This window comes from Phaeobacter sp. JH20_29 (genome assembly GCF_048056175.1).
GTDB lineage: Bacteria > Pseudomonadota > Alphaproteobacteria > Rhodobacterales > Rhodobacteraceae > Phaeobacter > Phaeobacter bryozoorum.
This window is the reverse complement of record NZ_JAYMWO010000022.1, coordinates 55,032-110,980: the sequence shown is the minus strand read 5'-3', so window position 1 is coordinate 110,980 and position 55,949 is coordinate 55,032. Positions and strand designations below refer to the sequence as shown.

Here is a 55,949-nt window from a genome sequence, read left to right as displayed (position 1 = left end):
CTCTGTCTGGAGGTGGCCGGAGCGCTGCGCGACGATCTGATCCTGCTGGCGATGTCTGCCACATTGGATGCCGCACCCGTCGCGGAACTGATGGCGGCGCCGCTGATCACCTCCGAGGGGCGCAGCTATCCGGTTGAGACCCGCTGGCTGGACACCCCCCTGCCCGCCGACAGCCGCAGCGGAGGCGGTCCGAGGCGGCTGGATGCGCTGGTGGATCTGGTGCTGCGCGCCGAGGCGGAGACACGCCCGCCCGGATCCGGCGGCAAAGGCGGGTCCGAGGCCAAGGGTGGCGGCATTCTGGTGTTCCTCCCCGGCGAGGGCGAGATCCGCAAGGCCGCTGCCGCGCTGGCGAACCGGCTGCCGGGAGATTGCGTGGTGCGTCCGCTATATGGCGCGCTCCCCTTTGCCGAGCAGCGCGCGGCGATCCAGCCGGATCCTGTGGCGCGCAAAATCGTGCTCGCGACCTCGATCGCGGAAACCTCGCTCACCATTCAGGACATTCGCGTGGTGGTGGACATGGGGCTGGCGCGGCGCAGCCGGTTCGACCCCGGTTCCGGCATGTCGCGACTGGTGACCGAACGGGTGACCCGTGCCGAGGCTACCCAGCGGCAGGGCCGTGCGGGCCGTGTTGCAGCTGGTGTTGGGTATCGGTTGTGGACCAAGGGCGAGGATGGCGCGCTGGCCGCGTTTCCGCCGCCGGAGATTCAGGCCGCCGACCTTACCGCGCTGGCGTTGGAACTGGCGCTCTGGGGGGCGGATCCGGGCGATCTCCCGTTTCTGACGCCACCGCCAGATGGCGCCCTGCAGGAGGCGCGCGCCTTGTTGCGGATGCTCGGGGCGCTGGACGACGAGGGGCGGATCACCCCCCATGGCAAGGCGCTGGCCCGGCTGCCGCTGCACCCGCGCCTGGGGCATATGCTGGCGCGCTTTGGCGCTGATGCGGCACCGCTGGCGGCGCTGCTGGCGGAACGCGACCCGTTGCGCGGCGCGCCGGTGGATCTGGCGCTGCGGCTGGAGGCCCTGAGGGATGCCAAGGGGTTTCAGCGTCGCCGGAACTATCAGCTGAACCTCCCGACGCTGGAACGCGTAAAGGGCGAGACCAAGCGGCTGGCCCGGCAGGCGCGCAGTGGGGCATCCTCTGCGTCGGCAAGCGCTGCGGTGATGGCCGCCACCGCCTACCCCGACCGGATCGGCCAGCGCCGCAAGGGCGATGCGCCGCGCTACGTGCTGTCCGGTGGCAAGGGCGCGGTGTTGCCGCCCGAGGACAGTCTGGCGGCGACGCCGTTTCTGGTGGGCCTCGACAGCGATGGCAACCCGCGTGAGGCGCGGCTGCGGCTGGCCGCACCGATCACCCTGTCGGAGCTGCGCGCCGAATTTGCCGATCAGATCAAACCGCAGCTGACCTGCGCCTGGTCCAAACGCGACCGCCGGGTGGTGGCGCGTCGTCAGCAGTGTCTGGGCGCCATCGTGCTGGAGGATCACATCTGGAAGGATGTTCCGGCGGAGGCTGTGGCGACGGCGATGCTGGACGGCGTGCGCGAACTGGGCCTGCGGCTCAGCGGTGCGACGGCGCGGTTCGTGGCGCGGGTGCGATTGTTGCAGGCCGATGGCGAGGATCTGCCGGATTTCAGCGAAGAGGCTTTGCTGGCGACGCTGGAGGATTGGCTGCTGCCGATGCTGGACGGGGTGCGCAGCGCCGAGGACTGGAAACGCTTTGACCTGCTGCCTGCGCTGCGCGCGGCGCTCAGCTGGGAGCAGACGCAGAGGCTGGACCAGCTGGCGCCGCCGCATTTCACCACGCCGCTGGGGCGTCGGGTGCCGATTGATTATGCCGAGGAGATCCCGGAAATCTCCGTGCGCCTGCAAGAGATGTTCGGGGTCACCCACCACCCTACCGTGGGTGGCGTGGCGCTGAAGGTCTCGCTGCTGTCACCGGCGCAGCGGCCGATCCAGATCACCCGCGATCTGCCCGGTTTCTGGTCCGGCTCTTATGCCGATGTGCGCAAGGATATGCGCGCCCAATACCCCAAACACCCCTGGCCCGAGGACCCCACGCAGGCGGACCCGACCCTGCGCGCGAAACCCCGGAAATAGCCAAAACTGATGCCGGAACGCGTGATTTCCCCGCGAATTCACGGAATTTTGCGCCTCTTTGGCGCAAAAACCCGCCGTTTTGCAATCTCGGCCTCTTGAATTCCGGCCCCACCATGCCAAGATTGTTCCAAAGCAAAAATGTGCCGGGCATCCAAGCGCCGGCAGCAGAAAGCTGAGCAGCAATGAAGCATATGATGTCCAGTGCCTGGGAGGAGTACCTCCGGCCAATGTTTTTCCGCCCCAAACGGCTGCAAGTCGCCGCCATGTGCTATCGCGATGGTGCCGAGGGCCGAGAAGTGCTGATGATCACCAGCCGGGGCACCGGTCGCTGGATCGTCCCCAAAGGCTGGCCGATCAAGGGCAAGAACGGCCCGCAATCCGCGCTGCAGGAGGCCTGGGAAGAGGCCGGTGTGCGTGAGGCCCGGATCGAGGGTGAGCCGGTCGGCACCTACGAATATGTGAAATTGCAGGACAATGGCACGAAGGAAACCGTGCACACGCTGGTCTATACGGCAGAGGTCATTGAGCTGGCCAAGGATTACCCCGAACAATCCGAGCGGACCCGCAAATGGATGTCGCCGGCCGCCGCTGCGGATCTGGTGGCCGAGCCTGAATTGAGCGAATTACTGCGTCAATTGTAACAGTTCCGTGATGGAAATATGACAAACCCCTTGCATGACTGCAGAGGGGACGCTAGGCGCGTGCGCAACTTTTGAATCGGGATCGATACAATGAGCGACGCACCGCAGCGACCGCAGTGGAAGACACTGGACCGGGATCTTAACCGGATTTCTCAACTTGAACTGGCGACATCCTATGTGTCGCGCCCGCTGGTGGCCCCCGGCATCGCGCTGGTCTTTATCGCGCTGGCCGGCGTTGGCGCGGCGGTGTTCCTCGGCTCCACGCCCTCCAGCTTTGTGGTGATCGCGGCGGCGGCCTTCGGGGCCTATATGGCGCTGAACATCGGCGCCAATGATGTGGCCAACAACATGGGCCCGGCGGTGGGCGCCAACGCGCTGACCATGGGCGGCGCCATCGTGATTGCCGCCCTCGCCGAAAGCGCCGGTGCGCTGTTGGCAGGCGGCGATGTGGTCTCCACCATCTCCAAGGGCATCATTGATCCGGCAAGTGTTGCCAGCGCCGATGTGTTCATCTGGGCCATGATGGCGGCGCTGATTTCCTCGGCGCTCTGGGTGAACCTTGCGACATGGATTGGCGCGCCTGTCTCGACCACACATTCGGTTGTGGGCGGCGTCATGGGCGCTGGTATCGCAGCAGCCGGGTTCGGCGCCGTGAACTGGCCCACGATGAGCAAAATCGCTGCCAGCTGGGTGATCTCACCGGTGCTGGGCGGGCTGATTGCGGCCGGGTTCCTCGCCTTTATCAAGGCCAAGATCATCTATCAGGACGACAAGATCGCCGCTGCACGGCGCTGGGTTCCGGTACTGGTGGGCATCATGGCGGGGGCCTTTGCCTCTTATCTGGCGCTGAAGGGGCTGAAGAAGATCATCAAGATCGACCTGGAGATTGCGCTGCTGATCGGGGCCGCTGTCGGCGCGATGAGCTATGTGATCACCGCACCGCTGATCAAGCGCCAGTCGGAGGGGATGGAGAACCGCAACAAATCGCTGAAGGTGCTGTTTTCGATCCCGCTGGTGATCTCGGCTGCACTTCTGTCGTTTGCTCATGGTGCCAATGATGTGGCCAATGCGGTGGGGCCGCTGGCGGCGATCGTGCACACAACGGAATTTGGCGATATCGCCTCCAAAGTGGCGATTCCGACCTGGGTCATGGTGATCGGGGCCTTTGGCATCTCCTTTGGCCTGTTCCTCTTTGGTCCCAAGCTGATCCGCATGGTCGGCAGCCAGATCACCAAGCTCAATCCGATGCGCGCCTATTGCGTATCGCTGTCGGCCGCGATCACCGTGATCGTGGCCAGCTGGCTGGGCCTGCCGGTCTCCTCCACCCACATTGCGGTGGGGGCTGTGTTTGGCGTCGGTTTCTTCCGCGAATGGCATATGGAGCGCCGCCTGCGCAACAGCTCCGCCACCCAACCCGAAACCAAGCGGATTGCACCGGAAGAGCGCCGTCGCCGCAAACTGGTGCGCCGCAGCCATTTCATGACCATTGCTGCCGCATGGGTGATCACCGTGCCCGCCGCGGCACTGCTGTCGGGCTGCGTGTTCCTGGCGCTGACCGCGATCACCATGTGATTCCGGCCCTGGGCTAAAGTCCCGGCCCGAAGCCCCGGCCCGAAGCCTCGGCCTGAAATGGAAAAACCGCCGCATCCTGGCCGGATGCGGCGGTTTTTTGTTGGCCTATTCGCGGGCTGAGGCGAGTGGTTCAGGCCCCGAGGCAATAGCGCATGATCGCCTTTTGTGCGTGCAGGCGGTTTTCAGCCTCGTCAAAGATCACCGATTGCGGGCCATCCATCACGGCGGAGGTGACTTCCTCTTCGCGGTGGGCTGGCAGGCAGTGCATGAACAGCGCATCGGGTTTGGCATGGGCCATCAGCGCATCGTTCACCTGATAGCTGCGCAGCATATTGTGGCGGCGCTCCTTGGACGACTGGCTGTCGTGCATCGAGACCCAGGTGTCGGCCACCACCAGATCGGCGCCCTCGACCGCTTTCTGGGCGTCGCGCTCGATGATGACCTGCGAGCCTGCGTTGCGGGCGAGGCCGATGAACTCAGGCTCCGGGTCGAGCTGGGCCGGACCGGTGAAAGTGAAATCAAAGCCGAATTGTGCGGCCGCATGCAGGAAGGAGGCGCAGACATTGTTGCCGTCGCCGCACCAGACGACTTTCTTGCCCTTGATGGGGCCGCGATGCTCCTCATAGGTCAGCACATCGGCCATGATCTGGCAGGGGTGGGTGCGGTCGGTCAGCCCGTTGATCACCGGCACCGAGGCATATTCGGCCATTTCGGTCAGCACGGTTTCATCAAAGGTGCGGATCATGATCATATCGACATAGCGGCTGAGCACGCGGGCGGTGTCGGCGATGGTTTCGCCGTGGCCGAGCTGCATGTCGCTGCCCGACAGCACCATGGTCTGCCCGCCCATCTGCCGCACGCCCACATCAAAGGAGACGCGGGTCCGGGTCGAGGGTTTTTCGAAGATCAGCGCAACCATCCGGTCCTTCAGCGGCAGTTCATCGTCAAGGGCGGCCTTCGGGCGGCCCTGGCGGGCATCCTTGGTGATCCGGGCCTGGTCGATGATCCCGCGCAGATCGGCGGCATCGGTTTTGTGAATGTCGAGAAAGTGGTTCATGTCGGATATCGCTTTCGGTTGTCTTTGGAGGCGGCGGCACCGCATCCCTGGGCCGGTCAAGGCGGGGGCCAGCCCCCGCACCCCCGGAGTATTTCGGGAAAGATGACGGCTAGGCCTCGGCGCTGGCGGTCAGCGCGGTGGCGGCCTGATCGAGACGGGCGAAGGCCTCTCCAATGTCCTCATCGGTGAGGGTCAGCGGCGGCAGCAGGCGGATCACATTGTCGGCGGCCGGAACCGTGACCACCTCGGCCGCGTAGCCGGCATTGACCACGTCGATATTGGCCGCCACGCATTTCAGCCCCAGCATCAGGCCGGTGCCGCGCACCTCCTCGAAGACCTCGGGATGGGCGGCCACCAGCCCTTCGAGTTTCTGACGCAGGAGACCTGCCTTGCGGTTGACCTCGGCCAGAAAGGCAGGGTCGGAGACGTGATCCATCACCGCGCAGCCCACCGCACAGCCCAGCGGGTTGCCGCCATAGGTGGAGCCATGGGTGCCTGCGGTCATGCCGCTCGCAGCCTCCTCCGTGGCGAGCACTGCGCCCAGCGGGAAACCGCCGCCGATGCCCTTGGCCACCATCATGATGTCGGGGGTGATGCCTGCCCATTCATGGGCAAACAGCTTGCCGGTACGACCCACACCGCATTGCACCTCGTCGAGGATCAGCAGCAGGCCGTGATCGTCACAGATCTGACGCAGCGCCTTCAGCTCTGCATCCGGCACCGGGCGGATGCCGCCCTCGCCCTGCACCGGTTCGATCAGGATCGCGGCGGTCTTGTCGCTGATGGCATCGGTGACCGCATCGAGATCGCCGAAGGTGAGATGGACAAAGCCTGGCAGCATCGGGCCGAAGCCCTTGGTCATTTTTTCAGAGCCCGCGGCTGAGATGCCTGCGGCGGAGCGGCCATGGAAGGCACCGGAGAAGGTGATGATCTCCACCCGCTCGGGCTGATCGCTTTCATAGAAATACTTGCGCGCCATTTTCACGGCGAGTTCGCAGGCCTCGGTGCCGGAGTTGGTGAAGAACACGGTGTCGGCAAAGCTGTGCTCCACCAGCCGGTCGGCCAGCGCCTGCTGCTGCGGGATGTGGTAGAGGTTGGAGACATGCCAGAGGTTTTCGGCCTGTTCCGTCAGCGCCTTGACCAGAGCCGGATGGGCGTGGCCCAGCGCATTGACCGCAATGCCGGCGGCGAGGTCCAGAAAACGTCGCCCGTCAGCCTCGATCAGCCAGGCGCCCTCGCCCTTCACAAAGCTGAGCGGCGCGCGATTATAGGTTGGCAGAACGGAGGGGATCATCTGGATCTTCCTTTTGGGCATGATGGGCCAAGCAGTGACGCAGCCGGGCCGCAGGGTCAACGATTTTGGGCGTGATTCTTGAGGTCTTGAGGCATGCCGATGAGCTTTGATCAGGCACGCGGGATCGGGGCCGGTTACGCGCTTTGGCGTCGGCGTCGCAGCAGGGAGATATGTGCAGCGGTGATCATGACCGCGTCCATAACGGAGGTTCTGACAAAAGAAAAGACCATTTGTGAAGCCATATGCGACAAAGCGGCACCCCGGGGTGCCACAGTCGGCGCTCTTGCTCGGGGCCGGCCGCTTTGCCGGTGTTATGCGCGCCGCCAGCGGTCCAGCCGACCCATGCCGCGGGTGAAGGCCCAGGCCAGAATGCGCGGCATCCCCTTGGCTTCAAGCGCATCGACGCAGTGGGCCTGAAACTCGGCAAGGCTGGCACCGGGGTGCCGGAAGCTGCCGTTTTCATAACAGAGTGAACAATATGTCCCGCTGCGGCTGCCGTCCGCCTCGCTGCCGCCGCCCTCGGGATCCTTGCTGAGCGGCATTCCGCAGCTTTGACACTTGGGGCCCATGTCACACCTCTTGATCCGGTTTCACTTCCGGATTATGTTCAAAACCATGGAGTTGAGTCAATTGTTTTCAGGAAAGCCACAGAGTGCGGATCGGTGAACTGGCGCGGCTGAGCGGTGTCAGCCGTGACACGCTGCGATTTTACGAGCGTCAAGGGCTGATCCATTCGGCGCCGGGAGCGGAACCGACCAACAGCTACCGGGATTATCCTGAGGAGGCGCTGATCACGCTGGAGCAGATCGCCGATGCGCAGGCCGCGGGCATCAGCATTGCGGATCTTGCCATCCTGCTGAGCCAGCTGGAGGCGGCGGAGCCGGAGAGTTTCGATGGGGTTGCCTTTCTTGACAGCCGGATTGCCGAGGTCGAGGCCCGTATCCAGCGGGCGGAGCGGTTCCTGACCAGCCTGCGCCAGGCCCGCGATGCGCTAGAGGCGGCACCGTTTCGACGCTGAGCAATCCGTTTTGGCTTGCCAAGGCGGCACCGCTGGCGCATCGCTGGCCCATGCACCGGACCATATCGCCCAATCCCGCTCTTGCCGCCGTCTTCATCCTGGTGGCCACAGTTTTCATCGCAGGCACCACCCTGATCGCAAAGGCTTTGGGGACCGAGGCATCGGGTATGCCGCTGCATCCGCTTCAGATCAGTTTCGGGCGCTTTGCCTTTGCGTTTCTGGCGATCACGACCGTGGTCGCGCTGCGGCGACCCCGGTTCACCCGCCCGCATTGGGGGCTGCATCTCGGGCGCACCAGCTTTGGCTGGATGGGGGTGACGCTGATGTTTGCCTCGGTGGCCTATATCCCGCTGGCGGATGCCACCGCGATCACCTTTTTGAACCCGGTCTTTGCGATGCTGCTGGCGATTCCGCTGCTGGGAGAGCGGGTTGGTCCCTGGCGATGGGCGGCGGCGGCGATTGCGCTAGCGGGCGCGATGATCCTGTTGCGCCCGACCCCGGCGAGTTTTCAGCCCGCCAGCCTGCTGGCGCTGGCGGCGGCTGCGGTGATGGGGCTGGAGCTGATCTTTATCAAGCGGCTGGCCGGGCGCGAGCGGCCGTTGCAGATCCTGTGGGTCAACAATCTTCTGGGCACGGTGATTGCCTGTAGCGCGGTGGTCGCGGTCTGGCAGCCTCCCTCGGCAGAGCAATGGGCGCTGATGGCGGCGCTCGGCTGTATGATGGCCTGTGCTCAGGGCTGTTTCATCAACGGAATCGCGCGGGCGGATGCGTCATTTGTGGCGCCTTTCAGCTATGCGACGCTGATCTTTGCCACGCTCTATGATCTTGCGGTGTTTGCGGTGGTCCCGGATGCGGTCACCGTGCTGGGGGCGGTCATCATTCTGGCGGGCGCGGCGCTACTGGCCTGGCGCGAGGGGCGACAGCGCCCCCCGACCCTGCACGTGGATCCGGGCGCGCAGGCGGATCAGGATTTCAGCCGGTAACCGCTGCGCAGCATCAGCCAGGCCAATGTGCCGATGGCGAGGCTTGCGAGGCTACAGACCACAAGCCCGAGCACCGGCGAACTGTCGGAGGTGCCGATCACGCCGAATCGCACGCCGTCGATCAGGTAGAACACCGGATTGAGATGCGACAGCAGCCGCAGCACTGGTGGCAGCGACTGCACCGAGTAGAACGTGCCAGAGAGAAAGGCGAGCGGCGTCACGATGAAATTGGTGATCGCTGCCATCTGGTCGAACTTCTCGGCGAAGACCCCGGCAACAATGCCAAGCCCACCGAGGAATACCGCGCCCAGCACCACAAAGAGCAGCGCCACCAAAGGGTGTTCCGGCACCACGCCAAGCACCAGCATGAGGCCGGTGCCGATGCCGAGGGCCACCAGAACGCCCCGCGCGACCGCGCCGGCCAGATAGCCCAGCAGGATTTCAACCCCGGACAGCGGCGGCATCAGCGTGTCGACGATATTGCCCTGCACCTTGGTGATCACGATGGAGGAGGAGGTATTGGCAAAGGCATTTTGGATCACCGTCATCATCATGATGCCGGGGGCCAGAAATACGATGAAGGGCACGCCCATCACATCGCCCCGCCCCGGCCCGATGGCAATGTTGAAGATCATCAGGAACAGCGCGGCAGTGACCATTGGCGCCAGCAGGGTCTGGGTCCAGACCACCAGAAACCGGGTAACCTCGCGCCGTGCCAGGGTGCGCAGGCCAAGCCAGTTCACCCGCCCGAACCGGCGTTCTCCGAGGGCGATACCCGGTGAGACAGGTGACTCTGCCTGTGCTGCGGTCCCTGCCGGGGTCTGCGGTGTATCCTGTGCCATGTCCGACCTCTTTCACTCTGTGCGGGCCAATCCCCCACCGGTCCGGCGACCTCGGGGGTGGTCACGGCCTTCGTAACCGGTCGCAGGCGCGCGTCAACCCGTGCTGCGCCCTTTGCCGGGGCTGATCGTCGAGCCTGATGGATAGGCTTGTCGCCGCAGATGGCCCGGCAGACCCCTGACAAGCGCAAGACGCTCTTGTAACTCGGGGCGCAGTGATTAGAATAGGGGCTTGTTACGGAATTCGATGGCGGCCGCAGGTTCCTGGGGCCGCTTTTAGCTTGGAAAGGCAACAGATGTCCTGGACAGACGAGCGCGTCGAACTGCTCAAGAAAATGTGGGGCGAAGGGCAATCTGCAAGCCAGATCGCCAAGGAACTCGGCGGCGTGACCCGCAACGCCGTGATTGGCAAGGTGCATCGCCTGGGACTGTCCAACCGCAACAGCGGTACGGCCAAACCGGCAGCCGAGCCCAAGGAAAAGCCCGCCGCCGCGCCAAAGCCAGCGCCAGCCGCCGCCGCTGCGGCTCCGGCCAAGCCCAAGCCGCAGCCCAAGACCGAACCGGCCCGCCCGGTAACGCCCGAGCCTGCGGCCACCGGCGACGCCCGGAGCGCGACGCCTGCGCGCCGTCAGATCATCCCGGCCGGACAGCCGCTGCCGCCGCAGCCCTCGGCAAATGAGATCAGCCCAGAAGCGCTGGCCAAGGTCAATGAGATCGAGAAAAAGGCCAAGAAGCTGTCGCTGATGGAGCTGACCGAGCGGACCTGCAAATGGCCCGTAGGCGACCCCGCGACCGAAGATTTCTGGTTCTGTGGCCTGCCGGTCCAGCAGGGCAAACCCTATTGCGAAGCGCATGTTGGCGTGGCCTTCCAGCCGATGAGCGCGCGCCGCGACCGCAAACGCTGAACCGCCTGAAACCACCTGCCAGCTGGCCTTGGGTCTGAGCGGCAGGTTGTGTGATGTGAAACAGCGCCCCGGATGTCTCCGGGGCGCTGTTTTCATGCTTGGGGGGGAAGCGGTTCGAGGCCTCTCCCCCCCGCGCCCGCAGGCGGGCGATCAGATCGGATCAGCCTTTCTCCGGCGCCGAGGATGTGAAGTTGGGGATCACGCTCTTGGAGGCATCGGCGGGTTCGATTTCGGGCCAGTTGCCCTCGGCGAGGTTGATGTTGCCGGGAATATCCGCTTCCCAGAAGCCGACGACGTTCTTGGTGATGTTGAGATAGAGTTTGTCATCCACGATGCGCCAGAGGTTCGGGTTGCCCGGAACCTTGCCGCCCTTGGAAACGCCATAGGCACAGTGGCCATCATATTGCGGCGCGTAATACTCGGGGTTGGCAGCAAATTTATCGCGGTTCTCGGCGCTGGAGAAGGCGAAGGTGGCGCCGTTATGCTCAGCCGTGAAGGCGGCATTGCCGGGCACCGCTGCGGGCTGGGCGTTGCCGACAGGGTTCTGCGCCAGATCACGATAGGCCACCACATCGTAGCCCGAAACGGCAAAGCCGGTGTTGTCGACATATTGATCCCCGGCAAAGGCAGGCAGACCAAAGGAGGCAGCGGCCAGGGCGGCAAAGAGAATGCGTTTCATAGACTATCCTTTTCAAAGGCGCGGGCCATCGGACCCGACAGAAGCGGAACGCCGACCATCCGGGCCGGGCTGTTCAGACACTAGCCAGAGATCGCAGGCGATGCGAAGGGGGGCTCACGTCCCTGTGTCCAGTGCGGAGCCGCCGTGATCTGACGCGGGGATTTGTTACAACCGGCAGGCCGCAGCCCTCCCCGGTCAAGAAAAAGTGTATGCCGCAGACCTTCCAGTCATTGGAATTTTGCGCGACCTGATTATCTGTTGCAGGATACGGCGCGGCCCCCCTCCTGGAGGACGCTGCGCCACCATCACCTGATCCATTCAAAAACCCTTTCATAACAAGGCCAACAGATGAGTGACACAACCTATACCCCACCGAAAGTCTGGACCTGGGACCAGGAGAGCGGTGGCCGCTTTGCCTCGATCAACCGCCCGATCGCCGGTGCCACCCACGACAAGGAGCTGCCGGTCGGGAAACACCCCTATCAGCTTTATTCGCTGGCCACGCCCAATGGGGTGAAGGTCACGGTGATGCTGGAGGAGCTGCTGGCTGCAGGTCACAAGGGGGCTGAATATGACGCCTGGCTGATCAATATCGGCGAAGGCGACCAGTTCGGGTCCGGCTTTGTCGAGGTGAACCCCAATTCAAAGATCCCGGCGCTGATGGATCGCAGCGGCGACACGCCGGTGCGGGTGTTTGAATCCGGCTCGATCCTGGTGCATCTGGCGGAAAAATTCGATGCCTTCCTGCCAAAGTCCGGGGCCGCGCGCGCCGAGGTGATGAACTGGCTGTTCTGGCAGATGGGCAGCGCGCCGTATCTCGGCGGCGGCTTTGGCCATTTCTACGCCTATGCACCGGAAAAATACGAATACCCGATCAATCGCTTCTCGATGGAGGCCAAGCGTCAGCTGGATGTGCTGGACCGCCAGCTGGCCGAGACCCGTTTCATCGCCGGTGAGGATTACACCATCGCCGATATGGCGATCTGGGCCTGGTATGGTCAGCTGGTGCTCGGGCGGCTTTATGAGGCAGCGGAATTCCTGGATGTGGAAAGCTATACCCATGTGCTCCGCTGGGCCAAGGAGATCGATGCGCGTCCGGCCGTGTCCCGTGGCCGCATGGTGAACCGTGCCTTTGGCGAGTTGCACACCCAGCTGCGCGAACGCCATGATGCGTCGGATTTCGACACCAAGACGCAGGACAAACTGGAACCGGCAGAAGCCGACAGCTGACCGCGGGCGGGGTCGGCCCCGCCTGCCACCACGGCTAAAGACACTGGGCATCGCGATACCTAACGGCGTCGCGATGTTTCTGTCTGAGACCTGCCGCCCTAGCTGAGCCGGGGCGGATTTTCAGGATCCCGTCCGGGGGCGGAGGGCAGTTTCGGTTCTGCCGGTTGCGGCAGATCGAACCGCAGTCCCACCTGCGCCAGCCGCGCCGCCATCGCATCGCTGCTGGCAAAGAAACCCACATCCAGCGCACCCGCCTCAACCCCGGAGAAGGTCAGCGCCTCTCCGACCGCCTTGGCCAGCGCGGGCTGCGCGGCATCCCTGGCATCGACAAAGCCCAGCAGATGCCCCTGCCCGCCGCCGCGATAGTTCAGCCCGACCAGATAGGCGGCCTGAGCCAGCCCAACGGCGGTGGCCAGTTTGGTGTCCAGCGCGGTGACCAGCACTTCCGGCAGGCCTCCTGGGGCGGTGATCGCCTCGATTTCGGCGTCAACCTCGGCAGGCATCTGGCCGAGCGTCTCATGCAGCCAGGCCACCGCCTCGGCCGGGATCAGGATTGCCGAAGGTGCCACATCCAGGTTAACGCCAAGGCCGATATTTGCGCCTGCGCCCTGCCCTGCCAGCATCTGCACCACAACCCGCCCCGACAGCGCGGCATAGGGCACGATGCGACCGGCGAATTCCGCGAGCCGGTCCTCACGGTCAAAAACCAGCGCAAAGGTGCCCTCCTCCGTCTCGAACAGCTCGGGCGCGATACTGTCGCCCTCTGCCTCGCGGGCCAGCATCAGGAACAGCTCGCTATCAGCCAGCCGTTCGTAGAACCGCAGGCGGGCCGCGTCATCCTGCGGCGCGGCCAGCATCGCGGCATGGCTGGTGTCCAGAGGGGTGGCTTCGGTCATGTTATCAGCTCCTGAACCCGGGCGCGCAGGACCGGCAGCAGATCGGTCTCGAACCAGGGATTGCGTTTCAGCCATGCGGTATTGCGCCAGGACGGATGTGGCAAGGGGAAGTCCTGCGGCGCGTGGTCCCGCCAGCTCTCCACCCGCGCCTGAACCGGCTGTTTGCCACCCAGGTGATAGCTGTGGGCATAGGCCCCGACCAGCACACGCAGGTCGATATTGGGCAGGCTGGTGATCACCCGGTCGTGCCAGGTATTGCGACAGATGGCAGGCGGCGGCAGGTCGGCTTTCTTCGGCGAATAACCCGGAAAACAAAAGGCCATGGGCACAATGGCCACCAGCGACTGGTCGTAGAATTGCGCCTCACTCAGACCCAGCCACTCACGCAGGCGATCTCCGGAAGGATCGGTGAAGGGGCGGCCGCTGTCATGGACCCGCGCGCCGGGCGCCTGACCTGCGATCAGGATGCGGGCGGCGCTGTCGAACCAGGCGACCGGACGCGGGCTATGTCTGGTGCTGGTGGCGGCAAAACGCGCAGCACAAAGGCGGCAGGCGCGAATCTCCTGTCGCAGCTGATCAATTGTCGTCATATCCGACCCTGCCATCCACGCCTCAGGCCCCGTTTTTCGCCCCGCGTAACCGGCGTCCAGGGCCTCTGTCATCCGGCATCGACCGCCATCTTCCGATCAAAGCCCCGTCACTTGGTTAAGGGAGCGTTGCCAAAACCCGTAACAATTGGACATAATATGGTCCAAATAGCAGCCTATGTCGTTAACACAAATCTGTTAGTGCAGTCATAAGGCCGCCGGGATCCGCCTGGCGCATGATGAGGATCAGAGACCCCGAACGGGGCCGAGAGCAGCACCGGAACCCGCGATGCTTGAGTTTGAAAACGTGAGCAAGTCCTTCTGGACCGGCACCCAGCGCAAGGTGATCCTTGACCGGGTGTCCTTTCGCGTTGAACTTGGTAAATCCATGGGGGTGCTGGCGCCGAATGGCACCGGCAAGACCACATTGATCAATATGATGGCGGGGCTGGAAAAACCCGACGAGGGCGATATCCGCCGGGGCTGCCGGATTTCCTTCCCCCTCGGCTTCATGGGGGGCGTTATCAACCGCCTCTCGGCGATGGCCAATGCCCGCTATATCGCCAATCTCTATGGGCTGGATCCCGATTATGTTGAGGCCTACTGCCGCTGGCTCTGCGGTCTGGGGGAGTATTTCGACCAACCGGTCGGCACCTATTCCTCCGGGATGCGGGCGCGGTTCAGTTTTGCGCTGATGCTGGCGCTGGATTTTGATATCTTCCTCATCGACGAGGGGATGCCCAGCACCACAGATGTGGAGTTCAACAAGAAGGCCGGCGCCATCCTGCAGGAGCGGCTGGAAACCACCACCATCATCATGGTGTCGCACCAGCCCAAGACGCTGGAGAAATTCGTCCGCTCTGCGGCTGTTCTGGTTGATGGCCAGTTGCATATGTTTGAAACCTTGGAAGAAGCGAAACAGCTCTATGACTACCAAACCCAAGGCGAGTAAATTCCGCGTCCGCCGGAGCGGCACCACGGCAGCGCAGCCTGCCGCCGCGCGCCCCGTGCCACCACCGGGCGCCGCTCAGGCTGGCGCTGGCGCCCTGTCTGCGAGTGCAGCAAGCGCGGCGAGTGCGGCGAGAGCAGCAGCGGATAGCGCTACGGTCAAACCGACAGCCGCAGATGAGCCTGTCATCATCAAGGAACCCGCCGCCGCGCAATCCGGCAACGCGAAACCCGGCAAGCCGTCCACCAATCTGGATGACATCCGCAAGGAAGGGCTGACCGGCCGTCAATTGCGACTGGCGCGCCGCATCGCCCAGAAGAACAACCTGGCCGCCACCTCTGATTTCGACGCGGTCCGCCAGCTGCGACTAAAGGGCATCGATCCGTTCCAGCGCGCCAATATGCTGGAGCTTGTGGTCCAGCCCAACAAGGCCCAGCCGACGGGCAGCCCGCCTGCCCCGGGCGGCGTGCAACTGCCGCAGACAGTCCCCGTCGGCAAGATATCCCTGCCCGCCCAAGAGCTGAGCCCTGCGGAGCGGCGCAACCGGGAAATCAAGCAAATTCAGCGCGATATTGCGCGCCGCCGTCGCCGCCGGTTGCTTCTGCTGGGCGCGCGTCTTGCGTTTTTCGTCATGCTGCCCACGCTTCTTGCGGGATATTATTTCTACAGCGTCGCAACGCCGATGTATGCCGCGAAATCCGAGTTCCTCGTGCTCAAGGCTGACAGCGCAGGCAGTGGTGGCGGTCTTGGCGGGTTGCTCAGCGGCACCCAGTTTGCCACCAGCCAGGATTCGATCGCGGTCCAGAGCTATCTGCAATCGAAGGAGGCGATGCTGCGGCTGGACCGCGAGATCGGATTCAAGTCGCATTTCACCCAAGAGTGGATCGATCCGATCCAACGGCTGAACGACAACCCCACCAATGAGGAAGCCTATAAGACCTATTCGCGCCACGTGAAGATCGGTTACGACCCGACCGAAGGTGTGGTCCGCATGGAAGTCACCGCAGCCGATCCGCAGATCTCGGCGGAGTTTTCGCGCAAGCTGATCAGCTATGCGCAGGAAAAGGTGAACCAGCTGTCGGTGCAAAAACGCTCCGATCAGGTGGGGGATGCCGAAACCGCGCTGGAGATGGCCGAAGAAAAACGCCGCAATGCCCAGGAAACACTGGTGCGGCTGCAACAGCGCGGCACCGTGCTGGACCCCGAAGGCGTGATCATGTCGCTGCGTTCGCAGATCAGCACCTTTGAACTTCAGCGCCAGGAAAAGGAGCTGGAGCTGGCCGCCCTGCTGGACAATACCCGCCCCAATCAGGCCAAGGTGGATGGCGCGCGCGCCGATATCGCGCGGCTGAACAGCCTGATCCAGCGGCTAAACGATCGCATGATTGACGCCTCGGCCGGCGAAAACTCGCTTGCCAGCCTGACGGTGCAGATCCAGATGGCGCAGGCTGATCTGGCGACCCGCGATCTGATGCTGCAATCGGCGCTGCAACAGGTTGAACAGACCCGCATGGAGGCAAACCGCCAGGTGCGCTATCTCACCACGGCGGTAGAACCCGTTCCCAGCGAGGAAGCGACCTATCCCCGCCGATTTGAAAATACGATTTTGGCATTCCTGATCTTTTCCGGTATCTACCTGATGTGCTCGCTTACTGCGTCCATCCTCCGAGAACAGGTTTCGTCATAACGCCATGAAAAATATTTCCGTCGCCGATCTCAGCATCGGCAATGACCGCCCGCTGACCCTGATTGCAGGACCCTGCCAGCTGGAAAGCCTCGATCATGCCCGCATGATCGCAGGCCAGATGAAAGAGGCCTGCGCCAGATACGGTGCGCAATATGTGTTCAAGGCGTCCTACGACAAGGCCAACCGGACCTCGCTCTCCGGCAAACGCGGGCTGGGCGTCGATGAGGGGCTGAAGGTGCTTCAGACCATCGCCCGCGAATTTGATGTGCCGGTGCTGACCGATGTCCATACCGAGGCGCAATGCGCGGTGGCGGCTGAGGCCGTGGATATCCTGCAAATCCCGGCGTTTCTGTGCCGCCAGACCGATATGCTGCTGGCCGCAGGCAGGACCGGCAAGGCCGTGAACATCAAGAAGGGCCAGTTTCTGGCGCCTTGGGATATGGCCAATGTCGTCGCCAAGGTGGAAAGCACCGGCAATGAGAACATCCTTCTGACCGAGCGCGGCACCTCCTTTGGCTATAACACGCTGGTGGCTGACATGCGCTCGCTGCCGCAGATGGCGCAGGGCGGCTACCCGGTGGTGATGGACGCCACCCATTCGGTGCAACAGCCCGGCGGCAAGGGCGGCTCCACCGGTGGGCAGCGCGAATTTGCGCCGCTGATGGCGCGGGCAGCGGTATCGCTTGGCATTGCGGCGGTGTTCATCGAAACCCACGAAGACCCGGATAACGCGCCCAGCGATGGGCCCAACATGATCTACCTCGACCAGATGCCGAAGCTGATCGAGACGCTGATGCGTTTTGATGCCCTGGCCAAGGCCGATCCCATCCGCATCTGATTGACAAGAGAGCCGAGTGACATGACCAAACCCATCCCCGAGGTGCGCCCGAACACCTGGAGCTTTCTGCGCGATCCGATGATCACGCCCACCGGTTTTCGCGAATATGACGCGCGCTGGAAATACCCCGAGGAAATCAACCTGCCCGGCATGACTGCGCTGGGGCTGGGACTGGGCACGCAGATGCACAAGCGCGGCATCCCGCCGGTGATCGCCGTGGCCAATGACTATCGCGACTATTCCGTCGCCATCAAACAGGCGCTGATCATCGGCCTGATGCAGGCTGGCATCGAGGTGCGCGATATCGGCCCGGCGCTGTCGCCGATGGCGTATTTCGCGCAGTTCCATCTGGATGTGCCTGCCGTGGCCATGGTCACCGCCAGCCACAACCCCAACGGCTGGACCGGGGTCAAGATGGGATTTGAACGCCCGCTGACCCACGGCCCGGACGAAATGGGTGAGCTGCGCGATATCGTCCTGAATGGTGAGGGCGTGGCCCGTCCCGGCGGCTCGTATCAGTTTGTGGATGGCGTAAAAGAGGCCTATCTGGACGATCTGGTCGGGGATTTCAAAATGTCTCGCCCGCTGAAGGTGGTCTGCGCCACCGGCAACGGCACCGCCTCGGCCTTTGCGCCGGAGCTGTTTGAGCGCATGGGCGTTGAGGTGGTCGATAGCCACAACAGGCTGGATTACAGCTTTCCGAACTACAATCCCAATCCTGAAGCGATGGAAATGCTGCACGACATGTCCGCCAGCGTAAAAGCCTCGGGCGCTGACATGGCGCTTGGCTTTGATGGCGACGGCGATCGCTGCGGCGTGGTGGATGATGAGGGTGAGGAGATCTTTGCCGATAAGGTCGGCGTCATCATGGCGCGGGATCTGAGCAAGATTTACCCGAATGCGACCTTTGTCGCGGATGTGAAATCCACCGGGCTGTTTGCCTCCGACCCCGAGCTGAAGGCCAATGGCGTGACGGCGGACTACTGGAAAACCGGTCACAGCCACATGAAACGACGGGTGAAGGAGATCGGCGCGCTGGCAGGGTTCGAAAAATCCGGCCACTACTTCCTCGCCGAACCTGTGGGCCGGGGCTATGACTGCGGCATGCGGGTCGCGGTCGAGATCTGCAAGCTGATGGATCGCAACCCCGACAAGAGCATGTCAGACCTGAGGAAAGCACTGCCCAAGACCTGGGCGACGCCGACCATGTCGCCCTATTGTGCCGATACCGAGAAATATACCGTGCTGGAGCGGCTGGTGGAGAAACTGGTCGCCAAGGCCGAGGCGGGCGAGACGCTGGCAGACCGCCCCATCAAGGAAGTCGTCACCGTGAACGGTGCGCGTGTGATCCTGGATAACGGCTCCTGGGGGCTGGTGCGGGCATCCTCCAATACGCCGAACCTCGTTGTGGTCTGCGAAAGCAGCGAGAGCGAGGCCGAGTTGCGCCAGATCTTTGCCGAGATTGACGCGGTCATCCGCACCGAACCGCTGGTCGGGGACTACGATCAGACCTTTTGATCATTCCGGCAGCTGAGATAAAAACGCCCGCCATTGGCGGGCGTTCTTATGTTGTCGGCACTGTGGGAACTGGCCACTCGAATCTAGCGGCTGGATCAATCGCCGCCCAGAAGCCGCAACAGCTGATCCTTTGCCTCTTTCTCGATCCGGTCGCGGATGGCCTCATTGATGTCCTGCTCCGGCGCGATCTCTGTATCCAGCTCTTCGGCCAGCTTTTGGCGCAGGCGATCCTTGGCCTGTTGTTCCACCGCGTCGATTTCCGGCTCCAGCGCGCGTTTCAGATCCGGCCGAATCTTGGGATCGCTCCAGGGACCGGTGATCGCAACGGGGATCGACAGACGGGTGCTGCCGTCGCCGCGTTGCAGGCTCGGGGTGAACAGGTAGTCCAGATCCTGAGCCCCCAGCCCGATGCGGCCTTCTCCTTCGGCGCGCAACCCGCGCAGGCTCAACAGCAGATCCTGATTGAGCAGATTGCCGCCCTCGATCGTATAGCTGGCGGTCAGCCGGTCAAAGAGGGTGCTGCCGCCATTGCCGCTGCCGCTGCGCATCAGCTCTTCCAGATCGAAGCCGGTAAAGAACCCCTTGCCGACCTCCAGCCAACCTTTGCCGCTGAGCGAGGACATGATCTCTGCCACCGAATTGCCGACACCCAGATACTCAAGCTCGCCCAGCGCCTCACCATTGAGGCGGTCATAGCCCATGGTCTGCCCCAGCGCCTGTTCCAGCCGGATATCCTGAAAGCCCAGCTTACCGCCGACCGACAGCCCGTTGCGGTTGTTGACCACCAGCTGCCCCTGCAACTGACCGTCAAAGACCGTGGCGGGCTGGAATTTCAGAACCGCACGCGACCGGTCAAGGGTCAGGTCCAGCGAGCTGGGCCCAAGGCGGACAGATCCGGTCTCCACCTCCTGCACCTCCAGCGAAATCGCGGCATTGAGCGCGGCGAGCCAGCTGAAGTCCATCGGCGTGCGCGACCAGCCATCGCTGACCGGATCGTCACCATTGCCCGCAGCGGCGGCGGCCGGCAGATCGGCCTCTCCCGAGGGCAGCAGCGCCGACAGATCCAGCTGATCCCCGCTGAGCCGCGCCGTCACCATCGGCACATCGCCCAGCACCACGTCGGCAGCTCCGCGCAGCCTGTTGGCATCCGCCTCCAGCGTCAGATCCCGCAGCGCCAGCCGCCCGTCGGGGGTATAGGTGAGATCAGACCCGATGAGCCAGCTGTCCACCGCCGGGGTCTCGATCCCCTCTGCCGCACCAAGCACCGCAAGGCTGCGCGCCAGATCGGTGCTCTTGCCGGTCACCCGCCCGGTGGCGGCGCCATTGATATCCGCCCGCCCGTCAAAGCGCAGCTCCGTATCGTCAGCGCTAAGCGACGCCCCGACCGAGGCGACCTGACCCGCGAGGAAGGCCTCGAACGTGCCGATTTCGGCGGCGATCTGCACCGGCGCCCCAGCCGGGCGCAGCGTCACATCGGCGATCACGGTGCCCGTGGGATCAGGCCATTGCAGCGCCAGGTCGACCTGTTTCATCTCAATCAGGGTTTCGCCATGGGGAGCGTAGCGCAGGCTGGCGCCGGTGAGGGTCAGCGCCTCGATGCTGATCGGCAGGCTTTCCATCGTGCCGGAGGGGGCCGCCGGGGTCTCCACCGCACCGGATGCGAGTGGCTCAAGCACCCAGTTGCCGGTGCCATCCGCGCGGGTGCTGAGGTTCAGCTGCGGCAGGACAGCCGACAATTCGGTGATCCTGACCTGACCGCGCAGGAGATCCGCCGCCGCGACCCCAATGGTCAGCCGTTCCGCCGTCAGCATCGGCTCAGGCCCAGCCCATGGCGCGTTTGACAGCGCCACACGGTCTGCCTTCACTCCCAGCGTCGGCCAGAGCGTATATCCCACGCGCCCGCCAAAGGTGACCGTGCGACCGGTCTGCTTTTCGATCTGGGTTGCCGCCAGCTGGGCCAGCTTCTCCCCTGGCAGCAGTAACAACCCAGCCAGCAGCAGCACCAGCGCCACCACCAGCGCCGCAATGACCCGGATTATCAGCCTCATCACCCCACTCCTCTTGCCTTGCCCCCGTATTCCCCACGGGGTTTTGCGCAGCTTACCGCCTGCGCGCAGGGGTGCAATGCAGGAAGCCCCCGCGCAGCATCAAAGGTTTGCATGTTTGCATCAGAGGTTTATCGCAACCGGAACCGCTGGCGCAGGCCCAGACGCGCGAGGGCGACAGCGCAGGTCACAGCACGAAATCGCCCGCTCTTCGCGTCTCACTTGCGCTCGGGATCACTATGGCTGTTCCGCAGGTTACGGGCTCTGGCCTGCCACCTTCAACACAGGAAGCGCGATATGCACCGCCCCGCTGCACAGGTGGTGACGCTGAATACCCCTGTTTTCCTTGCCTCCTGCCGCAGTCCTGATATATGCGCGCGCATGACACAGACACCCGGTTCAGCCAACCCGCCCAGCCTCCGTCCCGACCTTGCCCCGGAACCGCAGTTCCGCGACAAACCCCGTGACGGCCAGCCGACCCTCGGCATGGTGTCGCTTGGCTGCCCAAAGGCGCTGGTCGACAGCGAGCGCATCTTGACCCGGCTGCGCGCCGAAGGCTACGGCATCTCGCCCGACTACGCGGGCGCGGACGCGGTGATCGTCAACACCTGCGGCTTCCTCGACAGCGCCAAGGCCGAAAGCCTGGAGGCGATCGGCGAGGCGCTGAAGGAAAACGGCAAGGTGATCGTCACCGGCTGCCTCGGCGCCGAGCCGGACTACATCCGCGAGCATCACCCGCGCATCCACGCGGTCACAGGCCCGCATCAGTATGAACAGGTGCTGGACGCGGTGCATTCCGCGGTGCCGCCCAGCCCGAACCCATATGTAGACCTCTTGCCCGCAACCGGCGTCCGGCTCACCCCGCGCCACTTCAGCTATCTGAAGATCTCCGAAGGCTGCAACCACAAGTGCAAGTTCTGCATCATCCCGGACATGCGCGGCAAACTGGCGTCGCGCCCGGTGCACGCGGTGCTGCGCGAGGCGGAAAAACTGGTCGAGGCCGGAGTGCGCGAACTCTTGGTGATCAGCCAGGACACCTCCGCCTATGGGCTCGACCGCAAGTATTCCGCGCATCCGTGGAAGGGCGCCGATGTGCGCAGCCATATCCTCGACCTCTCCCGCGAACTGGGCAGGCTGGCCCCGGCAGAGGACCTCTGGGTGCGGCTGCATTATGTCTACCCCTACCCGCATGTGCGCGAGCTGATCCCGCTGATGGCGGACCCTGAGAATGCGCTCTTGCCCTATCTGGACATCCCCTTCCAGCATGCCCACCCGGATGTGCTGCGCCGTATGGCGCGGCCCGCGGCGGCGGCCAAGACGCTGGACGAGATCAACGCCTGGCGCGCCATCTGCCCGGACATCACCCTGCGCTCCACCTTCATCGTCGGCTTCCCCGGCGAGACCGAGGCGGAGTTCCAGCACCTTCTGGACTGGATGGACGAGGCGCAGCTGGACCGGGTCGGCTGCTTCAAATACGAAAACGTCGACGGCGCGCGCTCCAACGATCTGCCGGACCATGTGCCGGAAGAAGTAAAGCAGGAGCGCTGGGAGCGGTTCATGGAGAAGGCCCAGGCGATCTCCGAGGCCAAGCTGGCGGCAAAGGTTGGCCAGACGATGCAGGTTATCGTGGACGACATCGACGAGGACGGCATCGCCACCTGCCGCACCAAGGCCGACGCACCGGAGATCGACGGCAACCTGTTCATTGATGAGGGAACCGAGGGGTTGCAGGCTGGCGATCTGGTGACTGTCGAGGTGGACGAGGCCGGGGAGTATGACCTGTGGGGCGTTAGGAGGGCTTAGTCCCCCCGAACGCCGGGCAGCTATTGTGCCCGTAGCGCCTCTACCTCTGCTTCATCTTCGATTGATTGAACACTGACGTCCGTTTGTGTTTCCCGAATTCTTGGCGCAGGTTTCCTCCACGGAGACAGGTCTTGGCCAACCTCTCGATAGAATTTTGGAACGATGGTCTCAAGCTCTGCGATAAAATTTGTTTGCTGGGTAAATTTTGCTCCCAACCGCTTTGCAACGTAGATATGAAAACTGACAACTTGAAGCCCGTTTTTGTCTTTCTCGCAGCGGTCGGGATCGGCAACCAATTCCGTTAAGGGAAAATGGGTGTCTTCGCTGCGACCCGGCCAAGTCATGCGAACAAACAGATCGTCAGTGGCGTCGCTTCTCAATTGTCGCAGCAACCAATTCAAACGGGCTTTCGACGACTTCTTGTCCTCAGGCGCTCTGAGTGTCATTCCCGCTTCAATTGTCCGGCGGTTAAGATCTGCTACGACCTCCAGAGGTGCGGCAGCATTGGGGATGTCAAAGCAGATTTGTAATTGATGAGTTTCCCTCAGCTGGTTCAATTCGTCTTTATGGCGGTCTGTCGGATTTCTAGCGTGTTTTCTGTTCAGGCGCTCTTTTACGCTTGCCTCCGTCTGCCTGCTCAAGATCAAGGAAAGATCTTTCGTTTCCTGATGCCAGGCTTCCAATACGGCGACAGCCTCCGACGATTTTGCCAGTATCTTGCCACCCGCAGAGACCAGCTTGTTTAACTCTCCCCATTCCGGCGGCATTCGATCGAAACCACGAATACCCGCGCTTTCATGGGTCAGAAACCGCCTCAGCTCATTCAGCAGCACACGCTGATCATCGTCGGCCACGCCGTCATTGCTGATCAGCAAATCCACAGCCGTCAGAACAAACATCCATGACCAATGAAAAACAGGGATCTTAGAGCGGCTTTTGCGCACATCTTCTAGCGGATGGTTCGCAGGCAAGGTCGCAAACTGATTGGAAATTGTGATGACGCAGTCGATTCCGTTATCCTTGGCGAGGTTCCGATATTTTTCAATCTGCTCTGCTGTCAGCGGATTATTCCCAATCTTCGCCTCCACCATAGCGCGCCATTCGCGTGAGCCAGTTCTCACAATGATCAACCCATCAGGGCGGTCTTTGCCCCCACCTTCTTGGCCGTGAAAAACAACCTCGGTAAATGTCTCGACCGACGTTCGTTTTCCCGCTCTCTGCCCCAGAGAGGCCAGAAGCTCCGATGCAAGTTCCTCAACTTTCGAGAGGCAAGCGAGAAGAATTGAGGTTGTGCGGCCCTCTTTGGAGTTGTTGGACAGAACCGGGAAAAGGCGCGCAGGCTCTCCTTGTTTTAGATATTCTGGTCTGTCCATGGTGCCTCCAAGCCGCTCTCGTAATAAGGTGGTATTATCATTTTATACAATCCTGGAGTGATTTTGCACAACTTTAGATTTATTGCAAAGGTTGGATAGACCGCAGCAACATTACCCCTTGCCGCGTTGTTGGTTGGACGGGGTGGACCGGGATGGATTGTGGCGCGTGGAGTTTTTGTGCTGCCTGTGACCATCTGCCCTTCGTCCGGCGGCGCGGCGCCGCTATATCGTCAGGTATCAGTGTTCAGAAAAGAGGCACCCACCATGCCGACCCCTCAGGATGACAGCACGGAGGTTCTCTACAACGGGGAATGTCCGGTGTGCAGTATCGAGATCCGCCATTATGCCAATCTGGCGGAGCGGCGGGATTTGCCGCTTAGGTTTGATGATCTGAACTCGCAGGATCTGGCGCTGTGGGGCGTGGATGCCGATAGCGCGGCGCGACGGCTGCATGTGCGCCATCGGGGCGAGGTGCTGAGTGGCATCCCGGCGTTTCTGGTGCTTTGGGCGCAGATGCCGGGATATCGCTGGGTCGCACGGATCGTCGGGTTGCCCGGTCTGCGCCAGCTTGCATCGGCGGCATATGATCACCTTCTGGCGCCGACGCTCTATCGCTGGCACCGCCTGCGGCAGCGTCGCGGGTCGTAGCTGCGATACGTCAGTCGCGCAGCACCATCAGCTGATCGGCATTGCGGCAGCCGGACATCGGCGCCTGTGATCGCTCGCGGGTGGCAAGGAAGGCCTCGCAGTGCAGGGTCGCGTCGCAGCTGCGGCAGCGGGTGATCATCGCGGCCCAGTCCTCGGGAGGGATCCGGCCTGCGGCCAGCGCAGCGCTCAGCTCAACCCCCGCAGCCTGCCCCATCCGGGCCATCAGGCGCAGGTGATGGAGCGGATCGCCCAGCGGCCGCATCCTAGCGCTCCTGCTCTGTCTCCGCATCGTTCAGAAAGGCCAGCAGATCGCGGTTGCGGCAGAAATCCGGCGCGTCGGCGCCTGGGCGGCCCCCCTTCGCCAGCCAATTTCGGCAGGCACCGACGCCGCCGCAGCGGGTGCAGCGCAGCACCGCCTCGGCGATCTCGTCAAATCTCAACCGGCCCGAGATGGCTTCTTCCTGTAGGTCCAGCCCCACGGTTGTGGCCATGCTGTCGAAAAGATCGGCATGGGTCTTCAGGTTGTCCCTGCGGCTCTGATCGGTGTAGGTGGTCATCTCGGCGCCCTCGGAAATCATTCATTCTGAGGGCAGCTTAGCCATCTCCGGCGCATTGCGATTTGATGCAGGTCAAAAGGGCGCGCACCCGGCGGTCAGCTGCTCCCGGCCGGGTCGAGATAGGCGCGCACCGCGTCCTGAACCCGGCGAAACCGGTCGCCGCCCAGTTTCTTGCCGCCATACCAGCGGGTGACGATGATCAGGTGATCGCAGAGCCCCTCGCGCTCCATCATGCGCAGGATGACCATACCGGCGCCGCTTTCGCCGTCATCGGCCTTCAGCGCGCCGGTGGGCAGCTGCGCGGCCCAGGTGTTATGGGTCGCCTTGGCATAGGAGCGGTCGGATTTCAGCGCCGCCAGCACGGCGTCGATCTGCTCGCGGCTGGTGACCCGCGCACCGCTGACCGCATAGCGCGAGCCGCGATCGGTCAGCACGACGCCCAGCTGCCTCAGCGAGGCGACGGCTTGGTCCAGATCGCTCAATTCAGGTTATATTTCTGGATCGTCTGATTGACCACGCGCACCCGGTCCGGGTTGGCCGGATGTGTGCCCAGAAAGCGATCCCCCGGATCCGGCAGCCGGTTGAAGAAGCGCACCCCGATGCTGGGACGATACCCGGCCTTATGGGTGATGATGGTACCCAGCTCATCCGCTTCCAGCTCGAAATTCTTCGAATAGGTGCGCGCGCCGACCACCGCGCCAAGATCCTGGGCGCGGGCCACATCCGCCGCGCTGGCGCCAGAGACGCTGGCAAGTCCCGCCAGCAGAATCGAGCCTGCCACCGCGCTTTGTCGTTTGCGCGCCAGATGGCCGCGAATATGGTGGGCGGCCTCATGTGACATTACAAAGGCCAGCTCATCCCGATTGGCAATCTGCCCCAGCATCCGCTGGGTGAAGGTGATCACCGGACGCCCGGACCGGTCCTGGCTCTGATAGGCATTTGGCGGGGCATTGGGGTTGGGGTCGATGCGGATCAGGAAATCACAGTTCAGACCCGGCGCACGCGCCCGGCATTCCCGTTCAGAGACGGGCTCGACCACGCGGGTGACCGCCGCAAAGGCGCTGCGCCCCTCGGCCGGGGACAGGCCCTGAACCGGCGCGCCAGAGGGCCGCGCGGTGGGCGCAGACCCGGTGTCAACCACAACATCACAGGCCGCAAGACCCATGGTGATGGCACATCCCATCAACAGCAACACCCGACGCATGACATCTCCTTTGCTTTGTCTGTGCCATCTTATCGCGACAGCGGACCGAGGATCAATTGCATGAAGCTCCGGCGGCTGCAATCTGCTGCAAGATCACGTGATGCGACAAAGCCTTGTCAGCGGGGGCGGCCCGGTGGCAAGCTGGGGACATGTTTACCATTGAGCATGAATTCGACGCCACCGTCGTTACGCTCGTCGATGACGAGGCCACCCCGCTGATGGAAGATGTCTCCATCAATATTTTCACAGAATGCGTCACGGTCGAACAGCTGGACCCGCGCACCGACCGGGTTCAGACAATCACCCTGTCGCACAATCAGGTCCGCGATCTTGCTGCGGCGCTGGATCTGCCTGAGGGGGTCTATCGCTTTGCCCGCGATGATGAACCCGAGGCAAAGGGCTGAGATCCATCAGGAGCTGGTGAGGGCGGGCCCCATGGTTGGCGGCGCAGGCCCCGACCCGGAGACCTCAGGGGCGGTAGGCAAAGACCTTCTCCCGAGAGGTCGCGCCGCGCAGCAGTGTCAGCTGCGAGGGGGCAATACCCATCGCGCGGGCCAGCAGCAGCTGCACCGCAGCCGTGGCCTTGCCGTTCTCGGGCGCTGCCGTCACGGTGATCTTGAGCACACCCGCCTGCCCGCAGCTCTCCGCCCCGGCACGGATAACGGCGTTGCGCGACGCTTTTGGCGTGACGCGGACGGCAATCTCTGCACCGGCGATGGCCAGATGGCTGAGATCGGGGAGGTCTTTCTGCTTTGGCTTGCCCATAGCGGGGTGATCGCGCGGATTGCGGGCAAAATCCATAGACTTTGGCGCTACGACCGGGATATTTCCTGCCTCACACCTCATGTTTGGATCCGGCTGCGGTCCGTGCCTGTCCCCGCTCCGGGCAGGCCAGCTCTGCCAAATTCTCGGATCCCCCTTGAAATCCCGCGCCGCCCTGCCGACATGGGGCGATAGATGTAAAAAGGTTTCACATATGCCCCCTCGCAATGATGCAGCCCTGGCGTTTCTGTTGTCGCGCCGTTCCCGCCCGGCCAAGACGCTGGTGGCCCCGGCCCCAAGCCGCGAGGCGCTGATGCCGCTGTTGACCGCAGCCGCACGCACGCCCGATCACGGCAAGCTGGAGCCCTGGCGTTTCATCGTGATCGAGAAACCCGCGATGGCGCGGCTGGCAGAGCTGACCGGCAAGGCAGGCGAACGACTGGGCAAATCGGCCGAGGATATTGCCAAGGGCCGCAGCCAGTTTGAACTGGGGCAACTGGCGGTCGCCGTTGTGGAGATCCAGAAGGCCAGCCCGAAGATCCCGCCCATCGAGCAGACCTACTCCGCCGGGGCCGTCTGCCTGGCGCTGTTGAACGCGGCTCTTGCGGCCGGCTGGGGCGCCAACTGGCTGTCAGGCTGGGCCAGCCATGATCCCGAGTTCTGCGCCGAAGCCTTTGGCCTGCAGTCGCATGAGCGGATTGCGGGCCTGATCCATATCGCCACCGAAACCAACACACCGCCGGACCGCCCCCGCCCTGATCTGGCGACGCTGACCACCTGGATGGACCAATGATTCTGACAGATTTCTCAAAGGCGCTGAGCCAGATCGGCGATCCCCGCTTTCGCCGGGTTCTGTTTCTGGGCATTGGCCTGACCGTCGCGCTGCTGGTGCTGGCCTATGCGGCGTTTCTGGCATTGATCCAATGGCTGGTTGGCCCGGATGCGACGCTACCGCTGATCGGCCCGGTCACCTGGGTCGATGATCTTCTTTCGATCACCTCGCTGCTGCTGATGCTGGTGCTGTCGGCGTTCCTGATGGTGCCCGTGGCCTCGGCGATTACCTCGATGTTTCTGGATGAGGTCGCACAGGCGGTAGAAGATCGCCACTATCCCGGCCTGCCACCGGCGACCAAGACACCGTTCTGGGATGGCGTGCGCGATACCATCAATTTTCTCGGCGTTCTTGTCGTCGCCAATGTGCTGGCGCTGGTGCTTTACGTGATGCTTGCCCCCTTTGCGCTGTTTATCTTCTGGGGGCTGAACGGGTTCCTTCTGGGGCGGGAGTATTTCACCCTCGCCGCGGCTCGGCGCATTGGCCTGCCGGAAGCCAAACGGCTGCGGCGCAAGCATCTGGGCGCGGTCTGGATCGCCGGTGTGCTGATGGCCATGCCGCTGTCGATTCCGCTGGTGAACCTGCTTATCCCGATCATCGGGGCGGCGACCTTCACCCATCTCTTCCATCGGCTGACCCGGCACGAACTGTCGGCAGGCTGAGCCGCGCGGAGCAAACCGGGGCGGCAAACCGGAGGACAAACATAAAACAGGCGGACCCTTGCCCGCCTGTTATGATGCCAAAGATATGCTGCGCCAGGTTATTCGGGATCCGGCAGCCGGTCGAACCAGTCAAAATCATTCACCGTGATCCAGCCGCTAAGGATGATCGTTGCAACGATCGCCCAGATGACGGCAGCGGCAATGGTGGTGATCACGGCCTTCTGCTTTAGATAGTGATGCTCGGGCGCACCGGCGTGGGTGCCGGGCACGATCTCGCCAAGGTCGCCCTGCGTCTGAATGCGGATCGGGATCACGATCAGGAACGTCATGAACCAGATCACCGCATAGAGAACCAAACCGGATGTCACACCCATGATAGCTGTCCTTCTGAGACCCCCGCCCCACTGCGGAGGGTTAAGGGGCAGATAGCGTCAAACCTGTTCCAATTCCACCAGGCAGCCGTTGAAATCCTTCGGATGCAGGAAAAGAACCGGTTTGCCATGGGCGCCGATCTTGGGTTCGCCCGATCCAAGCACCCGCGCGCCTTCGGCCTTGAGCCGGTCGCGGGCCGCCAGGATATCATCCACCTCGTAGCAGATGTGGTGAATGCCCCCGGCCGGGTTCTTTTCCAGAAACCCCGCAATGGGAGAAGTGTCGCCCAGAGGGTAGAGCAGCTCGATCTTGGTATTGGGCAGTTCGATGAACACGACGGTGACGCCGTGATCGGGCTCATCCTGGGGGGCGCCGACCTTGGCGCCGAGGGTGTTGCGATACTGTGCCGAGGCGGCATCAAGGTCCGGTACGGCAATTGCGACGTGGTTGAGGCGGCCAATCATGGTGCGGTCTCCTGAGTGAACTGATTGCCAAGACTTATCAAAGAGCCATGGCCTGCGGACAAGTGCGCCAATCCGCGCGGCAGAATATTTCCTGCAATAACGCTTCGTTGCGTCGATTTTTGCGCGGTAATTCCATTCAACCCTAGGCTGCGACCTGGATGTTAACCAGCTGTTAGCCCCGTTTCCCTAGCGTTGAGTCGTATCCAGTCAGGAGCCTTAGTCATGGACGATTCGGAACTGTTTGCTGCTGCCCACCGCCTGCCCACCACCAAACGACCTTTGTTGGGGCTGACCATTCTTGTGGTGGAAGACAGTCGATACGCCTGCGAGGCGATGCGTCTGCTGTGCCTGCGCAGCGGTGCGCGAATCCGCCGGGCCGATTGTCTGAAATCCGCCCACCGGCATCTGAAGGTCTACCGCCCCTCGGTCGTTATTGCCGATCTCGGCCTGCCCGATGGGTCGGGCGCCGATCTGATCCGCTCCATGGCGGAGGCCTCGCCGCGTGTCGGCGTGATCCTCGGGATCTCCGGTGATGAAGCAGGTGAGGCGATGGCGATGGACGCCGGGGCCGATGGGTTTCTGGCAAAACCGATCACATCGCTCGCCGCATTCCAATCCGCGATCCTGTCGCGCCTGCCCGCCGAACGCCAGCTCTCCGGCCCCAACCAGCTGACCGATGAGGTGATCGAGCCGGATCTCCTCGCCTTTCAGGATGACATGTCCCATGCCGCAGAGGTGCTGAACGAAGCTGAGGAAGGGCAGACATTGGACTATGTTGCGCAGTTCCTTGGTGGTGTGGCCCGCAGCGTTGGCGACTCACATCTGGCAGGAGCCGCCGCAGATCTGGCCGATGCCCGCAGCAGCGGACGCCCCGTTGCCGCCATTGCCGCCCGTGTCGCCGGGCTGGTTCAGGAACGTCTGAAACAGAAAGTCGCCATCTGAGATGATCGAAATCGTTCTCATCGCCTCAACCACTTTGGGCATTGTCCTATATCTTCAGGCGCGGTTCTCGGCCCGTGAAATCCGCCGTAACCGCGACCGGACATTGGGATCGCTGGTCATCCTTGATCGCAGCGACCGCTGATCTGCCGCGCCACGGGATCACCTGATCCTGGCTGACAGGTCACCCCGTCCGCACCCTTGCTGACAGATCGTTGGGCGAGCATCCTTGCTGACAGGTAGCCCGGTCAGTCTATTGGATGACAGATCGCACGGTCGGTATCGCGGTCGGCAAATGCGCAGCACCCACATAGCGGCGCAAGGCGACAGATCGCGCGAGCCGACACACTCTCGGCCCCGCTCCCATTGATCGCTGACTGGCGGCCCACTGGCGGAGCCGCAAGCCGCCGCAGCGGTCAGCGCATCCCCGTCAGCGCCGCAGCACCCCCGGCTCAGCGCCCAGCTCGACGCCGGGAAAAACCACATCTGCAATCTGCTGGGCGTCGGTGCCGATCATACCGCGCATGATCCAGCCCATATGGGCCCGCACATCACCAGTGGGCATCAGATCACGGCGATCAAACAGCGCCGCCTCCTCAAGACCCGGCCACAGCCCGTGAACCCGGCCACCCCGGATCGCGCCACCGGCAAGCACCATCGCACCGCCGGTTCCGTGATCGGTGCCGCTGGTCCCGTTTTCGCGCACGGTGCGGCCAAATTCGGTCATCGCCACCACTGCGGTTTTGTCCCAGATCCCCGGCCCAAGATCGCGGTACAGTGTCAGAATGGTATCGGACAGGCGCCCCAGCGCCCGTGTGAGCGCGCCGGTCTGACGGTTGTGCGTATCCCAGCCGTTGATCGAGAAAGCCGCAATCCGGCTGTCACCGCGCAGCTGCTGGGCCGCATAGCTGGCAATCCGCTGATGTGGTCGGGATCGTGCCTTGGCCTGCCCCATGCTTCCCGTTGCCTCTGCGCTCCCGGCGCCGTCCGCATCCATGGGTGCGCTGTCGGCAAGGTCGAGCGCCTCTGCCAGAGCGGCATGAAACAGCGGATCCTGCTCCATCATCAGACCGGCCAGACGTTCGGCCTGCGGGCTGAGAGCCATTTCCGCATCCGGCGACCAGTCGGACACCGGGGCCACGCCCTGCAACAGTTTCATTTCCCCCTGCCCGATGGCAAAGGCGGTGCGCGCCTCGACACCGGGCGTGATCTGCAACAGCCGGTTCAGCCATCCGTCGCGGCGCTGGTGCAGCCCCGGCGTCCCGGCTTCCAGCAGATCCTGACCGTCAAAATGGCTGCGCTTGTCGCGATAAGGCGTTGATACCGCGTGAATAAACCCGAGCTGCTCCGCCCGCCACAACGGCATCAAGGGGGCAAGTCCCGGATGCAGGGAAAAATAGCCATCCAGATCGAGCCCGCCATTTTGCGGCCCTCCCCTGAGGCTCGACCGCAGGCCGGCATAGGCCGGATCACCATAGGGCTGGACCACATCGATGGCATCCATGCCGCCGCGCAGGATGATCACCACCAGCCGGCTGTCCCAGGGGGCCGCAGCAAAGCTCACGGGGGTCAGCAGCGGGCTTGCCGCCAGCGAACAGCCAATCAGACCGGAGCGGGCGAGGAAACCGCGCCGGGTCAGGCCAGAGGGGCGGGATGGGCCAGTGAACCCATGACGCGGTGTCTTGGTCATCTCGATCTCCCTCTCAACGCCGCTGAAAGGCGGGTGAGGCCAGGATCAGTCCTATCGCCTCCCGCTCGGTTTCGGCAGCTGTTGCGACGAACCGCAGCTGCGCGGTTTCCCGGCCGCCAAGGGCGCTTCGCAGCAGCTGAAGCGGCGCGGGCAATGGTCCCGGCCCCTGCGCCATCACCTGCGCCGGCACCGACATGCACCAGCGCAGCCGCTCCGCCAGAGCCTGCGGCGTGATCCAGGTTGCATCGGCCTCGGGCCAGCCGTCGGGACCGTTGGAGACCTCCCAGCGCTGGCCCATGCGCTGCATCGGACGCAGGAAGAACCGGTTGACCTGCGCCCGGCTCAGCCCGGTCAGCGCGGCAGCTGGCAACGCCAGCGCCCGACAGGCCGAGGCGAGATAGGCAAAGGGCGGTTTGACGTTTTCAAGGTCAGGTTGCCAGGCCGCCGGATGCTCCAGCAGCGCCGCATAGACCTGCGTCAGATCCCCCGATGTCGCCCGGTAGCGGGCCGCCAGATGGGCGACCAGTGCCGGGTCCGGCGTGTCACGGGTGAAATGCACCGCCAGTTTATGCGCCAGATGATCCGCCGTGGCCGGGTGGCGCGCCAGATCCCGCAGCGCCTGTTTGATCGCAGCCAGACCGGTGACCTCGGCATCGTAGCGCTTTCCCAATAGGGTCTCAGCCCCCGGCTCGGCCCATCCCGGCGCAAATTTGAAGCCCTCGGTGGTGTCGTAGATCATGCCGGTGAACAGCTCGGCCAGCTGGCGCACATCCCGTTGCGTATAAGGCCCGCCAACGCCGAGCGTGTGCAGTTCCAGCACTTCGCGCGCCAGATTCTCATTGAGCCCGACCACCCGCCCCTGACGCTGCGCGACCCGTTTGGCGCGGCGGCTGTTGGGGCCGGTGGACCGGTGCTGGTCCAGGTAATGCAACATCAGCGGGCTGGTCACAGCCGCAATCAGCAGATCCTCGAACCGCGCGGCAATATGCGGGCGGATCGACGTCTCGACATAGGGGGTGGCAGCGTAGCGCAGCGCGGCAATCTTGCCCTGCGCGGTGAAGTGATCCGCCCAGAACAGGGCAAGCCGTTCGCGAAACCCATGCGGCGTTGTCACGCAGCGCAGCAGCCGTCGAACGAACCAATCCGCCTGATGGTCCCGCATCAGGGCGCGCTGGTGTTTCAGATCCCTGTCGCGCATCTCGAAATCCGGGCTGCCAGCGGCCGCCTTGCGGGCGCGGCGGGCGGCGGAATAGGCCCGAGCATCCGCCAGCGCAGCGTCAAACCCTGGGATCGGCCAGGTCTGCGCCGCATGATCCGGGGCCTGAAGGTCAGCAAGCAGCCGCTCCGGCCCGGCGGCAGGGGCATGCAGCGGCGACAGGCCGCAGCCGAAACGGATCTCCGCCAATTCCCCGTCAAAGCGCATCGCTTTCCCCGCTCATGAGCTGTTGCAACCCGACAAGAGTAGGATATCGCGGCGCCGACACCAGCTGAATTTCCTCAGGCACGCAACTCTCTGCTCATGGGCGCACTGCGGGCCGCCAAGATCGCGCCACAACTCGACGGAGCTGCGATGCCCGCCGAATCAAAACAGGCCCGGACATCTGTCCGGGCCTGTTTCAGACTGACCTCCAGTGGTTACTGGTCCTGTGGAATCACCCGCAGCCCCAGCTCCATCAGCTGCTCGCTCAGCGGTTCCGACGGGGCCGACATCATCAGATCTTCGGCGCGCTGGTTCATCGGGAACATGATGACCTCGCGGATGTTGGCCTCGTCGGCCAAGAGCATTACCATGCGGTCGATACCGGCCGCGCAGCCACCGTGCGGCGGGGCGCCGTACTGGAAGGCGTTGACCATGCCGCCAAAGCGTTTTTCGACCTCTTCCTTGCCGTAGCCCGCGATTTCAAAGGCCTTGAACATGATCTCCGGCTTGTGGTTCCGGATCGCGCCGGAGACCAGCTCGTAGCCGTTGCAGGCGAGGTCGTACTGGTAGCCCTTCACGGCCAGCGGATCGGACAGCAGCGCGTCCATACCGCCCTGCGGCATCGAGAACGGGTTGTGCTCAAAGTCGATCTTGCCGGTTTCCTCGTCCTTCTCGTAGATCGGGAAATCGACGATCCAGGCAAAGGCAAAGCGGTCCTTGTCAATGAGGCCCAGCTCCTCGCCGATGACGGTGCGGGCCTTGCCCGCTACGCCTTCAAACGCCTTCGGCTTGCCGCCGAGGAAGAAGGCCGCGTCACCAACGCCCAAGCCCAGCTGCTGGCGGATCGCCTCAGTGCGCTCCGGCCCGATGTTCTTGGCCAGCGGGCCAGCCGCTTCCATCCCGTTGTCGCCGTCGCGCCAGAAAATATAGCCCATACCCGGCAGGCCTTCGCCCTGGGCAAACTTGTTCATCCGGTCGCAGAACTTGCGGGAGCCGCCGGTCGGTGCCGGGATCGCGCGCACTTCTGTGCCTTCGTTTTCCAAGAGATTTGCAAAGATCGCGAACCCAGACCCGCGGAAATGCTCGGAACAGTCCTGCATCTTGATCGGGTTCCTGAGGTCCGGCTTGTCGGTGCCGTACCATTTGGCGGCATCCTTGTAGGAGATCTGCGGCCAGTCATGCGCCGGGTCGACCTTGCGGCCGCCGCCGAATTCCTCGAACACGCCCGCCATCACCGGCGCGATGGTGTCGAACACATCCTGCTGGGTGACAAAGGACATTTCCATGTCGAGCTGGTAAAAATCCGCAGGCGAGCGGTCGGCGCGCGGGTCCTCGTCGCGGAAGCAGGGCGCGATCTGGAAATACTTGTCAAAGCCCGACACCATCATCAGCTGCTTGAACTGCTGCGGCGCCTGCGGCAGCGCATAGAATTTGCCCGGATGCAGGCGCGACGGCACCAGGAAGTCGCGCGCGCCCTCGGGGGAGGAGGCGGTGATGATCGGGGTCTGGTATTCGTTGAAGCCGATGTCCCACATGCGGTTGCGGATCGAACGGATCATGTTGGAGCGCAGCACCATGTTGCGCTGCATCTTCTCGCGGCGCAGGTCCAGGTAGCGGTAGCGCAGGCGGGTTTCCTCCGGGTATTCCTGCTCGCCGAACACCATCAGCGGCAGTTCCTCGGATTTGCCCAGCACCTCGATATCGCGGATAAAGACTTCGATCTCGCCGGTGGAGATTTTAGGGTTCACCAGGCTCTCATCACGGGCCATGACATTGCCGTCGATGCGGATACACCATTCGGAGCGGACCTTCTCGATCTCGGCAAAGACCGGGCTGTCCGGGTCGGCCATGACCTGGGTCACACCGTAATGGTCGCGCAGGTCGATGAACAACAACCCGCCATGGTCGCGGACGCGGTGGACCCAGCCCGACAGGCGGACGGTTTCACCGACGTTGGATTTGTTCAGTTCTGCGCAGGTATGGCTGCGATAGTCGTGCATGGGGTGACCTTTCATTATACCGGTCTCATGTCCGGGAGGGCCGTCAATCGGGAAATGCGCCAGAACGGCGCGGAATTCGTCCGGGGTGGTACACTAGGTTGCGACGCCGTTGTCAAGCAAACTGGGCGGATTCGGCAGCCGCGAGCCCCCAATAGTGCCTGTTGCGCGCCCGAGCGAGGGCCTCCCGCCCTCTACGGTCTCATCGCGGACGCGCTGAGACCTCCGACGTTGGGCCGGGCGCCGTGCCTCTGGCACGGCGTTGGTTGCGTTCTGCGGAACCGCAGCGCACCCAATGGTGCGCTGCCACGCCCAAAGGGCAAGGGCCCGCTGGCGTCAGCCAGAAGGGCGGCTTGTCCGCGGGAGCGCCCCCGTCACACCAGACGTGCCGGGATCAGCCCGCGCAGGGAATTGCCCATATGGATGGCCTTGGCACACCTGAGGTCCTCAAGACGCAGCACCGCCTCCGTGCATTCCTCCCGCTCCAGCATCACCTGCCGCAGGATACCCGGCAGCAGACCGCAGCTGAGCGGCGGCGTGATCACCTGCCCGTCCGGGCGGGTTACAAAGATATTGGTGATGGTGCCCTCGCAAACCTCGCCCTGCTCGTTCAGGAACAGGAGTTCATCCACGCCTTCCGGCAGCGCGGCCCGCGCGGCATCGTAGAGCGCGCGGCGGGTTGTCTTGTGCTGAAGCCACATGTCGTCCGCTTCCAGCCGAGTCTCCGCGACCCCCAGCCGCCATTCAGAAGGCGTGCCGCCCAGCGGAGCCGTGGTCAGCGCCAGTTGGCCAGCAGCATCCAGCGTCAGGCGGCAGCGCAGCGGCACCGTATCGGTGGCTTCCGCCAGAACCGCCTCCGCCCGCTTTGGATCGAAAGCGATCCCGAACAGGGCCGCGCTGCGCGCCATCCGGGCCAGATGCAGCCGCAGGTGACGAAAGCCCTGCCCCGGATGCCAGCCCAGCGTCTCGATCAGGCCGAAAGCGGGATCGTTCTGGAGGGTGTCACGCGGGCAAAGCGGGCTTTCCATAGGGCTTCCTCATATTCTGCATCTGCGGTGCTGTCCCAGACCACGCCACCGCCCACATTGAGCGTCGCGCGGCCCGCGTCCAGCATCAGCGTGCGGATTGCCACATTGAATTCTGCCCGGCCGTCCGGCGCCGCCCAGCCGATGGTGCCGCAATAGATGTCGCGCGCCCAGGGTTCCAGTTCCGCGAGGATTTCCATCGCGCGAATCTTGGGGGCGCCGGTGATGGAACCGCAGGGAAACAGCGCGGCAAAGATCTCCGCAAGCCCCGCGTCGGGCCGCAATCTGGCGCGGACGGTGGAGACCATCTGATGCACCGTGGCGTAGCTCTCTACCGCAAACAGCTCCGGTACATGCACAGACCCGGTCTCGGCGACGCGTGAGATATCGTTGCGCAAGAGGTCCACGATCATCAGGTTTTCGGCGCGGTTCTTCTCATCCTGGCGCAGAAAGTCGCGGCGGCGGGCATCCTCCAACGGATCGTCGCTGCGCGGCTGGGTGCCCTTCATCGGGCGGGTCTCGATGCCCCCTTCTGCATCGGTGCGGAAAAACAGCTCTGGCGAGCGTGACAACAGGTCCGGCAGCCCCTCCTGTTGGACCAAGGCACCGTGGCCGACGGCCTGTCTGGCCTGAAGCGCGGCATAGATGTCTTCGGATGTCCCATAAGCGTCGGCATCAATCGGGAAGGTCAGGTTGGCCTGATAGATATCGCCCTGGCCAATGTTGCGGTTCACCTCTGCGAAGGCTTCGGCGTAGCGGTCAAAAGTCCAGCGGGGGGTAATTCCTTCAAGACCAGCTTCGCTTTCCGCCTGCGGTCGGGTCCGGCCCCCAATGTTCTGCGCTCGCGGTTCCGCATAGACCCCAAAACAAATCAGCGGCAGCCGCCGCCCCGCAGGCATCCGGCCCGCCAGTTTTGGCTCCAGCGCATAGCCCAGCTCATAGGACGCATAGCCCGCCAGCCAATGGCCGGCGTCGCGCGCCGCATCCAGCGCCGCCAGCGCGGCAGGCACGTCTTCGGCCCGCTCTGCGCGGATCATGCGCAGCGGCGTTTCAAAACATGTCCCGGCCCCCATCGGCCCCTGATCAAAGCGAATCCGCACGTCAGCCTGCTCCGTCGTTATGACCTCTCCACATATATCCGTTCGCTATGCGAACAAAACCCACGGATGCGGCATTTCCAATTCGGTTTCCGATCCCCCTTGAACCTTTCGGTGCGGTCCCTATAACGCAGGACAATTTGGGCGCACGGGGGTGCCCATGACTCGCGCAAATCAGAGGGATTCAGGCCATGCCGAAAAGAACCGATATCCAATCGATCATGATCATTGGTGCGGGGCCGATCATCATCGGCCAAGCCTGTGAGTTTGACTACTCCGGCGCGCAGGCCTGCAAGGCGCTTCGTGAAGAGGGCTACCGGGTCATTCTGGTGAACTCCAACCCGGCAACGATCATGACCGATCCGGGTCTGGCGGATGCCACCTACATCGAGCCGATCACCCCGGAGGTGGTCGCCAAGATCATCGAAAAGGAACGTCCCGATGCGCTGCTGCCGACCATGGGGGGACAGACCGGTCTGAACACCGCACTGGCGCTGGAAGAGATGGGTGTGCTGGCGAAATTCAACGTCGAGATGATCGGCGCCAAGCGCGAAGCCATTGAAATGGCAGAAGACCGCAAGCTGTTCCGCGAAGCGATGGACCGGCTTGGACTGGAAAACCCCCGCGCCACAATCATCACCGCCCCGAAGAAAGCTAACGGCAGCGCGGACCTGGATGCAGGCGTGCAGATGGCGCTGGACGAGCTGGAAGACATTGGCCTGCCCGCGATCATCCGCCCGGCCTTTACCCTTGGTGGCACCGGCGGTGGCGTCGCCTATAACCGCGAAGATTACATCCATTTCTGCCGCTCCGGCATGGATGCCTCGCCGGTCAATCAGATCCTCGTGGACGAGAGCCTGCTGGGCTGGAAAGAATATGAAATGGAGGTGGTGCGCGACACCGCCGACAACGCGATTATCGTCTGCTCGATCGAGAATATCGACCCGATGGGCGTGCACACCGGTGATTCGATCACCGTGGCCCCGGCGCTGACGCTGACCGACAAAGAATACCAGATGATGCGCTCTGCCTCGATTGCGGTGCTGCGCGAAATCGGCGTGGAAACCGGCGGCTCCAACGTCCAATGGGCGGTGAACCCTGAGGATGGCCGCATGGTGGTGATCGAGATGAACCCGCGTGTGTCGCGGTCCTCGGCGCTGGCGTCCAAGGCAACCGGCTTCCCGATTGCCAAGATTGCGGCCAAGCTGGCGGTTGGCTTTACGCTGGATGAACTGGACAATGATATCACCGGCGTGACACCGGCGTCGTTTGAGCCGACGATCGACTATGTTGTGACCAAGATCCCGCGCTTTGCCTTCGAGAAATTCGCAGGCTCCGAGCCCTATCTGACCACGGCGATGAAATCCGTGGGTGAGACCATGGCCATTGGCCGCACGATCCACGAGAGCCTGCAAAAGGCGCTGGCGTCCATGGAGACCGGTCTGACCGGCTTTGACGAGGTTGCCATTCCCGGCGCCGAGGATGGCACCGATGGCAAGGCTGCGGTGATCAAGGCCATCAGCAAGCAGACCCCCGACCGGATGCGGACCATTGCCCAGGCGATGCGGCACGGGTTGTCGGATGATGAAATCCAGGCCGTCACCAAGTTCGATCCATGGTTCCTGGCCCGGATCCGCGAAATCGTGGAGGCCGAGGCCGAGATCCGCGCCGAGGGCCTGCCAAAGGATGAGCATGGGTTGCGCCGGGTCAAGATGCTGGGCTTTACCGATGCCCGCCTTGCGAAACTGACCGACAAGAGCGAGACCGAGGTGCGCCGCGCCCGCCGTGATCTGGGCGTCAAGGCCGTCTTCAAGCGGATCGACACCTGCGCCGCCGAATTTGAGGCCCAGACGCCTTATATGTATTCCACCTATGAGGCCCCGGCCTTTGGCGATGTGGAATGCGAGGCCCGGCCGAGCGACCGCAAGAAGGTTGTCATTCTGGGCGGTGGCCCAAACCGGATCGGCCAGGGGATCGAGTTCGATTACTGCTGCTGCCATGCCTGTTTCGCGCTGACCGACGCGGGCTTCGAGACCATCATGATCAACTGCAACCCGGAAACGGTGTCGACCGACTATGACACCTCGGACCGGCTGTATTTTGAACCGCTGACCTTTGAGCATGTGATGGAAATCCTCACCAAGGAGCAGGAAAACGGCACCCTGCACGGGGTGATCGTGCAGTTCGGCGGCCAGACCCCGCTGAAGCTGGCCAATGCGCTGGAAGAGGAAGGCATCCCGATCCTTGGCACCTCGCCCGACGCCATCGACCTGGCCGAGGACCGCGAGCGGTTCCAGGCGCTGGTCAACCAACTGGGGCTCAAGCAGCCGCATAACGGCATTGCCTCGACCGACGCGCAGGCGATTGAAATCGCGGCTGAAATCGGCTTCCCGCTGGTGATCCGCCCGTCCTATGTTCTGGGTGGCCGCGCGATGGAGATCGTGCGCGATATGGACCAGCTCAAGCGCTACATCGCCGAGGCGGTCGTGGTCTCCGGCGACAGCCCGGTTCTGCTCGACAGCTATCTCTCGGGCGCGGTGGAGCTGGATGTGGATGCGATTTGTGATGGCACCGACGTGCATGTCGCAGGCATCATGCAGCATATCGAAGAGGCCGGGGTTCACTCTGGGGACAGTGCCTGCTCGCTGCCGCCTTACTCGCTGTCCAAAGAGGTGATCGCCGAGGTCAAGACCCAGACCAACGCATTGGCCAAGGCGCTGAATGTGGTTGGCCTGATGAACATCCAGTTCGCGGTCAAACCTGACGCCGACGGCAATGACGTGATCTACCTGATCGAGGTCAACCCGCGGGCCTCGCGCACCGTGCCCTTTGTGGCGAAATCCACCGACAGCGCCATCGCCTCGATCGCGGCGCGTGTCATGGCGGGTGAGCCGCTGTCGAACTTCCCTAAGCGGCCGCCCTATGAGCCGGACGCAGGCTATGACGTCAACGTGCCGATGGCGGATCCGATGACCCTGGCCGACCCGGACATGCCGTGGTTCTCGGTCAAGGAGGCGGTGCTTCCCTTTGCCCGCTTCCCCGGCGTCGACACCATCCTCGGCCCCGAGATGCGCTCCACCGGCGAAGTCATGGGCTGGGACCGCAGCTTTGCCCGCGCCTTCCTGAAGGCGCAGATGGGGGCTGGCATGGTGCTGCCATCCTCGGGCCGGGCCTTTATCTCGATCAAGGATGCCGACAAGGGCACTTTGATGCTGGACGCCGCAAAAATCCTAGTGGAACAGGGCTTTACCCTGGTTGCCACACGCGGCACCCAGAGCTGGCTGGATGAGCACGGCGTGCCCTGCGAACTGGTCAACAAGGTCTATGAGGGGCGCCCTCATGTGGTGGATATGCTGAAGGACGGCAACGTCCAGCTGCTGATGAACACCACCGAAGGCGCGCAGGCGGTTGAAGACAGCAAGGAGATGCGGTCCGTCGCGCTCTATGACAAGATCCCCTATTTCACCACCGCAGCCGGTGCCAATGCCGCCGCCCGCGCGATCAAGGCGCAGGCAGAAGGTGACGTTGAAGTGAAGAGCTTGCAGGGCTGATCTGCCGAGGCTGGCAGAGATCGAACCTATTGGAAGGCCCCGGACCTGCGTCGGGGCCTTTTCTTTTGCCCTCGCCGCAACAGGCGGCCTGCTGGGAGGGCTGGGCAAAGGTTCGGACATAGGAAAACCCCGGAGCCGAGGCTCCGGGGTTTTTGGCTGATCAGGGATGGCCCGCCTCCTACAAACGCTTTTGTGGGAAACGGAGCGGAGGCCGGACAGCCCGTGCTCAGCCCGCGCGGCGCATCAGCGCACGCAGCGATCCATCAAATGGGGTGGCCAGTGAAACCCGTTTGCGACCCATCTGCGCCTTGGCAGAGATCACCGAGACCAGCCGCGGGGTGCCGCCCGGACGCATCTGCAACACTGGCGAGCCGGAGGCGCCATATTCGACACGGCAGGAGGTCACCAGCGTCGCGCTGCGGGTGGACAGGATCTGGCAGTCTTTTTCGCGGGCCGGTCGGGTGGCCTGGTTCACGGTATAGGACAGTACATCCACGCTTTCCCCCGGTGTCGGCGCAGCGGCAAGCACGAAGGGGCGGATCTCGCTGCCGGAGATCGGGCGGTCCAGACGCAGCACCGCAATATCGCTGCCCGCTGCGCTGTTGCTGGACCAGCTGTGACGATAGCCGGGATGAACAACAGCCTTCACCACACGGCGTGACGCCTTGGCCCGGCGGCCATTGAGGCCCGCCTCGAACTTGATATTGCGCGGGTTTACCGCCTGCCCGGTCTGCGGATTATAGAGACAATGTGCGGCGGTCAGCACCAGATTTGGCGCGATGAGGCTGCCGGTACACATATTGCGCCCGCCAATATTAAGCCGTCCGACAGCTTCCCAGCCCTCGACGGCGCGCACGCCTGCGGATTGCGCCTCGGCAGGGAGGCTAAAGGTTGTACTCGAAATAAAGGCGGCGGCGATAAGTCCGATAATGCGTTTCATGGTCCACTCCAGTTTTTCCCACATCGCCATCATCAGGGTCTGCTGGGGCTGGAATGCGGCTTGGAGTTGTAGGGAGCTGTCAGAAAGAGGTGCAGAATGTGACGTGATTAACATCCGGTTAACGCGGCCGATATTTGCGGCCATCACTGCGCCACATCTCTATATTTTCCTTAACCTTCCTGAACACTTTTAGAATAATTCCACTTAAACACATGAATAATTGTAACTTTTCCAGCAAGGAATTTGGTGCGTTTTTTCCTGTGTCTGCTGATGTCGCATCGGAATTTGGAAAGGAATCATCGGGATTGAGGCGGAATTGGGTCGGCCATTTCCCCAATTGAGGCGCCACCGGGCGACTCGCTCAATGCGCGAAACTCTTAAGGCAGATGTCTGCCCTCCGCCTCTGCCTTGCCCCTGCCCTGACGGGCTGCGGGGGCCGCGATGGCAGGGTTCTCCCGTGATACCTGACGCCACTGCACGCATCATGCGGACGACACTCTGTCAGCCGCACAGGGTCGCGCACAACCTGAGCGAGATCATTCGCATTGAAAAAGCCCCGGTTCTGCAACCGGGGATTTTTCAGAGTTCAGCGGGGCGGGATCAGGCTGCGGCAGCCTGTTCGCGCTTTTCATCGCGGGCAAAGAAGATCAGGTAGAACACCGGCGCGGCCACCAGCGTGAGGATCGTGGCAAAGGCCAGCCCCCCCATGATGGTGATCGCCATCGACACGAAAAACGCGTCGGTCAGCAGCGGCACCATGCCAAGGATGGTTGTCACCGCCGCCAGCATCACCGGGCGCAGACGCGACACCGATGCCTCGACGATGGCCTCCCGCAGGGGTTTGCCCTCGGCCCGGACCAGATCGATTTCCTCAACCAGCACGATGCCGTTCTTGATCAGCATGCCAGAGAGGCTGAGCAGGCCCAGAAGCGCCGTGAAGGTAAAGGGCATACCGGTGCCAAGCAGACCAATCACCACCCCGTTGACCGACATCGGCACCAGCAGCCAGATGATAATCGGCTGACGGATCGCGTTGAACAGAAGTACCGAGATAAGAACCATGATCAGGATCGTCACCGGGAGCTGCTTGCCGAGGCTGGCATTGGCATCGGCTGAGTTCTCATGCTCGCCACCCCACTCCATGGTGTAGCCGGTCGGCAGCGACATCGCCTCGATGCTGTCCTTCACCTGGGCAAAGACGGTGGCTGCGGTCAGATCCGCCCGGATATCGGCACCAACGGTCAAGGTCGGCACCCGGTCCCGACGATGCACGAGGGTGTTCTCCACCACCACATCGACCCCGTCGACCATCTGCTCAAGCGGGATGAATTTGCCCGCCGCCTCTGAGAACACCAGCTGGTCCATCAAATTATAGGAGCTGTCGGCAGGTCGGCGCAGGACGATGGGGATCAGGCGGTCCCGCTCCCGGAACACGCCGGTGCGCAGACCGTCGGTCGAGAATTGCAGCGCATCAGCGATGGCATCGCGCGACACACCGGCTGTCTGTGCCCGATCGGTGGCATAGATCGGCTTCAGTGTGATCTCCTGCTCGCGCCAGTCCTGACGCACACTCAGGATGTCCTGCGACGCCTCTTGCAGCCGTTGCATGGCCTCGTCGCCCAGCTGGCGCAGCACGCGCGGATCAGGGCCGGCGAAACGGACCTCGATAGGCGCCCCCCCACCGGGGCCAAAGACCAGCCGCTTGGTGCGGAATTCGCCTTCGGGGAAGCGTCCCTGGCCGAAGTCCTCCAGATCCGCCTGCAGAGCCGGGATGCCCTCAAGGCTCGTTGCGCGGATGATCAGATGGCCATAGCTGGGGTTCGGGTCTTCGGAATCATAGGTCAGCATGAAGCGCGTGGCCCCCTGCCCGACAAAGGTCGCGACCGTCTCTACATCGTCCCGTTCGGCCAGCCAGTCCTCAAACACACGCATATGCTCGGAGGTTGTCGCAATCGACGTACCCTGCGGCAGCTTGTAATGCACAAAGAACAGCGGCGTGTTGGAGTTGGGGAAGAACTGCTGTTTCACCTGACCAAAACCGATGAAGCACAGCACCGTGATCGCAAACAGACCCGGCACCACAAGCCAGCGCAGCCGCAGGGACAGGCGCAGGATATTGCCATAGGTGCGGAACAAGAGGCCGGAATAGGCATCCTGATCGTCGCCGGTACCCTGTTTGAAAAAATAATGCCCCAGCAGCGGCGTCGCGGTCAGCGCCAGCAGCCAGCTGAGCAACAGCGAAATCCCGATCACCGCAAAGAGCGAGAACATGAATTCACCGGTTGAATCCGGGCTGAGACCAATCCCCGCAAAGGCCATGATCCCGATCACCGTCGCGCCCAGCAGCGGGATCTGGGTTTTCGATGCAGCCTCATGCGCGGCCTCGCGTGAGGTCCGGCCCCGGGCCATGGAGATCTGCATCCCCTCGGCCACGACGATGGCATTGTCCACCAGCATCCCCATCGCAATGATCAGCGCCCCGAGCGAGATCCGTTCCATTTCGATGGCGAAGATATTCATGAACATCAATGTGCCAACTACCGTCAGCAGCAGGGTGGCGCCGACAACAACAGCCGCGCGCCACCCCATGAAGACCGCCAGCACGATGACAACGATACTGACCGACATCGCGAGGTTCACGAGAAAGGCATTGGAGGCCTCGTCTACGACCACATGCTGCTGATAGATTGGCTTCAGCTCCACACCATAGGGGATCTGTGTGCTCAGCTCCGCCAGCCGTGCATCAACCCGCTGGCCGACCTCAACGATGTTTTCAGTCGCAAGGCCCGCAACCCCCATGGTAAAGGCCTCGACGCCGTCAAAACGAATGATCTGCGAGGGATCATCGAGGCGGCCGCGATGCACATCCGCCATATCGATGATATTGATGACCTCCCCCTGAGAGCCAATCGTCAGCCCGGCGATTTCCGTCACCGAGTCCGAGCCTTCCGGCGCGCTGATGCGTGTCTGGGCAGGCCCGTTGTCGACCTGACCGGCAGAGCGGACGGAATTGGCGGTGGCCAATGCGTTCGAAACCGCGCCAATCGGGATATTCTGGTTGACGGTAATCGCCATCTTCGGCTCGACAAAGATCGCCTCTTCCGGCAGGCCCGCGATTTCGACGTCGGCGACGCCATCAACGGCAAGAAGCTCTCGGCGCAGGAATGTCGCCAGCTGGTGGCGTTCGGCATCCGTGAAGCCTTCGGCGGTAACGGCGTAGAAGACCCCGAACACATCACCGAAACCATCGTTCACAAAAGGGTCGCTGACGCCGTCGGGCAGGTTCCGCGCCGCGTCTTCGACCTCTTTGCGCAGCTTGGTCCAGAGGCCCGGCAGTTCGGTGCCGTCAAAGGTGTCCTGCATTTCGACATCGATGCGCGACAGGCCCGGCTGGTTCATCGAGGTGATCTGCTTCACCTCCCCCATCTTCTGGATCGCTGATTCCAGTGGCTCTGACACTTCCAGCGCCACCTGCTCGGCGCTGGCGCCGGGGTATTGGGTAATGACCACAGCCTGTTTGATGGTGAAGGCCGGATCTTCGAGCCGCCCGAGGTTCAGGAACCCCCAGATACCGCCAAACAGGGCGGCCAGCATGATGATCCACGTATAAAGCGGCCGATTGATCGACCCGCGTGCAATATCCATCTGATCCGCCCTCAGTTGGTGAAGCCGGTGAAGCGACGCACGGCCGCCCCGTCAGCAAGCGCGCTGCCACCGGTCAGCACGATTTCTTCGCCACCGTTCAGCCCCGAGACGATCTCGATCTGGCCGCCGTCGGTGGCCGAGGTTTCGACCCTGGTCCAGGTGACGGTGCCCTCATCCGCGCCCTTGGGTGTAAATAGCATCACCCCGGTGTCGCCGTTGGCGGCGGGCACGATGGCGGTTGGCGGGACCACAATCGCAGACATTCCGGTATCTACGGTCACCCGCACAGAGGTCGAGGCCCCGGGGAAAATCTGGCGGTCCTCGGGCGGGTCAAGACGGAAGGTCACGCGATAGGTCTGGCCAACGCTGCTGGCCTCGGCGTCGAACTCAAGGATTTCCAGCGGGTAGGTCTTGTCGCTGCCGGGGAAGCTTGCCGTGATGGTCAGCGCGTCATTGTCCTCGCCTTGCTGGAACAGAACCTCGGGCACATCGACCTCGATATGCAGCTCCGACATGTCGTGCAGGCGCACAATCGGGCTGCCGGCGCTGACGGTGCTGAACAGGGCGACCTCACGGCTGGACACCAGGGCATCAAATGGCGCGTTCAGCGTTGCATGTTCCAGCGCATAATCGGCATCCCTGAGCGCAATGCGGGCCAGTCCGGCCTGGGTTTCGGCATCGTCGATGGAGACCTGGCTGACCGTGCCGGTCAGCTTTTCCAGCCGCGTGACGGTTCGGTCCGCCTGCTCTTTTTGCAGCTGGGCCTGTCCCAGTTTCAGCTCGAACGGCTCCAGATCCAACTCCGCGACCAGAGCCCCCTTTGGCAGGAAAGCCCCCTCAGTGACAGGGAATTTCACAACCTGTCCGCCGACCTGAAACGCCAGATCCACCGTCTCTTTTGCCGCGACCTGACCGAAGAACTCGCGCTGGATCGGCACCGCGCCTGAGCGTGTTTCCATCAGTTTCACGGGTTTCAGGACGTTCTGGGCCAGTGTTGGCGTGGCCACCAGTAGCAACGCGGCGACCCCGGCGATGACTCTCGAACTCAGCTGCATGGGTTACTCCTTCCGACGCGGCTTCGCGTCCGCTTTAATGACTGTGTCATGAATCTTGGCCGACAAGGCCGCAAATTGTTTGATTTCCTCCGGGTCCAAACCCGAAATACGTTGGAACAGATCCGTCATCGCCTCGACCAGATACTGGCGTTTGGCGGCGCCGTCGGGGGTGAGCGACAACAACCAGGCGCGCCTGTCCTGCGGATCCCTGCTGCGGCGGATCAGACCCTGCCGTTCCAGCCGGTCGGCGGCCGTGGTCACCGACGAAGGCACCGTCTGCAACATCCGCGCCAGCTCTCCCATCCGGCAAGGCGTGCCCAGACGCACCAGCACATGGCATTCCATCCGGCTCAGGTCTGGCAGGTCAACGGTGTCTTCGATGCAGGCGTCGATGCGCCAATAGAGCGCAAAGACACCCAGCATGGCGCAGACCTCCGGGCAGGTCTCAGCCTGATTGCCGTCCGTCGCGGTATCGCCGTCAGTTTGGGTGTCGCTGTCGTTGCCGGTTTGTCGAATCATACCACCATCGCCTTCATCGCGCATATACTTCAAATTTCGAACCATTCAAGGAGGGAAGCATTTTATTCATATCAACAATGCTCCGGGACGCCCTGATCAGGTTGACGTAGGGGCTGCGCCCGTAACGCCAAGGGCCTTGCCCTTGACCTCACTGGGGGAAGATGCCCAGATATGCAGCACTTTTGAAAACCACCCGAAGGTCCAGCTCATGTATACACCCGCCATCACCGGCACGGGCGTCTTTACGCCGTCACAGACGATCACAAACGCCGAGCTGGTCACAGCCTTCAATGCCTATGCCGATAAGGTCAATGCCGAGAACGCAGAGGCGATTGCAGCGGGTGAGATGGATCCTCTGGCGCATTCCTCCGAAGACTTCATCCTGAAGGCCTCCGGTATCGAACAGCGCTACGTGATGGACAAGAGCGGTATTCTTGATCCTGAGGTGATGCACCCGCTGCTGCGTCAGCGCAACGATGACGAGCCATCCATCATGGCCGAAATGGCACTGGATGCCGCCAAGAAAGCACTGAAACAGGCCGGCAAGACTGCGGCGGATGTCGACGCCGTCATCTGTGCGGCCTCCAATATGGAACGCGCCTATCCGGCGCTGGCAATCGAAATTCAGGATCTTCTTGGCATCGAAGGCTTTGCCTTTGACATGAATGTCGCCTGTTCCTCCGCCACCTTTGGGATTCAGGCGGCTGCCGATATGGTGCGCTCCGGCTCCATTCGGTCGGCGCTGGTGGTCAATCCCGAGATCTGCTCCGGCCATCTTGAGTGGCGCGACCGCGATTGCCATTTCATCTTTGGCGATGTGGCAACGGCCACCCTGATCGAGCGCAGCGAAGACGCCAGCGTCCCGCATTTCGAAATCCTGTCGACCCGCTGCGCCACCAGCTTTTCCAACAATATCCGCAACAACAATGGCTATCTGCGCCGGTCGCGCCCGGATGGGGTCGCAGATCGTCGGGACATGCAGTTCATGCAGAACGGGCGCAAGGTCTTCAAGGAAGTGCTGCCGATGGTCAGCCAGCATATTGCGGATCACATGGAGGCCGAGGGCGTCAGCAACACCGAGCTGAAACGGCTCTGGCTGCATCAGGCCAATAAGACGATGAACGATTTCATTGGCAAAAAGGTCCTTGGCCGCACGCCAGAGGCCGGTGAACAGCCCAATATCCTGCAGGATTACGCCAATACATCCTCGGCAGGGTCGATCATCGCCTTCTCCAAATATTCGGATGATCTGGCCGAGGGCGATCTGGGGCTGATCTGCTCTTTCGGTGCCGGTTATTCGGTGGGATCGGTGATCCTGCGCCGCGCGGCCTGAGCCTGCCGGACCAGTTACCAAACGAATTCGGGCCTGCCGATCCTGGCAGGCCCTTTTTCAGTCTCGCCTTCAGCTCGCGACCGGCGCTATTTCTGCGACACCCGCTGGTGCACGGCCTCGGCGTCCTCAACCCGCTCTGAGTAGCGGTCGACCAGGTAGTCCTTGCGACCGCGAGTCAGCCAGGTGAATTTCACCAGCTCTTCCATCACATCGACAACGCGGCGATAGAACGGGCCTTCGGGCAGACGGTCCCCCTCGGCAAATTCCAGCCACGCCTTGGGAATCGAGGATTGGTTGGGGATGGTCAGCATCCGCATCCAGCGGCCCAGAATACGCATCTGGTTGACAGCGTTGAAAGATTGCGATCCGCCGGAGACCTGCATCACCGCCAGCGTCTTGCCCTGCGTGGTGCGAACACCGCCTTTCAGCGACAGCGGCAGCCAGTCGATCTGTGTCTTCATGATGCCCGTCATAGCGCCATGCCGTTCCGGGCTGGACCAGACCATTCCATCGCACCAGACCGCAAGATCGCGCAGTTCGCTCACCTTGGGGTGATCTTCGCTGCCGGTGTCATCGGGCAATGGCAGCCCGCTCGGATCGAAAATCCGCGCCTCGCAGCCCAGCGCGCGCAGGATCCGGGCTGCCTCCTCGGCAACCTTGCGTGAGTAGCTGACGGCCCGCAGGGAGCCATAGAGCAGCAGGATCCGGGGCGGATGCTGCGGGTCACCTGTCGCTGCCAGGCGGGCGATATCAATCTGCGGCAAGGCCTCGGCGATGAGCGCCGGCAGATCCTCCGCCACACGCCCGTCAGCCGAAACAGCAGGCCCCGTCGTCAGTGTCTCAGCCACTTTCTTCTTCCAGGTGCAGTTTCATATCCAGAAGCACCTGCTGCAGCATCACCGTTTCGCGCAGCAACCGCTTGGCCTCATTGATGGTGATGATCCCATCGGCCATGGCCTCCTGATATTCGCTCATCAATGTGGCAAAGCGCTGGCTGAGCGCAATCACATCCGCATTGACGCCACCGCGGCGCGCCTCTGAGGCCGGGCTGGCCTGACAGTAGGACAAGGTGATGTTCTTCAGATCCGCCAGACCGGAAGTCACATGCGGGAAGGAGGCCGCAGCTTCCAGTTTGGCAACGGCGTCGACGGGCATGAACCGATCGACATGTTCGGCATTATCCGAGTAATACCGCCCCAACGTCGCCTTGGATTTTCCTGTGATCTGGCAGGCTGCCTCGATCCCCACATCCTTGACCAGAGCCTCGGTGTGCTTTTTTAGATAAGTACCTATGTCTGCCATATAAAATCTACCTGCATATGACCGCGACCCCATCGGGGAAGAAACGCGTTAATTTCCCATTCACGACACTTAAAGGAAATGCAAAGCTATTTCTATCCCTAAGGTTTTTAAGGGACTTACCGCGCTGTTCCGGGTCGCGAGACAGGGAAACGCGCTGGGGGCGAAGGCGTGTTTCGTGGGCCTTCGCTGGTGGGCAATTTCCGTCCAGTTGGCGCCCTGCCGCAGGTGTCATGTGGTTCGTTTCTCGGGTTGTTTCGCCGCGAACCGGCATCCGCGCGCAGGGCGTTTTATCCTCAGACCGAAAATGCCGTCGGCTCATCGGGCAATCGGTGAAGAATTGGTGAAGAAAACCGTTTCCTCCGACCGGCTCTGCGGCTAAATCAGCGCCATGGCCAAACTTTACTTCCACTACTCCACCATGAATGCCGGCAAATCGACGGTGCTCTTGCAAGCCTCGCATAACTACCGCGAGAACGATATGGACACCTATCTGCTGACCGCAGCGCTGGACAACCGCGCCGGTCAGGGGCGGATCGCCTCCCGCATCGGGATCGGTGCCGAGGCTGACATCTTCCGGCCCGGTGAGAACCTGTTCGACAAAGTGACAGAGCGACTGGCAAGGGGCAGTGTTGCCAGCATCTTTGTCGATGAGGCGCAGTTTCTGTCGCCGGATCAGGTCTGGGATCTGGCGCGGGTGGTCGACGATCTGCGGGTGCCGGTTTTGTGCTACGGGCTACGGGTCGATTTTCAGGGCAAGCTGTTTCCCGGCTCCGCCACCCTGCTGGCGCTGGCCGATGAAATGCGCGAAGTCCGCACCATCTGCCACTGCGGTAAAAAGGCAACCATGGTGATCCGGCAGGATGAGAACGGCCAGACCATCACCGAAGGCGCGCAGGTGCAGATCGGCGGCAATGAAACCTATGTATCGCTCTGCCGTCGTCACTGGCGCGAGGCCACCGGCGATCAGCCCACCTCTGCTGCGGGCTGATCTGAAACGGCCTGCACCGAGCGGAGGCCGGGCGCGTCTGACGCCGCGCGGGACTTTAGACGCCCCGACGCGATACTCTGGCGGTTGCACAGGCAGTTACACGGGCGAAATCAACGGCCGACCAGCAAGGAAGGCGGCGACATTGTCCAGCGCCAGATGTCCCATGGCGCTGCGCACCTCCTCGGTGGCGGTGCCAAGATGCGGCAGCAGCGTGACCTGCTCCATCTGCCGCAGGGCCTCCGGCACCTCCGGCTCGAATTCATAGACATCCAGACCTGCCCCGCCGAGCGCGCCCGCCTGAAGGGCGGCGATCAGCGCCGCCTCATCCACCACCTCACCGCGCGAGATATTGATCAGCAGGGCATGAGGGCGCATCGCCGCCAGAACCTCCGCGCTGATCAAATGCCGCGTCTCCGCACCGCCGGGCACTGCAAGCACCAGCACATCCACCTGAGCCGCCAGAGCGGTCAGGCTTTCCGCGCGTGACACCGGGAAGCCGGGTGATTTGTCGCTGCGCGCCAGATAGCTGACCGACATGCCAAAGCCGAAGTGACAGCGCCGCGCGATGGCCTCACCGATGCGGCCAAAGCCGACGATGCCCACATGTTTGCCTGCCAGATGCATCCCCAGCATCTGGGTGGGATGCCAGCCCTGCCAATCGCCGGAGCGGACCAGACGTTCGCCCTCGCCGGCACGGCGGGCGGTCATCAGCATCAACGTCAGCGCAATATCAGCGGTCGCATCGGTAACGGCGCCGGGGGTGTTGCTGACCACGATCCCGGCCCGGCGCGCGGCCGCCACGTCGATATGATTGAAGCCAACGCCGAAATTGGCCAGCAACCTGCACCGTGGCTGCGGCACGGCGGCAAAACTGCCTGCGTCGAACTGGTCCCCCAGGGTCGGCAGGACGATGTCGAAATCACGCAGCGCATGCTGGCGCTCATCGGCGTTCAAAGGGCTGGTCTGCTGGCGGATCTCGACATCGAATTCCGCCCGCGCACGCGCCTCAACCGCGGCTGTCATTGGCCGGGTAATCCAGAGTTTGCCGCTCAATGCATCCGCCCTCCCGATGGGACCGGTCCATCCGGACCAATCAGAACAATCTCTCCGGTGGCATCCGGCAGCCCCAGCACCAGCACTTCGGACATGAACTTGCCAATCTGGCGGGGCGGGAAATTCACCACGGCCATCACCTGTTTGCCCAGCAGCGTTTCCGCCGTGTAGTGGGCCGTCACCTGCGCCGAGGTTTTCTTGATGCCGATGTCATCGCCGAAATCCACCCACATCTTGATCGCGGGTTTGCGAGCCTCGGGGTAGTCCTCGGCGTGCACCACCTCGCCCACGCGCACATCGACCTTGAGAAATTCGTCAAAACTGATGTCAGCCACGGGACAGCTCCCTCGACCGGTTGGTGGCTGCTGCCACGGCGCGGTGCAGCAGCGGCGGAAAGCCGTCAGTCTCATCCATCAGCACCTCCAGCGCGGCCTGGGTCGTGCCATTGGGGCTGGTGACATTGACCCGCAGCTGCGTTGGCGTTTCCTCGGAGGCTTCTGCCAGGGCACCGGCCCCTGCGACGGTGGCCTTGGCCAGCTGCATCGCCAGATCGGCAGGCAGCCCCTCAGCCTCGCCAGCGGCGGCAAGGGTTTCGATCAGATGGAAAACATAGGCCGGGCCGGAGCCGCTGACGCCGGTGACAGCATCCATCTGCGCCTCGCTCTGCAATCGGACGGTCTGGCCGATGGCCTGCAACAGCGCATCGGCGCGATTTATATCCGCCTCTGTCGCGCGCATGTTGCCGATGAGCGCGGTAATGCCACGCCCGACGGCGGCAGGTGTATTCGGCATGGCGCGCACGATCGGCGTCTGCGCCCCCAGAAGCGATTCATAGGTGGCGATCGAGGTTCCGGCAGCAACCGAGATAAACAGCGTCTCGCCATTGCCCAGCTCTTGCAGCTGCGGCAGCGCCTCTCCCATCATCTGCGGTTTCACAGCAATCAGCACGATCCCCGGCGCCCGGTCACCGGCCTCTGGCAAGGGCACATTGAGATGTACACCAGTCTGGCGCAGCCAGTCGGAAGGATTGGGATCAATCACCCAGACGGTATCCGGGTCAACACCCCGGTCAAGCCATCCGGCCAGCATTGCCGACCCCATCTTGCCGCAGCCCAAGAGCGCGATGCCCCGCGCTGCGATCTGTGATACCTGCATCTTTCCCCTCCCCTGATCGGATCTCCGGCACCATGCAGCGCCGGTTCGGGGAAAGGTTTACGCGCGCCCGTAAGCCTCTGCAATGGCGACCTGAAGCGCGTCGCGCGGCGATTGTCCGCCCCAGACCATCAGCTGGATTGCCGGATAGTAGCGCTCGCAATTGGCGACAGCGGAGTTGATCAGCGTGTCGATCTGCTCCGGACTTGCCACCTGTCCGCCGGTCAATACCAGCCCATAGCGATACAGCATCAGCTTGTGATCGGGCCAGAAGGTAAAGCCACCGGCCCAGCACTGATCATTCATCTCGTTGATCAGCTCGTAGAGCCGCGGCAGCTGTTCCTTCGGCGGCTCCATCTCAAAGCTGCATACCATCCGCAGGGTTTCTTCATAGCCGGACCACGCCAATGTCAGCGAATAGGTGCGCCACTGGCCTTCCACCGCCATGGCGATCTGATCGTCGCCTATGCGGTCAAAGTCCCAATCGTGGTCCGAGGCCAAGTGTTCGACGATGTCGATAGGGTGAATTTCGTCTTCCAGAAAATGTTCGGAAAGAGCCATGTTGCCACCTCTCTGATCTCTAGCAAAAGAGATGCGGGGCACCCCCAATTGCTAGCGGCCTTCTCAATAAGGAGAGGGATTTACCCGTCCTCCTACCAGATATGGTGGAGGCACCAAGGCCGTCTGGCAACCCTTTATTTGGGGATAACTGCAATAAGTTGTGGACGAAAGGCGATGACCCTCAAAATATCGTGACAGTGCTGTGAAGAGAGGCCGCGGCGGGATCCTGCTGCGCCGGGTGGGAGTCTGCGACGCGGGCTCGGTCGCAAAAATGGCGCGCCACCCGGACCGGGCCGCACGCCAGCAAATGTTGCAGATCGGATATTTCAGCGCTAGGCGGCGGGCTGTGCCTGCCGCTCAACCCCGGAACCGGATCACGCGGATTTATCCGCTTCCAGCGCGTCGAGCCGGGCTTTCAGCGCTTCGTTTTCTTCACGCGCCTTCTGGGCCATGGCGCGCACGGCGTCGAACTCCTCGCGGGTCACGAAATCGCGATCGGCCAGCCAACGGTCGATCAGCCCCTTCATGGCGGTCTCCGCCTCTTCCCGCGCGCCATGGGCCACACCCATCGCGTTGGTCATCAGCTGGGAAATATCATCCATGATCTTGTTGCGCGTCTGCATTGTCTTCTCCATGTCTGCCTTGACCCCTATATGGTCATCAACACCGGCGGCGGCAAGCCGTTGACACCGCAGCCCCCGCAAAGGCATTGACGGCACATGCACGCATTCATCCTCCAATTCCCCGATCTGACCCCGGAAATCTTCACAATCGAGCTGTTCGGCAGCCAATTCGCGCTGCGCTGGTACGCGCTGGCCTATATCGTCGGGATTGTCATCGCCTGGCGGCTGGCGGTCGCGGCGCTGCGGCGCCCCGCGCTCTGGCCCCACGCACAGCCCCCGATGAAACCGCAACAGGTCGAAGACCTGCTCACCTGGATCATCCTCGGCGTCATTCTGGGCGGACGGCTTGGCTATGTGCTGTTCTATCAGCCCGGCTACTACCTTCAGAACCCGGCCGAGATCCTGCGCATCTGGCAGGGGGGCATGGCCTTTCACGGCGGTCTCCTGGGGGTGATCATTGCCACCTGGATCTATGCGCTGCGCCACCGGATCCCGCGCCTTCAGATCGCTGATCTGGTGGCACATACGGTGCCGCCGGGCCTCTTGCTGGGCCGACTTGCCAACTTCAACAACGCCGAGCTCTGGGGGCGGGCAACCGATCTGCCCTGGGGGGTCGCCTTTCCCGGGCGCGCGGCGCAGTCCTGCGGGCAGGCACTGGGGGAGATCTGTGCGCGCCACCCGTCCCAGCTCTATGAGGCGCTGCTGGAAGGGCTGATCCTTGGTGCGGTGCTCTTGTGGCTGGTCTACCGGCGCGCGGCGCTGACCCACCCAGGCCGGGTGACCGGCGTGTTTCTGGCAGGCTATGGCGCGGCGCGCTTCGCGGTTGAATTCATGCGCCAGCCCGACGCCCAATTCGTAACCGCAGAGAACCCCCTGGGGCTGGCCTGGCATATCGGCGGCTACGGTCTAACCATGGGACAGCTGCTGTCGCTGCCGATGATCGCCATCGGCCTCATTCTGGTGCTGCGCAGCCGACGCATGGCGGTGATTCCGGCATGAGCCTGAGCGACCATATCACTGCCCGCATCCGTGCCGAGGGGCCGATTTCGGTCGCGGATTACATGGCCGAGGCGCTGCTGCATCCAAGCTATGGCTATTACACCACCCGCGACCCGCTGGGGGCCAAGGGGGATTTCACCACAGCCCCGGAAATCAGCCAGATGTTCGGAGAGCTGATCGGGCTGGCGCTGGCACAATGCTGGCTGGATCAGGGCCAACCTCAGCGGTTCACATTGGCCGAACTGGGTCCCGGTCGCGGCACGCTGATGGCTGATCTGCTGCGCGCCACAAAAGGCGTGCCCGGGTTTCACGCCGCCTTGCAGATTGCCCTGCTGGAGGCCTCCCCCACCCTGCGCGCCCGTCAGGCGAGGCAACTGGCAGGCCATGACCCGGTCTGGTACCCGAATATCGCCGAGCTGCCCGAGCAACCGCTGTTTCTAATCGCAAATGAGTTCTTTGATGCGCTGCCGGTGCGGCAATTTCTGCGCGATGGCGATGGCTGGCGCGAAAAATCAGTGGGTCTTCAGGATGGCACGCTCAGCTTTGGCCTT

General features: G+C 62.9%; 55 protein-coding genes (2 of these 55 cut by a window edge). 23 read left to right on the top strand and 32 right to left on the bottom strand.

The features are described from left to right. The 3 genes from hrpB to VWZ85_RS19980 form a co-directional block, all read left to right on the top strand. Positions 1-2,094, top strand: the 3' portion of a protein-coding gene (gene hrpB / locus VWZ85_RS19990) for an ATP-dependent helicase HrpB (protein WP_416589470.1). Its footprint begins 411 nt before the window's first position; 2,094 of the gene's 2,505 nt are visible here — the last part of the coding sequence; its start codon lies beyond the left edge, outside the window; it ends in the stop codon at positions 2,092-2,094. 182 nt (positions 2,095-2,276) lie between these two features. Continuing rightward, positions 2,277-2,735 carry an NUDIX hydrolase gene (locus tag VWZ85_RS19985; RefSeq protein ID WP_416589469.1) on the top strand — a complete coding sequence of 153 codons (459 nt, stop codon included), beginning with the start codon at positions 2,277-2,279 and terminating at the stop codon, positions 2,733-2,735. A 90-nt stretch (positions 2,736-2,825) separates the two neighbouring features. Then, a complete protein-coding gene (locus VWZ85_RS19980; RefSeq protein ID WP_416535030.1) occupies positions 2,826-4,307 on the top strand; it encodes an inorganic phosphate transporter in 1,482 nt (493 codons plus the stop codon). Positions 4,308-4,437: 130 nt separating this feature from the next. Here VWZ85_RS19980 and argF read toward each other — a convergent pair whose 3' ends face one another. From argF to VWZ85_RS19965, 3 genes are all read right to left on the bottom strand, one after another. Next, positions 4,438-5,364: an ornithine carbamoyltransferase gene (argF, locus tag VWZ85_RS19975; RefSeq protein ID WP_340546171.1), complete on the bottom strand. Its 927-nt coding sequence runs from the start codon at positions 5,362-5,364 to the stop codon at positions 4,438-4,440. A gap of 109 nt (positions 5,365-5,473) precedes the next feature. Further along, on the bottom strand, positions 5,474-6,658 hold the full coding sequence (locus tag VWZ85_RS19970; RefSeq protein WP_416589468.1) for an aspartate aminotransferase family protein: 1,185 nt from the start codon (positions 6,656-6,658) through the stop codon (positions 5,474-5,476). A 311-nt stretch (positions 6,659-6,969) separates the two neighbouring features. Then, on the bottom strand, positions 6,970-7,227 hold the full coding sequence (locus VWZ85_RS19965) for a zinc ribbon domain-containing protein (RefSeq protein ID WP_340546173.1): 258 nt from the start codon (positions 7,225-7,227) through the stop codon (positions 6,970-6,972). Between the two features lie 83 nt (positions 7,228-7,310). On the opposite strand from VWZ85_RS19965, the gene VWZ85_RS19960 reads away from it, so the two are divergent. Beyond that, complete coding sequence (locus VWZ85_RS19960; RefSeq protein ID WP_340546174.1) at positions 7,311-7,676, top strand: MerR family transcriptional regulator; 366 nt, start codon at positions 7,311-7,313, stop codon at positions 7,674-7,676. A gap of 50 nt (positions 7,677-7,726) precedes the next feature. Next, positions 7,727-8,659: a DMT family transporter gene (locus VWZ85_RS19955; protein WP_416589467.1), complete on the top strand. Its 933-nt coding sequence runs from the start codon at positions 7,727-7,729 to the stop codon at positions 8,657-8,659. On the opposite strand, the gene VWZ85_RS19950 is transcribed toward VWZ85_RS19955, so the two are convergent. After that, positions 8,641-9,501: an ABC transporter permease gene (locus VWZ85_RS19950; protein ID WP_340546176.1), complete on the bottom strand. Its 861-nt coding sequence runs from the start codon at positions 9,499-9,501 to the stop codon at positions 8,641-8,643. The two genes, VWZ85_RS19955 and VWZ85_RS19950, sit on opposite strands and share 19 nt — an antisense overlap. A gap of 293 nt (positions 9,502-9,794) precedes the next feature. Between VWZ85_RS19950 and VWZ85_RS19945 the strand changes: the two genes are divergently transcribed. After that, entirely contained in the window at positions 9,795-10,403 is a 609-nt protein-coding gene (locus VWZ85_RS19945) for a GcrA family cell cycle regulator (protein ID WP_340546177.1), read from the top strand. Positions 10,404-10,563: 160 nt separating this feature from the next. On the opposite strand, the gene VWZ85_RS19940 is transcribed toward VWZ85_RS19945, so the two are convergent. Next, positions 10,564-11,082 carry a YHS domain-containing (seleno)protein gene (locus VWZ85_RS19940; RefSeq protein ID WP_340546178.1) on the bottom strand — a complete coding sequence of 173 codons (519 nt, stop codon included), beginning with the start codon at positions 11,080-11,082 and terminating at the stop codon, positions 10,564-10,566. A 348-nt stretch (positions 11,083-11,430) separates the two neighbouring features. Here VWZ85_RS19940 and yghU point away from each other — a divergent pair, with 348 nt between their 5' ends. Beyond that, positions 11,431-12,312, top strand: coding sequence for a glutathione-dependent disulfide-bond oxidoreductase (yghU, locus tag VWZ85_RS19935; protein ID WP_340546179.1), 882 nt, complete (start codon positions 11,431-11,433; stop codon positions 12,310-12,312). Between the two features lie 98 nt (positions 12,313-12,410). On the opposite strand, the gene VWZ85_RS19930 is transcribed toward yghU, so the two are convergent. Both VWZ85_RS19930 and VWZ85_RS19925 read right to left on the bottom strand, forming a co-directional pair. Next, positions 12,411-13,208 (bottom strand): SseB family protein, encoded by a 798-nt coding sequence (locus VWZ85_RS19930; protein WP_340546180.1) that lies wholly within the window; start codon positions 13,206-13,208, stop codon positions 12,411-12,413. After that, complete coding sequence (locus VWZ85_RS19925) at positions 13,205-13,798, bottom strand: uracil-DNA glycosylase family protein (RefSeq protein WP_416589466.1); 594 nt, start codon at positions 13,796-13,798, stop codon at positions 13,205-13,207. The genes VWZ85_RS19930 and VWZ85_RS19925 overlap by 4 nt, the downstream gene beginning before the upstream one ends. A gap of 286 nt (positions 13,799-14,084) precedes the next feature. Here VWZ85_RS19925 and VWZ85_RS19920 point away from each other — a divergent pair, with 286 nt between their 5' ends. The 4 genes from VWZ85_RS19920 to VWZ85_RS19905 are packed head-to-tail and all read left to right on the top strand — an operon-like array spanning position 14,085 to position 18,787. Continuing rightward, the gene (locus VWZ85_RS19920; RefSeq protein ID WP_340546182.1) at positions 14,085-14,747 is read left to right on the top strand and encodes an ABC transporter ATP-binding protein; all 663 of its coding nucleotides are present in this window, start codon (positions 14,085-14,087) and stop codon (positions 14,745-14,747) included. Next, positions 14,722-16,431, top strand: a complete 1,710-nt coding sequence (locus VWZ85_RS19915; protein WP_416589465.1) for a capsule biosynthesis protein — start codon at positions 14,722-14,724, stop codon at positions 16,429-16,431. The genes VWZ85_RS19920 and VWZ85_RS19915 overlap by 26 nt, the downstream gene beginning before the upstream one ends. A 4-nt stretch (positions 16,432-16,435) precedes the next feature. Continuing rightward, a complete protein-coding gene (kdsA, locus tag VWZ85_RS19910) occupies positions 16,436-17,269 on the top strand; it encodes a 3-deoxy-8-phosphooctulonate synthase (RefSeq protein ID WP_340546184.1) in 834 nt (277 codons plus the stop codon). 21 nt (positions 17,270-17,290) lie between these two features. After that, complete coding sequence (locus tag VWZ85_RS19905; protein WP_340546185.1) at positions 17,291-18,787, top strand: phosphomannomutase/phosphoglucomutase; 1,497 nt, start codon at positions 17,291-17,293, stop codon at positions 18,785-18,787. 95 nt (positions 18,788-18,882) lie between these two features. On the opposite strand, the gene VWZ85_RS19900 is transcribed toward VWZ85_RS19905, so the two are convergent. Further along, a complete protein-coding gene (locus VWZ85_RS19900) occupies positions 18,883-20,835 on the bottom strand; it encodes an AsmA family protein (RefSeq protein ID WP_340546186.1) in 1,953 nt (650 codons plus the stop codon). A 378-nt stretch (positions 20,836-21,213) separates the two neighbouring features. Here VWZ85_RS19900 and rimO point away from each other — a divergent pair, with 378 nt between their 5' ends. After that, positions 21,214-22,635, top strand: coding sequence for a 30S ribosomal protein S12 methylthiotransferase RimO (rimO, locus tag VWZ85_RS19895; RefSeq protein ID WP_416589464.1), 1,422 nt, complete (start codon positions 21,214-21,216; stop codon positions 22,633-22,635). 20 nt (positions 22,636-22,655) lie between these two features. Here the strand turns inward: rimO and VWZ85_RS19890 are convergent, their stop codons facing one another. Continuing rightward, positions 22,656-24,008, bottom strand: coding sequence for a hypothetical protein (locus VWZ85_RS19890; protein ID WP_416589463.1), 1,353 nt, complete (start codon positions 24,006-24,008; stop codon positions 22,656-22,658). A gap of 264 nt (positions 24,009-24,272) precedes the next feature. Here VWZ85_RS19890 and VWZ85_RS19885 point away from each other — a divergent pair, with 264 nt between their 5' ends. Next, positions 24,273-24,656, top strand: coding sequence for a thiol-disulfide oxidoreductase DCC family protein (locus VWZ85_RS19885; protein ID WP_340546189.1), 384 nt, complete (start codon positions 24,273-24,275; stop codon positions 24,654-24,656). A gap of 10 nt (positions 24,657-24,666) precedes the next feature. Here the strand turns inward: VWZ85_RS19885 and VWZ85_RS19880 are convergent, their stop codons facing one another. From VWZ85_RS19880 to VWZ85_RS19865, 4 genes are all read right to left on the bottom strand, one after another. Continuing rightward, positions 24,667-24,918, bottom strand: a complete 252-nt coding sequence (locus VWZ85_RS19880; RefSeq protein ID WP_416554841.1) for a DUF6455 family protein — start codon at positions 24,916-24,918, stop codon at positions 24,667-24,669. 1 nt (position 24,919) lies between these two features. Further along, positions 24,920-25,213, bottom strand: coding sequence for a DUF6455 family protein (locus VWZ85_RS19875; protein WP_340546191.1), 294 nt, complete (start codon positions 25,211-25,213; stop codon positions 24,920-24,922). Positions 25,214-25,308: 95 nt separating this feature from the next. After that, positions 25,309-25,695 carry a YigZ family protein gene (locus VWZ85_RS19870; protein WP_416589462.1) on the bottom strand — a complete coding sequence of 129 codons (387 nt, stop codon included), beginning with the start codon at positions 25,693-25,695 and terminating at the stop codon, positions 25,309-25,311. Then, complete coding sequence (locus VWZ85_RS19865) at positions 25,692-26,417, bottom strand: M48 family metalloprotease (protein ID WP_340546193.1); 726 nt, start codon at positions 26,415-26,417, stop codon at positions 25,692-25,694. The genes VWZ85_RS19870 and VWZ85_RS19865 overlap by 4 nt, the downstream gene beginning before the upstream one ends. Positions 26,418-26,566: 149 nt before the next feature. Between VWZ85_RS19865 and VWZ85_RS19860 the strand changes: the two genes are divergently transcribed. Further along, positions 26,567-26,821, top strand: coding sequence for a hypothetical protein (locus VWZ85_RS19860; RefSeq protein WP_340546194.1), 255 nt, complete (start codon positions 26,567-26,569; stop codon positions 26,819-26,821). Between the two features lie 64 nt (positions 26,822-26,885). Here VWZ85_RS19860 and VWZ85_RS19855 read toward each other — a convergent pair whose 3' ends face one another. Next, on the bottom strand, positions 26,886-27,182 hold the full coding sequence (locus tag VWZ85_RS19855) for a DUF167 domain-containing protein (RefSeq protein WP_416589461.1): 297 nt from the start codon (positions 27,180-27,182) through the stop codon (positions 26,886-26,888). A 211-nt stretch (positions 27,183-27,393) separates the two neighbouring features. Between VWZ85_RS19855 and VWZ85_RS19850 the strand changes: the two genes are divergently transcribed. Then, positions 27,394-27,972 (top strand): nitroreductase family protein, encoded by a 579-nt coding sequence (locus VWZ85_RS19850; protein WP_416589460.1) that lies wholly within the window; start codon positions 27,394-27,396, stop codon positions 27,970-27,972. Then, entirely contained in the window at positions 27,969-28,673 is a 705-nt protein-coding gene (locus tag VWZ85_RS19845) for an EI24 domain-containing protein (RefSeq protein WP_340546196.1), read from the top strand. The genes VWZ85_RS19850 and VWZ85_RS19845 overlap by 4 nt, the downstream gene beginning before the upstream one ends. A 98-nt stretch (positions 28,674-28,771) precedes the next feature. Here VWZ85_RS19845 and VWZ85_RS19840 read toward each other — a convergent pair whose 3' ends face one another. Next, positions 28,772-29,047: a DUF1467 family protein gene (locus VWZ85_RS19840; RefSeq protein ID WP_340546197.1), complete on the bottom strand. Its 276-nt coding sequence runs from the start codon at positions 29,045-29,047 to the stop codon at positions 28,772-28,774. A 57-nt stretch (positions 29,048-29,104) separates the two neighbouring features. Then, positions 29,105-29,509 carry a methylmalonyl-CoA epimerase gene (gene mce / locus VWZ85_RS19835; RefSeq protein ID WP_340546198.1) on the bottom strand — a complete coding sequence of 135 codons (405 nt, stop codon included), beginning with the start codon at positions 29,507-29,509 and terminating at the stop codon, positions 29,105-29,107. A 222-nt stretch (positions 29,510-29,731) separates the two neighbouring features. On the opposite strand from mce, the gene VWZ85_RS19830 reads away from it, so the two are divergent. Beyond that, a complete protein-coding gene (locus VWZ85_RS19830; protein WP_340546199.1) occupies positions 29,732-30,451 on the top strand; it encodes a response regulator in 720 nt (239 codons plus the stop codon). A 1-nt stretch (position 30,452) separates the two neighbouring features. Then, positions 30,453-30,593, top strand: coding sequence for a hypothetical protein (locus VWZ85_RS19825; protein WP_340546200.1), 141 nt, complete (start codon positions 30,453-30,455; stop codon positions 30,591-30,593). 285 nt (positions 30,594-30,878) lie between these two features. Here VWZ85_RS19825 and VWZ85_RS19820 read toward each other — a convergent pair whose 3' ends face one another. The 5 genes from VWZ85_RS19820 to VWZ85_RS19800 all read right to left on the bottom strand — a co-directional run bounded on the left by VWZ85_RS19820 (position 30,879) and on the right by VWZ85_RS19800 (position 37,680). Beyond that, positions 30,879-32,138 (bottom strand): DUF1501 domain-containing protein, encoded by a 1,260-nt coding sequence (locus tag VWZ85_RS19820; RefSeq protein WP_416589459.1) that lies wholly within the window; start codon positions 32,136-32,138, stop codon positions 30,879-30,881. Positions 32,139-32,151: 13 nt separating this feature from the next. Beyond that, entirely contained in the window at positions 32,152-33,561 is a 1,410-nt protein-coding gene (locus tag VWZ85_RS19815) for a DUF1800 domain-containing protein (RefSeq protein WP_416589458.1), read from the bottom strand. 212 nt (positions 33,562-33,773) lie between these two features. Further along, on the bottom strand, positions 33,774-35,558 hold the full coding sequence (gene aspS / locus VWZ85_RS19810; RefSeq protein ID WP_340546345.1) for an aspartate--tRNA ligase: 1,785 nt from the start codon (positions 35,556-35,558) through the stop codon (positions 33,774-33,776). Positions 35,559-35,929: 371 nt separating this feature from the next. Further along, entirely contained in the window at positions 35,930-36,583 is a 654-nt protein-coding gene (locus tag VWZ85_RS19805; RefSeq protein ID WP_416589457.1) for an aminotransferase class IV family protein, read from the bottom strand. Then, positions 36,526-37,680: an aminodeoxychorismate synthase component I gene (locus VWZ85_RS19800; RefSeq protein ID WP_416544184.1), complete on the bottom strand. Its 1,155-nt coding sequence runs from the start codon at positions 37,678-37,680 to the stop codon at positions 36,526-36,528. The genes VWZ85_RS19805 and VWZ85_RS19800 overlap by 58 nt, the downstream gene beginning before the upstream one ends. Before the next feature lie 188 nt (positions 37,681-37,868). Here VWZ85_RS19800 and carB point away from each other — a divergent pair, with 188 nt between their 5' ends. Continuing rightward, positions 37,869-41,228 (top strand): carbamoyl-phosphate synthase large subunit, encoded by a 3,360-nt coding sequence (gene carB / locus VWZ85_RS19795; RefSeq protein ID WP_416589456.1) that lies wholly within the window; start codon positions 37,869-37,871, stop codon positions 41,226-41,228. Positions 41,229-41,454: 226 nt separating this feature from the next. Here carB and VWZ85_RS19790 read toward each other — a convergent pair whose 3' ends face one another. The 4 genes from VWZ85_RS19790 to VWZ85_RS19775 all read right to left on the bottom strand — a co-directional run bounded on the left by VWZ85_RS19790 (position 41,455) and on the right by VWZ85_RS19775 (position 47,387). Continuing rightward, entirely contained in the window at positions 41,455-42,168 is a 714-nt protein-coding gene (locus VWZ85_RS19790; protein ID WP_340546206.1) for a trypsin-like serine peptidase, read from the bottom strand. Between the two features lie 600 nt (positions 42,169-42,768). Further along, positions 42,769-45,813, bottom strand: a complete 3,045-nt coding sequence (locus VWZ85_RS19785) for an efflux RND transporter permease subunit (protein ID WP_416539127.1) — start codon at positions 45,811-45,813, stop codon at positions 42,769-42,771. An 11-nt stretch (positions 45,814-45,824) separates the two neighbouring features. After that, positions 45,825-46,868, bottom strand: coding sequence for an efflux RND transporter periplasmic adaptor subunit (locus tag VWZ85_RS19780; protein WP_340546208.1), 1,044 nt, complete (start codon positions 46,866-46,868; stop codon positions 45,825-45,827). Between the two features lie 3 nt (positions 46,869-46,871). Continuing rightward, a complete protein-coding gene (locus tag VWZ85_RS19775) occupies positions 46,872-47,387 on the bottom strand; it encodes a MarR family winged helix-turn-helix transcriptional regulator (RefSeq protein ID WP_416544186.1) in 516 nt (171 codons plus the stop codon). A gap of 208 nt (positions 47,388-47,595) precedes the next feature. Here VWZ85_RS19775 and VWZ85_RS19770 point away from each other — a divergent pair, with 208 nt between their 5' ends. Beyond that, complete coding sequence (locus VWZ85_RS19770; protein WP_416589455.1) at positions 47,596-48,720, top strand: beta-ketoacyl-ACP synthase III; 1,125 nt, start codon at positions 47,596-47,598, stop codon at positions 48,718-48,720. Positions 48,721-48,806: 86 nt separating this feature from the next. On the opposite strand, the gene arsH is transcribed toward VWZ85_RS19770, so the two are convergent. Next, a complete protein-coding gene (gene arsH / locus VWZ85_RS19765; protein ID WP_416544187.1) occupies positions 48,807-49,568 on the bottom strand; it encodes an arsenical resistance protein ArsH in 762 nt (253 codons plus the stop codon). Then, a complete protein-coding gene (locus VWZ85_RS19760; RefSeq protein ID WP_340546211.1) occupies positions 49,561-50,022 on the bottom strand; it encodes a hypothetical protein in 462 nt (153 codons plus the stop codon). The genes arsH and VWZ85_RS19760 overlap by 8 nt, the downstream gene beginning before the upstream one ends. 388 nt (positions 50,023-50,410) lie before the next feature. Here VWZ85_RS19760 and VWZ85_RS19755 point away from each other — a divergent pair, with 388 nt between their 5' ends. Then, the gene (locus tag VWZ85_RS19755) at positions 50,411-51,010 is read left to right on the top strand and encodes a thymidine kinase (RefSeq protein WP_340546212.1); all 600 of its coding nucleotides are present in this window, start codon (positions 50,411-50,413) and stop codon (positions 51,008-51,010) included. Between the two features lie 96 nt (positions 51,011-51,106). Here the strand turns inward: VWZ85_RS19755 and VWZ85_RS19750 are convergent, their stop codons facing one another. The 5 genes from VWZ85_RS19750 to VWZ85_RS19730 form a co-directional block, all read right to left on the bottom strand. Then, positions 51,107-52,033, bottom strand: a complete 927-nt coding sequence (locus tag VWZ85_RS19750) for a 2-hydroxyacid dehydrogenase (RefSeq protein WP_416589454.1) — start codon at positions 52,031-52,033, stop codon at positions 51,107-51,109. A gap of 26 nt (positions 52,034-52,059) precedes the next feature. Further along, positions 52,060-52,398, bottom strand: coding sequence for a tRNA-binding protein (locus tag VWZ85_RS19745; RefSeq protein ID WP_416589453.1), 339 nt, complete (start codon positions 52,396-52,398; stop codon positions 52,060-52,062). After that, entirely contained in the window at positions 52,391-53,218 is an 828-nt protein-coding gene (proC, locus tag VWZ85_RS19740; RefSeq protein WP_416589452.1) for a pyrroline-5-carboxylate reductase, read from the bottom strand. The genes VWZ85_RS19745 and proC overlap by 8 nt, the downstream gene beginning before the upstream one ends. A gap of 57 nt (positions 53,219-53,275) precedes the next feature. Further along, the gene (locus VWZ85_RS19735) at positions 53,276-53,776 is read right to left on the bottom strand and encodes a YbjN domain-containing protein (protein ID WP_340546215.1); all 501 of its coding nucleotides are present in this window, start codon (positions 53,774-53,776) and stop codon (positions 53,276-53,278) included. A 374-nt stretch (positions 53,777-54,150) separates the two neighbouring features. Next, entirely contained in the window at positions 54,151-54,399 is a 249-nt protein-coding gene (locus VWZ85_RS19730; RefSeq protein WP_340546216.1) for an accessory factor UbiK family protein, read from the bottom strand. A 96-nt stretch (positions 54,400-54,495) separates the two neighbouring features. Between VWZ85_RS19730 and lgt the strand changes: the two genes are divergently transcribed. Together lgt and VWZ85_RS19720 are read left to right on the top strand one after the other, a co-directional pair. Then, entirely contained in the window at positions 54,496-55,398 is a 903-nt protein-coding gene (gene lgt / locus VWZ85_RS19725; protein ID WP_416535012.1) for a prolipoprotein diacylglyceryl transferase, read from the top strand. After that, a protein-coding gene (locus VWZ85_RS19720; protein WP_416589451.1) for a class I SAM-dependent methyltransferase crosses the window boundary here: on the top strand, positions 55,395-55,949 show its 5' portion. Its footprint extends 513 nt past the window's final position; only the first 555 of its 1,068 coding nucleotides appear in the window; its start codon is at positions 55,395-55,397; its stop codon lies beyond the right edge, outside the window. The genes lgt and VWZ85_RS19720 overlap by 4 nt, the downstream gene beginning before the upstream one ends.

Bases quoted from the DNA above. Each gene is read 5' to 3' on its own strand.
- VWZ85_RS19985 (WP_416589469.1), top strand. From the start codon at position 2,277: ATGAAGCATATGATGTCCAGTGCCTGGGAGGAGTACCTCCGGCCAATG.
- VWZ85_RS19980 (WP_416535030.1), top strand. From the start codon at position 2,826: ATGAGCGACGCACCGCAGCGACCGCAGTGGAAGACACTGGACCGGGAT.
- argF (WP_340546171.1), bottom strand. From the start codon at position 5,364: ATGAACCACTTTCTCGACATTCACAAAACCGATGCCGCCGATCTGCGC.
- VWZ85_RS19970 (WP_416589468.1), bottom strand. From the start codon at position 6,658: ATGATCCCCTCCGTTCTGCCAACCTATAATCGCGCGCCGCTCAGCTTT.
- VWZ85_RS19965 (WP_340546173.1), bottom strand. From the start codon at position 7,227: ATGGGCCCCAAGTGTCAAAGCTGCGGAATGCCGCTCAGCAAGGATCCC.
- VWZ85_RS19955 (WP_416589467.1), top strand. From the start codon at position 7,727: ATGCACCGGACCATATCGCCCAATCCCGCTCTTGCCGCCGTCTTCATC.
- VWZ85_RS19950 (WP_340546176.1), bottom strand. From the start codon at position 9,501: ATGGCACAGGATACACCGCAGACCCCGGCAGGGACCGCAGCACAGGCA.
- VWZ85_RS19945 (WP_340546177.1), top strand. From the start codon at position 9,795: ATGTCCTGGACAGACGAGCGCGTCGAACTGCTCAAGAAAATGTGGGGC.
- VWZ85_RS19940 (WP_340546178.1), bottom strand. From the start codon at position 11,082: ATGAAACGCATTCTCTTTGCCGCCCTGGCCGCTGCCTCCTTTGGTCTG.
- yghU (WP_340546179.1), top strand. From the start codon at position 11,431: ATGAGTGACACAACCTATACCCCACCGAAAGTCTGGACCTGGGACCAG.
- VWZ85_RS19930 (WP_340546180.1), bottom strand. From the start codon at position 13,208: ATGACCGAAGCCACCCCTCTGGACACCAGCCATGCCGCGATGCTGGCC.
- VWZ85_RS19925 (WP_416589466.1), bottom strand. From the start codon at position 13,798: ATGACGACAATTGATCAGCTGCGACAGGAGATTCGCGCCTGCCGCCTT.
- VWZ85_RS19920 (WP_340546182.1), top strand. From the start codon at position 14,085: ATGCTTGAGTTTGAAAACGTGAGCAAGTCCTTCTGGACCGGCACCCAG.
- VWZ85_RS19915 (WP_416589465.1), top strand. From the start codon at position 14,722: ATGACTACCAAACCCAAGGCGAGTAAATTCCGCGTCCGCCGGAGCGGC.
- kdsA (WP_340546184.1), top strand. From the start codon at position 16,436: ATGAAAAATATTTCCGTCGCCGATCTCAGCATCGGCAATGACCGCCCG.
- VWZ85_RS19905 (WP_340546185.1), top strand. From the start codon at position 17,291: ATGACCAAACCCATCCCCGAGGTGCGCCCGAACACCTGGAGCTTTCTG.
- VWZ85_RS19900 (WP_340546186.1), bottom strand. From the start codon at position 20,835: ATGAGGCTGATAATCCGGGTCATTGCGGCGCTGGTGGTGGCGCTGGTG.
- rimO (WP_416589464.1), top strand. From the start codon at position 21,214: ATGACACAGACACCCGGTTCAGCCAACCCGCCCAGCCTCCGTCCCGAC.
- VWZ85_RS19890 (WP_416589463.1), bottom strand. From the start codon at position 24,008: ATGGACAGACCAGAATATCTAAAACAAGGAGAGCCTGCGCGCCTTTTC.
- VWZ85_RS19885 (WP_340546189.1), top strand. From the start codon at position 24,273: ATGCCGACCCCTCAGGATGACAGCACGGAGGTTCTCTACAACGGGGAA.
- VWZ85_RS19880 (WP_416554841.1), bottom strand. From the start codon at position 24,918: ATGCGGCCGCTGGGCGATCCGCTCCATCACCTGCGCCTGATGGCCCGG.
- VWZ85_RS19875 (WP_340546191.1), bottom strand. From the start codon at position 25,213: ATGACCACCTACACCGATCAGAGCCGCAGGGACAACCTGAAGACCCAT.
- VWZ85_RS19865 (WP_340546193.1), bottom strand. From the start codon at position 26,417: ATGCGTCGGGTGTTGCTGTTGATGGGATGTGCCATCACCATGGGTCTT.
- VWZ85_RS19860 (WP_340546194.1), top strand. From the start codon at position 26,567: ATGTTTACCATTGAGCATGAATTCGACGCCACCGTCGTTACGCTCGTC.
- VWZ85_RS19855 (WP_416589461.1), bottom strand. From the start codon at position 27,182: ATGGGCAAGCCAAAGCAGAAAGACCTCCCCGATCTCAGCCATCTGGCC.
- VWZ85_RS19850 (WP_416589460.1), top strand. From the start codon at position 27,394: ATGCCCCCTCGCAATGATGCAGCCCTGGCGTTTCTGTTGTCGCGCCGT.
- VWZ85_RS19845 (WP_340546196.1), top strand. From the start codon at position 27,969: ATGATTCTGACAGATTTCTCAAAGGCGCTGAGCCAGATCGGCGATCCC.
- VWZ85_RS19840 (WP_340546197.1), bottom strand. From the start codon at position 29,047: ATGGGTGTGACATCCGGTTTGGTTCTCTATGCGGTGATCTGGTTCATG.
- mce (WP_340546198.1), bottom strand. From the start codon at position 29,509: ATGATTGGCCGCCTCAACCACGTCGCAATTGCCGTACCGGACCTTGAT.
- VWZ85_RS19830 (WP_340546199.1), top strand. From the start codon at position 29,732: ATGGACGATTCGGAACTGTTTGCTGCTGCCCACCGCCTGCCCACCACC.
- VWZ85_RS19825 (WP_340546200.1), top strand. From the start codon at position 30,453: ATGATCGAAATCGTTCTCATCGCCTCAACCACTTTGGGCATTGTCCTA.
- VWZ85_RS19820 (WP_416589459.1), bottom strand. From the start codon at position 32,138: ATGACCAAGACACCGCGTCATGGGTTCACTGGCCCATCCCGCCCCTCT.
- VWZ85_RS19815 (WP_416589458.1), bottom strand. From the start codon at position 33,561: ATGCGCTTTGACGGGGAATTGGCGGAGATCCGTTTCGGCTGCGGCCTG.
- aspS (WP_340546345.1), bottom strand. From the start codon at position 35,558: ATGCACGACTATCGCAGCCATACCTGCGCAGAACTGAACAAATCCAAC.
- VWZ85_RS19805 (WP_416589457.1), bottom strand. From the start codon at position 36,583: ATGGAAAGCCCGCTTTGCCCGCGTGACACCCTCCAGAACGATCCCGCT.
- carB (WP_416589456.1), top strand. From the start codon at position 37,869: ATGCCGAAAAGAACCGATATCCAATCGATCATGATCATTGGTGCGGGG.
- VWZ85_RS19790 (WP_340546206.1), bottom strand. From the start codon at position 42,168: ATGAAACGCATTATCGGACTTATCGCCGCCGCCTTTATTTCGAGTACA.
- VWZ85_RS19785 (WP_416539127.1), bottom strand. From the start codon at position 45,813: ATGGATATTGCACGCGGGTCGATCAATCGGCCGCTTTATACGTGGATC.
- VWZ85_RS19780 (WP_340546208.1), bottom strand. From the start codon at position 46,868: ATGCAGCTGAGTTCGAGAGTCATCGCCGGGGTCGCCGCGTTGCTACTG.
- VWZ85_RS19775 (WP_416544186.1), bottom strand. From the start codon at position 47,387: ATGATTCGACAAACCGGCAACGACAGCGACACCCAAACTGACGGCGAT.
- VWZ85_RS19770 (WP_416589455.1), top strand. From the start codon at position 47,596: ATGTATACACCCGCCATCACCGGCACGGGCGTCTTTACGCCGTCACAG.
- VWZ85_RS19760 (WP_340546211.1), bottom strand. From the start codon at position 50,022: ATGGCAGACATAGGTACTTATCTAAAAAAGCACACCGAGGCTCTGGTC.
- VWZ85_RS19755 (WP_340546212.1), top strand. From the start codon at position 50,411: ATGGCCAAACTTTACTTCCACTACTCCACCATGAATGCCGGCAAATCG.
- VWZ85_RS19750 (WP_416589454.1), bottom strand. From the start codon at position 52,033: ATGACAGCCGCGGTTGAGGCGCGTGCGCGGGCGGAATTCGATGTCGAG.
- proC (WP_416589452.1), bottom strand. From the start codon at position 53,218: ATGCAGGTATCACAGATCGCAGCGCGGGGCATCGCGCTCTTGGGCTGC.
- VWZ85_RS19735 (WP_340546215.1), bottom strand. From the start codon at position 53,776: ATGGCTCTTTCCGAACATTTTCTGGAAGACGAAATTCACCCTATCGAC.
- VWZ85_RS19730 (WP_340546216.1), bottom strand. From the start codon at position 54,399: ATGCAGACGCGCAACAAGATCATGGATGATATTTCCCAGCTGATGACC.
- lgt (WP_416535012.1), top strand. From the start codon at position 54,496: ATGCACGCATTCATCCTCCAATTCCCCGATCTGACCCCGGAAATCTTC.